Below are 57,671 nucleotides of genomic sequence, written 5' to 3'. Positions count from 1 at the left end.
CAAAGGATCGTTAGTCAATAAAATCATTTTAATTCCAATTGCTTTACTGCTTTCTGCGTTTTTACCTTGGTTGATCGTGCCACTTTTGATGATAGGTGGGGCATATTTGTGTTTTGAAGGTGTAGAGAAAATTCTACATAAATTTATTGCTCATGAAGAGCACGAAGAAAAAACAACCTTTAATGAAGCCGCTAAAATTAAAGGGGCAATTCGTACGGATTTTGTTCTTTCTGCTGAAATTATTATTATTGCATTGGGCGAATTAACCGAAGCGAGCTTGCTGACTCGCATCATTTCTCTTTCGATAGTGGGTATCGGAATTACTATTTTTGTTTATGGCTTGGTCGCATTGATTGTTAGAGCGGATGATTTCGGCTTATACCTTATCAAAAAAGGGGGCGTAGCGAAGTCAATCGGGAATGCAATTTTAGCGATTATGCCAAAATTTATGCGTTCACTTAGTTTTATCGGTACGCTTGCGATGTTCTTAGTCGGTGGCGGTATTTTTGTGCATAATGTGGATTTTATTCATCATTTGCTCGCTGATTATCAATTAGCAGATGGCTTATTAGGTAATGTGGCAACGTTAGTTGTTGGTGTGATTGTTGGGGCGATTGCTTGTATGATTGTATTACCGGCGATGAAATTATTCGGTAAACACTAAAAACGAGATAAAAAATAACCGCACTTTGATTGTTTCAAGGTGCGGTTTTTTTATGGATGGAACAGACTATTTACGAGAAGTGTAATCGCCGACACAGACCCATTTATAACTGGTTAAGGCTTCTAATCCCATTGGGCCGCGAGCATGAAGTTTTTGAGTACTTACCGCCACTTCAGCACCTAAACCAAATTGCCCGCCATCGGTAAATCGGGTACTTGCATTAACATACACAGCTGCCGCATCTACTTGATTAATAAACTGTGTCGCTAATCGTTGGTTTTCCGTTAAGATACTTTCTGAATGTTGTGTGCCATATTCACGAATGTGAGCAATTGCCTCATCCATATCTTCAACCACCACGACATTGAGATCGAGTGAGCCCCATTCTTGGCGTAGTGCTTGTTCGGTCACTTCTTGCACATCGACATTTGCAGCTTGAAGAATCGAAAGTGCGGTCGATTTTGCATGGAATTTTACTTTTTTCTCGGCTAAATATTTCGCGAGTTTTGGTAGGAAGGTTTCTGCAATCGAGCGTTGAACTAAAAGCGTTTCCAACGTATTACATGTGCTTGGACGTTGGCATTTTGCATTAGCAATCACCGCAAGGGCTTTTTCTTGGTCTGCACTTTCTTCCACAAAAAGATGACAAACACCCACACCACCGACAATCACTGGAATGGTAGAATGTTGTTTACAAAGCTCATGTAAACCGGCGCCCCCACGAGGAATAATCATATCCACGTAGCGATCCAATTTAAGCAGTTGCATCACAAGTTCACGATTCGGATCGGTAATAGCTTGGACTGCATGGCGTGGTAATCCCGCTTGTTCAAGGGCATTTTGTACCACTTCCACTAAAATTTGGTTGGAATGTTGTGTTTCTTTTCCACCACGTAAAATCACGGCATTACCGGTTTTTAAGCAAAGACTCGCCACATCAATGGTGACATTGGGACGTGCTTCGTAAATGGTACCAATTACGCCAAGCGGTGTACGAACGCGTTCGATTTTTAATCCGCTATCTAAGGTGCCCCCATCAATAATTTTTCCCACTGGATCAGTGAGAGAAATCACATGGCGGACATCATTCGCAATACCTTTTAGGCGCTCTTCGGTTAATAAAAGGCGATCAATTAAGGCTTCAGATAAGCCGTTTTGTTTCGCAATTTCAATATCTTTTTGGTTCGCGGCTAGAATACGCTCCGCTTGTTGTTCTAATTGATCTGCAATAATGCTGAGCGCATGATTTTTTTCAGTGGTGTTTAACTGCGCTAAAATAAAGGCTGCATCTTTGGCCTGTTTGCCCATTTGTTCTAACATATCGAATCCCTTGTTATTGCAACAAAAATATGGTGTAGCTTATCGTAAAAATGCGTAAGGTGAAATGATTAAAATTAAGGATTTTGTGAATTATGAGTAATGATTTATCATCTAGTCAGTTTATATCCCGTGAGTAGGGTGCGATTTGAGAATTTATAAACCCTACTTAAGTCTTAATATTTCTTAAACAATAAAATAAAGGTTTGTATGACATTATTTGAAGAGTGTGTAGAAGCTCTTTCAGACGATTTTAGCCTCTTATCAGAAGAAAAAGAGAAAGAGGTTCTAAATATTTTTTATAAATATCCATTTGAGTATGGAAATATAAATAAATTAAAGGAAGGTATTGTTACTTTAAAATTTGATAAATTGATTAAATTGGTTGAAGAAAAAGTAAAATCTTCAGAAGTTTATGTTTTAGCCGATATAAATGGAGTACCTATCTTTAAAACTAATTTATTCTTAGCTTTAGAAAAAATAGATGATATATCTGCATTATCAACAAAAGTGTTTTTGCTTGGGGATGGTTATTTGGCTCAAATAGTGCCCCAAACACCTCCATTAGATATTGTAGCCTTGAATTCTTAGTAGTTTGTGAGTCGTTTGGGATTTTAGCCGTGTACAATCAAAGTGTTAGAACATAAAATGTGTTTGGTTTTTAAGAAATTTTTAAATGCTTTTATCTTATGGCCCATCATACTATTTCTTTAATTAAAGAAATCTAAATTTACATCTTATCCATTATTTCTATTTCGTTTTCTTCGGTAATTTATCATTTGTTTCCTCTTCTTGCTCTTGGAAATCGAAAACGGGTAATCCCCAACCAAATCGAACTGCAAGTAAGCGCAATGCAAAACCACTGAATAACGTGAGTAAAATTGAAAGCGTGTGTTCTACTTGAAGGTGTTGTAATGCCATATACATAGCGGCAGAGAAGAATGACACGCTGGCGTAAAGTTCTTTTTGGAATACAAGGGGAATGCGGTTACAGAGTAAATCACGTAATACACCACCAAATGCCCCTGTCACCGTTGCCGCAATGGATGTCACGGTAAAGCCATAACCCATATCAATGGCAATCTGCGCACCGATAATGGAATACACGATTAATCCTAAAGCATCTAACACCAAGAAAATCGTGCGGAAGTAGCGCATGAAATGTTTGATGAAGGGCGCGATAAAAACCGTTAATACAGCTGCACCAGCCACCATAATGAAATATTCAGGATGTTTAACCCAGCCAAGCGGGTAGTGCCCAAGTAAAACATCGCGTACCGAACCGCCGCCAATCGCCGTCACGCAGGCAATAATAATTACCCCAAAAATATCCATTTTTTCTCGTCCAGCGGCTAATGCGCCGGTAATTCCTTCGGCAGTTATTCCAATAATATAAAGTACGCTTAATAGCATTTTTTGTGGTTCCTAAAGTGCGGTTATCATTTTGCTTATTTTAAAAGGGAATGAGTCAAAATGCACGAAAGCCATTAAAAAAAGCTGTAAATTTTGGCATAATGACGCCTTCTTTTTCTAATCGAGAATCTTATGTCAGAAGAACAATCCAAACCCTTAGCCGCATTTCTTGCTCTCTTGCCAATTGGGTTGCTATTAATTATTGAATTTTTTGCAGAGTCTTTGCAATCTGCTGAAAAATTGATTCCTCATTTAGCCTTTGGTGTGCTGATTGCTCAGTTACTTTGTTTGGTTGCGTTTATTAAAGGCGAAATTTGCCCAGGGCAGCGCGGACGTTTAATCAAAGCAAATGTCTGTTTTGCACTTTATTGGTTAGTTTGGCTTGGGATGAGCTTAGCCTCACCACATCATTACGTGATGACTGATATTGTCAGCTTATGCGGATTATCTGCTGTATATGCAGTATGGAAACAACCTAAGGATGAAGTCGCTCGCCGTGGTTTTCTCTTAATGGCATCGTTGGTGAGTGGATTGGGTGTGATTGCCTATTTGATGATTTTCTTTGGCAATCCAACACCAAATTTCGTGCAATATAATCCATTGGCGCAAGCGGTGATGGGGGTATTATTGGCGAATTTATGCTTGTCTGTTTCTCGTAATCGTCTGCAAGGTTTCATTGCGTTACTGCCATTGTTGATGATTTTACTGCTTGCACTGAATGCGTTGGCAGTACTGATCTTTATTATTTATCAAGGTGTAAGTGCGGTCAGTTTTGATGGTGTTTTCGCATACGGTATTTATTTTGTTCTTCATTTAGTAATAGCAGGGATATTGCTTTTTCACAGTGTTAATAAATGGAAACTAAGTTATAACAGCTTACTCATTTTGTTCTTTATGGCGGCGAGTTTGCCAGTCTGGGCGATGTTTATTTAATGGACAAAATAAAATCTTACGCCGCCCCGATGTTAGTTGTGGGCTGCGTGCTATTCGGTTTAGGAAGCCTAATTGTTAAGTTTGTGCCAGTGGGTGGTTATGCAATTGCGTTCTGGCGCTTACTCATTGCCTCTTTTATTTTCTGGTTCTTAATGAAATTAAAACGACAGCGTTTCCCGAAAAGCCGTAAAGCGATGATGTATGCCACATTAGCCGGCATCTTTTTAGCTTTTGATTTATCTTTTTGGCATGAAAGTGTATATGCCGTAGGGCCGGGTATTTCAACATTGCTGAATAGCTTGCAGATTTTCTTTTTGGCCGCAATTGGCTATTTTTTCTTTGGTGAACGCCAAACGAAATTACAAATGTTAAGCCTTTTTTTAGCGGTTGCGGGTGTAGTCTTAATCTCAGGGGAAGAGTTACAACATAATTTTGACGGCATGTACGGCATTATCATTGGGCTCATTTCGGCAGGCATGCTTGCCGCTTCAATGATTATGATTAAAAAAGTGCACGAAGAAGAACCCACCGCTTTATTTTCGTTAATGTTTATTTTGAGTTTAAGTGGTGCGATTGTCTTAATTGTTCCTTCGTTGATTTTTAATTCCGATAACCTCTATCCTACCACTTTCACCGATTGGGGATTGGTGTTCATTTATGGTGCAGTGATGCAATGTGTCGCTTGGGGCATGATTGCTTATACCATTCCTTATTTGTCGTTAGGTTTAACCGGTTTGTTGCTTCTTTCCGAACCGGTGGTGGCGCTTGTGATTGATTATTTTGGCTTGGATAAGCCCATCAATCATTGGCAATGGACGGGAGCAGTGCTGACATTAGTAGCGATTTATCTGGGCTCTCAAAAGAATAAAACCACTTAAAACAAAAAAGTGCGGTAAATTTCACCGCACTTTGTCTTCACATTAAACCAATTACTCAGCTGCTTTCTTTTTCAAGTATTGATAGAGCTCGTCTTTAATCCGTAATTTTTCTTTTTTCAAGTTCTCAATTTCCGTATGAGTAGCGAGTTCTATGTTATCAATCTTATTTTTGATCTCTTGGTCTAACACATTGTGTTTTTCAAACAAGCGATCAAAATAAGCATCTTTGTTTTTGAGATTAGTAATTAAATCGCGAAATTCAGGAAACATAGGTTACTCCTCTTGGTTAACGTTCATTTTTATTATAGAACTTTTTTTTGCTGTTTCTAGTGCCTCATTCTCAGAATTTGACAGAGATCACAAAATTAAATCATGGCAAAGTGCGGCCATAAAATTGGATGTTTTTGAAGAGGTTAATAAAAGAAAAATCAGGCTTTTAACTGGTTTATTTGCTCAAAGCACGCTAGAATAAAGGTATCTGTTTCATAATGAAAAATAGGGAATTCCAATGATCGATCCAAATTTACTCCGTAATAATCTGGCTGAAGTAGCAGAAAAATTAAAAGTAAAACGTAACTTTATTCTTGATACGGAAAAACTTACCGCATTAGAAGAACAACGCAAAGATTTACAAGTAAAAACTGAAACATTACAAGCAGAGCGTAACGCGCGTTCCAAAGCCATTGGTGCGGCAAAAGCACGTGGTGAAGACATTGCACCATTATTGGCTGAAGTGGATAACATGGGCGAACAGCTAAACGAAGCGAAAACTCAACTTGATGCTGTGTTAGCAGAAATCAATCAAATCGCGTTAAGCATTCCAAACCTTCCAGCAGATGAAGTGCCATTAGGTAAAGATGACACTGAAAATAAAGAAATTTTACGTTGGGGTACGCCGCGTACATTTGATTTTGAGATCAAAGATCACGTGTCATTAGGTGAAGATACCAATGGCTTAGATTTTGCAGCAGGGGCTAAATTAGCGGGTGCGCGTTTTGCGGTAATGAAAGGTCAAATTGCTAAAATGCACCGTGCATTAGCGCAATTTATGTTAGATCTTCATACTGAACAACATGGCTATTTAGAAGCTTATGTACCTTATTTAGTTAACCATGCGACCCTTTATGGTACAGGCCAATTACCAAAATTTGGCGAAGATTTATTCCATACTTTAGCGTTAGAAGGCGAACAACCTTACGCATTAATTCCAACAGCGGAAGTGCCAGTGACTAACCTTGTACGTGATGTGATTGTTGATGAAGCAGATTTGCCAATCAAAATGACCGCACATACACCATGTTTCCGTTCTGAAGCAGGATCTTATGGTCGTGATACCCGTGGTTTAATTCGTATGCACCAATTCGATAAAGTGGAAATGGTACAAATCGTTGATCCTGATAAATCTATGGAAGCGCTTGAAGAATTAACAGGCCATGCAGAAAAAGTATTACAGCTTTTAAATCTGCCATATCGTAAAGTATTACTTTGTACTGGTGATATGGGCTTTGGTTCTTGCAAAACTTACGACTTAGAAGTGTGGGTGCCTGCACAAGATACTTACCGTGAGATTTCTTCTTGCTCTAACATGTGGGATTTCCAAGCGCGTCGTATGCAAGCACGTTGCAAAGCAAAAGGTGATAAGAAAACTCGCTTAGTGCATACATTGAATGGCTCTGGTTTGGCAGTGGGTCGTACATTAGTGGCGGTGCTTGAGAACTATCAAAATGCAGACGGCTCAATTACAGTGCCGGAAGTATTACGTCCTTACATGGGCGGATTAGAAGTGATCTGCAAATAATCAAAAAAATATTAATTCAATTTAGGGCTAATGTTTATTAGCCCTTTCTTTCATTTAGAGAAATGAGATTTTTATTCTAGTCTTTGAGATAAATCCACATCAATATTCATGCTTTTATAGGTAATCTTATAAGGTATCAATTTTTAGGAGAATAATAATGACTGATAAACGACCATTTCCGTTACCAACAGGGTATTTTGCGATTCCATTAGGTTTAAGCGCTTTATCTTTAGCCTGGTTACATATGGGTGATACGCTCTCTTTTTCTCGAAATGTGAGTGATATTATTGGATTAATCTCTGTTTCAGTATGGGCACTTTTCGTCTTGCTTTATATTTATAAAATGATTTATTTCTCTCAAGAAGTACGAGATGAATATTGTTGTCCGATACGTTTTTCTTTTCTCGCCTTAATACCGATTACAACGATGTTAAGCGGGGATGTTCTGTATCGTTGGTTTCCTCTTATTGGCGAGGGATTAATTTGGATCGGGACAATTGGGCAACTGTTGTTTGCTTCAGTGCGTATTAGTGCATTATGGAAAGATGGCACATTTGAGGAAAAATCGACACTGCCACCTTTTTATTTGCCCTCTGTGGCGACTAACTTTACAAGTGCCTCATCATTAGCCTTGTTAGGCTATCAAGATTTAGGTTATTTGTTCTTAGGTGCAGGGATGATTGCTTGGATTATTTATGAACCAGTGTTATTCCAACGTTTACGCGTGTTGCAGATTGAACCACAATTTCGTCCAACAATGGGGATTATTCTCGCTCCAGCATTTGTGGGCTCGTCGGCTTACTTATCGCTTAATGGGGGAGAGATCGATCTTTTCGTTAAACTCTTATGGGGGGACGGTTTTTTACAAATATTCTTTTTAATTCGTTTGTTCCCTTGGATTAGTGAAAAAGGGCTTAATATTGGCTTCTGGGCTTTTTCATTCGGATTAGCTTCTTTAGCGAATGGGGCGGTTTCTTTTGTTCATCATAACGTACTGAGCGGATTGGCAAACGGTGCATTTATCTTTGCTAACTTGATGATGAGTGGTTTGGTGCTGATGACATTAGGAAAAATTTTCAAAGGACAATTTTGGTTAAAATAGCTTAAATAAAAAGTGCGGTTAAAAATGACCGCACTTTTTTTATGAATTTTTTAAATAACAACCTATCATTTACAAAAACTAGACATGTCGTCTTGCTGTTGATGTAAATGCAATTTTATCTGGTCGATAGCTAATACTCCCATATTGAAACGGTCGACCATCCGCCAAATAAGTGGTGCTTGTCACATTCACAACCATGTCATACTCACCAAGATCGATCGCATTTTTTTCTTCTTCGTTAGCATAGCGAAAGATAATTTTTCGTTGTGAGTGACTAATTTTTAATTTTAATTCGTTTTCTAAATAGTGATAAATAGAGTGTTCAGCGATTTCTCGGCTAATAAAAGGCACGATGCGGCGATCAAAATAAGAAACCTCGTATTCAACGGCTTCACCATCAATTTCACGGAGACGAGCAATACGGTAGAAATCGATCTGATCATCGACATTAAAAATATGCATCAGCTCTTCTTCACCTTGCACAATATACAAGCTGGTTAATGTGGTTTTTACTTGGTGCGTTGAGGTACTATTTAATTCGCTGACGGTTTTAATTTCAGAAAGCATTTGTGGTTTAGATAAGTCATGCTCTAAAACAATCGAATTTCGGCCTTGTTGCTTTTGAATGTAGCCATCAATTTCAAGTAAAGAAAGGGCTTTTCGAATAGTATCTTTAGAAAAACCATAGCTTTGCATGAGTTCATTTTCACTCGGGAGCTCTTGCAATGGTGCTAAATTACCATTGTTAATTTGGGTCTTTATCTCGTTATAGACCTGTTTATACTTGCTCATTTTTAATCCTTTTATCGACCGTTCGTTCCATAGGTTTCGCCATAGCATATCATAAAATCATAAATGTTATACGTATAAAATGTGATATTAGTCATATTTTTATGAAAATGTTTTAAACTTTTACGTATAAGTTGTTGCATAAAAATACGCTTAGGTTAGAATGTGCCAAAATATAACTTCCTAGAGGAAATATTATGCTTACTCGTTCAAGTGGTGTTCTTATGCACATTACCTCACTACCAAATGCATTCGGGATTGGTAGCTTTGGGCAATCGGCTTATGATTTTGTCGATTTTTTAGTTGAAACTAAACAAACTTATTGGCAAATTCTTCCACTTACCACCACCAGTTATGGTGATTCTCCTTATCAATCTTTCTCTGCAATTGCAGGCAATACTCACCTTATTGATTTTGACTTATTAACTCAAATGGGTTTGTTGAAAGAAGCGGATTATGCATCGGTTAATTTTGGTGATGATTCAACTAGCGTGGATTATGAGCGTATCTTCTATGCGCGCCGTCCGATTTTAGAAACAGCCGTGAAAAATTTTTTAGCGAATCAATCATTCCAAGCTGATTTCAAGAGTTTTGAGAAAAACAACCAATTATGGTTGGATGATTTTGCTGAGTTTATGGCAATTAAAGAGCATTTCGGCAATCAAGCATTGCAAAAATGGGCTGATAAAAAAGCGGTAGCGCGTGATCCAAAAACATTAGAAAAATATCGCACCATGTTAGCGGATCAAATTCAGTACTTTAAAGTGACGCAATATTTCTTCTTCAAACAATGGGGCGAATTAAAAGATTACGCGAATCAAAAGGGCATTAAGATTATCGGTGATATGCCGATTTATGTGGCGGCAGATAGCGTAGAAGTTTGGACAAAACCAGAACTCTTCCAATTAGATAAAGAACGCAATCCGCTTTTTGTCGCGGGGGTTCCTGCCGATCAATTCAGTGCAACGGGGCAGCTTTGGGGCAACCCGCTTTACGATTGGGAAGAACATAAAAAACAAGGCTATACTTGGTGGATTCACCGCATTGAAGAAAGCTTCAAGATTTATGATGTACTCCGCATCGACCATTTCAAAGGTTTCTCCGATTATTGGCAAGTAGATGGAAAAGCTGATATTGCTAAATACGGTAGTTGGCAGCCTGGTCCGGGTTATAACTTATTCAAAGTGGTTAAAGAACAACTAGGCGATTTGCCGATTATTGCTGAAGACTTAGGTAATATTGATGAAAAAGCCAGAAAGCTACTTACAGATTGTAATTATCCAGGCATGAAGATTTTGCAATTTGGCTTTGAAGATGTCAGTGGAAAAAGCTTAGATAGCCCGCATTATTGCATACCACATTCTATTGCTTATACAGGCACGCATGATAATGATGTGACCAATGGTTGGTATAACGGTCTTACCACCCAACAGCAGCAATATATCAATGATTATACGCACCGTCATAATGATGAGTCGATTTGCCAAGCAATGATTCGTCAGCTCTTTGCAACGGTCAACAATACTGCGATTGCAACGATGCAAGATATTTTAGATTCACCTGCGAGTTCAAGAATGAATGTTCCGTCAACAATTGGTGGAAACTGGCAATGGAGAATGCAGAAATCTGATTTAACACAAGATAAAAAAGACTTTTTAGCCAAAATGACCACGTTATATCAACGTGCTAATCAGGAAATCCCTATGATTAAATTTAGTACATTTGTAAAAAACAAAACCAATAAATCGCTTGAACAATTAAGCGATAAAGAAACTTATATTCAATTATTAAATTACGTGAAAACACTCTCTGCAGATAAACCTAAAAACACAGGTAAACGTAAGGTTTATTATATTTCTGCAGAATTCTTAATTGGTAAATTACTTTCTAATAACCTGATTAACCTTGGTGTGTATCAAGACATCAAAACGGAATTAGAAAGTGCGGGTAAATCATTAAGCCATATTGAAGATATTGAGCCAGAACCGTCTTTAGGAAATGGTGGGTTAGGTCGTTTGGCTTCTTGTTTTATTGATTCAATGTCTACGCTTGGCTTAAATGCTGAGGGGGTAGGTTTAAACTATCATTATGGGTTGTTCAAACAAGTCTTTAAAAAGAATGAACAACATGCTGAGCCTAATGACTGGATTGAAGATAGCTCTTGGTTAATTCCAACGGATATTAGCTATGAGGTGCCATTTAAGAAATTTACGTTAACTTCTAAATTAGATCGTATTGATATTCTAGGTTATAAGAAAGACACAAAAAACTATCTCAATTTATTTGATATTAAATCAGTGAATCCTAAACTGATTAAAAAAGGTATCGAGTTTGATAAAACTGCAATTGAAGAAAATCTAACATTATTCCTTTATCCAGATGATTCAGATAAAAATGGGGAATTACTGCGTATTTATCAACAATACTTCATGGTATCAAATGCAGCACAATTATTAATTGATGAAGCGATTGAACGTGGCAGTAATTTACATGATTTAGCCGATTATGCGTATGTTCAGATCAACGATACTCACCCTTCAATGGTGATTCCTGAATTAATTCGCTTATTAACGGAAAAACATCAGATTAAATTTGCAGAAGCCGTTGAAATTGTACGTAAGATGGTGGGCTACACAAACCATACAATTTTGGCTGAAGCATTAGAAAAATGGCCACTCGCTTATTTAGATGAAGTGGTGCCGCATTTAGTGGTGATCATTAAAAAATTAGATAAATTAGTGCGTGCCGAGTATAAAGATCCTGCCGTACAAATTATTGATAAACAAAAACGTGTGCATATGGCGCACATGGACATCCACTTTTCAAATTCTGTGAATGGTGTGGCGGCATTACATACGGAGATTTTGAAAAATTCAGAGCTTAAAGCGTTCTATGCGTTATATCCTGAAAAATTTAATAATAAGACAAACGGCATTACCTTCCGCCGTTGGTTAGAGTTTTCTAACCAACCATTAGCTGCTTATATTAAAGAATTGATTGGCGATGAGTATTTGCATGATGCAACGAAATTAGAAAAATTGTTAGCCTTTAAAGATGATAAAAAGGTTCATCAACAATTAGCGAAAATTAAGTTTGAAAACAAATTAGCATTAAAAGCGTACCTTAAAGAAAATAAAGGTATTGATTTAGATGAAAATTCAATCATTGATACGCAAATTAAGCGTTTCCATGAATATAAACGCCAACAAATGAATGCGCTTTATGTGATTCATAAATACTTAGAAATTAAAGCGGGTAAATTACCAAAACGTAAAATTACGGTGATTTTTGGTGGAAAAGCCGCACCAGCTTACGTGATTGCACAGGATATTATTCATTTAATTCTTTGCTTATCTGAGTTAATCAATAATGATCCTAAAGTGAATAAGTATTTAAACGTGCATTTGGTGGAAAACTATAATGTGAGCGTAGCGGAAAAACTGATTCCTGCAACCGATATTTCAGAGCAAATTTCACTTGCCTCTAAAGAAGCTTCCGGTACAGGGAATATGAAATTTATGCTTAATGGGGCGTTAACACTAGGCACAATGGATGGCGCTAATGTTGAAATTGCAGAATTAGCAGGTGCTGAAAATATCTATACATTCGGTAAAGACTCAGAAAGCATTATTAAACTTTATGAAACAGCAGGTTATGTTTCAAAAGAGTATTATGAAAACGACAAAGAGATTAAAAGAGCGGTTGATTTTATTCTTAATCCTGCGGTGGTGAAATTAGGTAATAAAACACGTTTAGAACGTCTTTATAACGAGTTATTAAATAAAGACTGGTTTATGACGTTAATTGACTTTAATGCTTATGTCGACGCGAAAGAACAAATCTTAGCAGATTATGAAGATCAAGATAGTTGGAATGAGAAAGTAGTTCACAATATCGCAAAAGCGGGCTTTTTCTCATCAGATCGTACTATTGCTCAATATAATGCAGACATCTGGCATTGTGAGGGCTAAGGGGGAAGCAATGAAACTACTTACCCTGAATGTACACGCTTGGTTAGAAGCTAACCAAGCGGAAAAAATAGAGATTCTTGCTGATACTATTGTAGAAAAGGGCTATGACATCATTGCCTTACAAGAGGTTAATCAATTGATGTCGGCTTCTGCGATTTCGCCAACATTAAAGCAAGATAACTATGGTGTCATTCTGTTGAATAAAATCAATCAACGCGTTGCACAAAAATATTCGCTTTTTTGGAGCAATTCGCATATTGGTTACGATAAATATGATGAAGGCATTGCGTTTTTAACCCGTTTGCCTGTTTATGATGTTGATGCGTTTTATTGTAGCCAACATCAACGTCTTGACTCAATTCTTTCGCGTAAAATCATTGGCTTGACGGTAGAATATCAAGGACAGTTAATTGAATGTTATTCTTGCCATATCAATTTGCCAAATTGTGATGGGGAAAACCAACTCGATAATGTTCGTTATATTGTAGAACGGAGTCAAAGTGCGAATCTTAAAATCTTGATGGGCGATTTCAATACTGATGCAATAAGCGACCAGCAAGCTTACCAACAAATTAAATCCTTAGGCTTATTCGATACATTTGAAATGGCAGAACAGAAGGATAGTGGCATCACTGTAGAGAAAGCGATTGACGGCTGGAAAGGCCATAGTCAAGAAAAGCGATTAGATTATATTTTTTTAAATCAGGCAAAAAAGGTTTTATCCAGTCAGGTTATTTTTAATGGGAAAAATAAACCGATTGTTTCCGACCATTTTGGCGTAGAAGTAGATCTCATCTTGTAGGAGGATTGATATGAAAAAACTACTCAGTTTTGAGTTTTGGCAAAAATTCGGTAAATGCCTAATGGTTGTGATTGCCGTTATGCCAGCAGCGGGTTTAATGGTGAGTATTGGTAACTCACTGCCTTTGATTAGTGACGCAGAATGGCTAGCGCGTGTCGGAAACATTATCGCTCAAATTGGTTGGGGGATTATCGGTAATCTTCATTTATTATTTGCTTTAGCAATTGGTGGTAGCTGGGCAAATGAGCGAGCAGGTGGGGCATTTGCAGCGGGCCTTGCTTTCATTTTAATTAACTTAATCACTGGTCACTTTTTCGGTGTGAAGATTGAAATGCTAGCCGATCCAAATGCTCACGTAAGTACCGTATTTGCAGGAGAAATCCCAGTTGCACATTACTTTGTGAATATTCTAGGACAGCCTGCGTTGAATATGGGGGTATTCGTCGGTATTATTGCGGGTTTTGTGGGGGCAACAACCTTCAATAGTTACTACAATTTCCGTAAATTACCTGAAGTACTCACTTTCTTTAATGGTAAACGTTTTGTTCCTTTCGTTGTCATTTATCGTTCTGTATTAGTCGCTATCGTTTTATCGCTATTCTGGCCTTTAGTTCAAACTGGAATTAACCATTTCGGTCAATGGATTGCGAACTCACAAAACTCAGCGCCAATTTTAGCACCATTTATTTATGGTACCTTAGAACGTCTGTTGCTTCCATTTGGTTTACATCATATGTTGACTATCCCAATGAACTACACTTCATTAGGCGGTACTTATGAGTTCTTAACCGGTGCACAACAAGGTAAACAAGTATTTGGCCAAGACCCACTGTGGCTTGCCTGGGTGACTGACTTAATTAACCTTAAAGATGCGGGTAACTTAACCCAATATAACGAACTTCTTTCAACCGTGACACCTGCTCGATTTAAAGTAGGACAAATGATTGGTTCAACTGGTATCTTAATGGGCTTGACTCTCGCAATGTATATCAATGTGGATGAAGACAAGAAAAAACTCTATAAAGGTATTTTCCTTTCATCAGCACTTGCGGTGTTCTTAACAGGGGTAACAGAGCCAATCGAATACATGTTTATGTTTGTCGCATTACCACTTTATATTGTTTATGCTTTAGTACAAGGTTGTGCTTTCGCCATGGCAGATATTGTGGACTTACGTGTGCATTCATTCGGTAACATTGAGTTCTTAACGCGTACACCAATGGCAATTAAAGCAGGCATTGGTATGGATGTGCTCAACTTTATTTGGGTATCTATCCTCTTTGCCGTTGCCATGTTCTTTATCGCAAACTTTATGATTAAGAAATTTAACCTTGCCACAGCAGGCCGTAATGGTAACTATGATGCAAAAGGTTCAGATGAAGCTTCTAGCGATGAACCAAAAGTGGCGAATGCTAGCGCACAAGTTATTCAAATCATCAACTTACTTGGCGGACGTAATAATATCGCGGATGTTGATGCTTGTATGACACGTTTACGTATCACTGTACATAATCCAGATTTAGTGGGTGATGAAGCAAGCTGGAAACAAGCGGGTGCAATGGGCTTTATTGTGAAAGGATCTGGTATCCAAGCGATTTATGGGCCAAAAGCAGATGTCTTAAAATCGGATATTCAAGACGTGCTTTCATCTGGCGTTGATATTCCTAAAATGTAATTCAACCTAAATGCTAATTTTATCCCCGCTCTTCAAGGCGGGGATATCATATACCTCTCCTAGATATTGAATATCTTCAATATATCTCCAAAATTCCTTTATTTGATACCATCTATAAAATATTGTCACAACTTCGGCGCTAGAAAAAATACCGCTCATTGTGTAACGAGCGGTATTTCTAGTGTTAGAAGGGAGGTGGTCATTAAATGATTAACTGACCGATAATACTGCGAGTTTCTTCTCGAACCTCGGTAAGTTTCACTTTCACTAAATCACCGATTTTGTAACGGCGTTCCCCTTGAATATACAGTGCCAATTCATCAGCATTCACTTGCATTTCATCTTTATTTGGATGCAATGTGGAGGCCGGTACGAACATAGATGCGCCATTTTCCAATAATTGGACACGTAAACCACCACGCATCACATCTTGCACTTCTGCATCAAATTCAGCATTTTCTGCGACTTTATCAGCAAGATAGCGACAATATAACCAGTCTGCAATATCACGTTCAACCAAGCGATTTTGACGACGGGCTTCTTGTAAGCGAGCAAGGACTTCATCTTGTGGTTTTTCACAAGCTTGCTGTGTGAGCACGGCTTTAATTAAACGATGGTTCACCATATCGGAATATTTACGGATAGGCGATGTCCAAGTTGCATAACCTTCTAATCCAAGCCCAAAATGTGGAGCAAGTTCTGATTTAAATTCCGCAAAGGTTAAATAACGACGTAAACGGAATTCTAAATAGTCACCTTCAATCGGTTCAATATCATGACGCATTTGGCAATAACCCTTTAAGGTTGCCAAATTTTCTACCGAATAGCGTTCAGCAAGCTCGGCTTGATTTTCTTCATTAGCTAAATTTGCCATTAAGAAATTATGTGCGTTTTCTAAGAATTTCTTATCAAACCCAGAGTGTGTATTAAAAATACCGGTTTGCGCTTGTTCAGCTAAGAATTGAGCCGCACAGATATTAGCAATAATCATGGATTCTTCCACGATTTGATTTGCAATACGACGATATTCCGCTTTAATTTCTTTCACTTTGCCATTTTCAGCGAGAATAAAGGAGTAATCCGGTTTCTCTTTAAATAAAAGAGAATGCGTTTTACGCCATTGAATACGTGCTTTAGTAAATTGATGTAACCAATCAATTTGCTGTGCAATTTTTGGTGTTTCCGGTTGCCATGCATCCGGTACTTGTTCTAAATAATCTGAGATCTTGTTATAGACTAATTTCGCTTTAGATTGCACATAAGCAGACACAAAATTCGGTTTAGCCGTGATGTTACCTGCAAGATCCGTTTCAATGTAACACACTAATGCAGGGCGAGTTTCATTTGCCATTAATGAACATAATTCATCAGATAATTCACGAGGCAACATAGGAATGTTAAAGCCTGGCAAATAATTGGTGAAACAACGCTGTTTCGCATCTTTTTCAATTTGTGAATCTAATGCAATGTAAGCTGTTGGATCCGCAATAGCAACGACTAATCGCCAGCCAGTTTGTGTACCATTTTGCTCGACAGGTTCGATGTAAAGAGCATCGTCCATATCCTGTGTGCTTTCAGAGTCAATCGTGACAAAATGAAGTGCGGTCAGATCTTCACGTGTTTGTTGATCTAACATTTCATAACTTTCTGCACCTTGTACCGGATGACGAGATTGCTCATGACGTGCCAATGTCACCCACCAAGGGGCTAATTCATCATCAGCACGGCAGATAAATTGATTGATGGTAGCATAGAAAAAGCGATCATCACGTAATGGGTGCGTTTTTAAATTTGCTACGACCCAGTCGCCTTCTTGTAATTCTTCTTTTACTGATTTAGCTTGTTGCGCACCAATGGGCTGGTTGATGCTTGGATGATCAACCAAAACTTGCAATTTCTTGTCTTTATTGAATCGCACTTTGGCAATAAAGCGCGTGAGCATTGGCTCAATTAATTCTTCAGGTTCAGCTTGCTCTTTATCGCCTTGTTTTTCAATGGTAGCTTTGATTTTGTCACCGTGCATGACCTTTTTCATTGCAGGTGGGGCAATAAAGTAGCTTTTTTTATCGCACTCTAAAAAACCATAAGCTTTATCAGTACTTTTTACCACGCCTTCAACGTGTTCTTTGCTATCGTGGATTTGTTGCTTAAGTTGTGCGAGTAATGGATTATCTTGGAACATAGTTATATTTAAAAAAAGAGAAAAGGCAGACTGAAAAGCCTGCCTAAAAATAGATTGTACGAAAAATTATTCTTCGCCTAATTCGCCCATTGCGGTGATGCTGAAACCAGCATCTACGTGAACGATTTCACCGGTAATACCCGATGCTAAATCAGAGCATAAGAATGCTGCTGAGTTACCCACATCTTCGATAGTAACAGTGCGGCGTAATGCTGCGGTTTTCTCAAATGCAGAAAGCATTTTCTTGAGGTTTTTAATGCCTGATGCTGCTAAGGTACGGATAGGACCCGCAGAAATCGCATTCACACGAATACCTTCTTTACCTAAATCCGCAGCCATCACGCGAGTTGCCGCTTCAAGAGATGCTTTCGCTAAACACATGACGTTGTAGTTAGGAATCGCGCGCTCTGCACCTAAGTAAGAAAGGGTTAATAATGCTGCATTTGGATTTAAGTAAGGACGTGCTGCTTGTGCCATAGCAACGAAGCTGAATGCACTGATATCGTGAGCGATACGGTAGCCTTCACGAGTTGCTGCGTTTACGTAATCACCATCTAATTGGTCGCCTGGTGCGAATGCGATAGCGTGTACGAAACCATCAAATTTTTCCCAACGTTTGCTTAATTCAGCAAAGCAGTTTTGGATGCTTTCATCGGTCGCTACGTCTAAAGGAAGTACGATGTCAGAACCAAATTCTTTTGCAAATTCTTCTACGCGTGGTTGTAATTTATCGTTTAAATAAGTGAAAGCAAGTTCAGCACCTTGTTCTTTCATTGCTTTTGCGATCCCGTAAGCGATAGAACGGTTGCTTGCAAGACCTGTTACTAAAATACGTTTACCAGTTAAGAAACCCATATTTTCTCCTATGTTTGAGTTAAAAAAATCGACGAGATTATACTTGTTTTGTGTGCTTTCGGCAATCAATCACACTTTGTACCAGTTAGGCTGGATTATCAATATCTTTAAATTCTACATCCAAGCCATATTCAGCCGCTAGCCATTCACCTAATGCCTTAATGCCGTAGCGTTCTGTTGCATGGTGACCAGCCGCAAAGAAATGAATACCTTGCTCACGAGCTGAGTGAATTGTTTGCTCCGAAACCTCACCGGTAATAAAGGCATCACAACCTTGTGCTGCCGCTAAATCAATATAGCCTTGTCCGCCACCGGTACAAATACCAATTTTACGGATTAAGTGCGGTCCATTTTCGATGCAAATTAACGGTTTGCGTTGAAGCACTTGTTCAATACGTTGTGCAAACTCTTCAGCGGTAACAGGATCTTTTAACGTTCCCCAAACAGGAATGCTGGTTGCGCTATTTTCTAAAGGTTGGAGATCGCTAATCCCTAATAACTGAGCAAGTTTTGCGTTGTTGCCTAATTCCGGGTGAACATCCAAAGGTAAGTGGTAGCCGTATAAATTAATATCATTTACAAGTAAGGTTTTGATGCGTTTGCCTTTCATGCCGCGAATACATGGATTTTCACTTTTCCAAAAATAGCCATGGTGGACAAGTACCGCATCAGCTTGTTGTGCAACGGCATAATCAATTAGTGCTTGGCTTGCGGTGACACCCGTGATGATCTTTTTGATCTCCGCTTTGCCTTCTACTTGCAAACCGTTAGGTGCATAATCGTTAATTCTGTCTGTGCTAAGTTTTTCGTTGAGTAAACGTTCAAGTTCTAGATTGTTCATGATTTCTAAGAAAAAAGAAAAAGGTGAGATATGGTAAGAGATTTCAAAAAAAATGGCTAGTGCAAAAGGAGTGGGGGGAATGCACTAGCCAGTAGAGTGTTTGTAATAAAACAAGTTTACTATCTAAAACGAGATTCATTATATATTTAATTATATAAAGATCAAGAAAAAAATAAGGAAAAATTTCCCTATTTTTCGATGTGTCGTTTTTGTGTTCGAAAATAGATGAAAAATCAACCGCACTTATGAATACAAACTTGGTTCATCCTCAGTTGGACGGGTTTTAAATCGGCGGTGTAGCCACATGTATTGTTCCACATCTTTTAAGATTTCTTTTTCCACGACTTTATTCATTCTTGCAGCGATTGCTGTTTCATCTGAAAGATCGGAAAAATCTACTGGTGGAGAAATACTGACCGTATAGCCTGAGCCGTCTTTATTACGCAATGGAGCAAAAGGGACGACTTTACAATTTGGTGCAGATTTAAGCAGATAATAACTACCCGTTGTGGTAGCCGCTTCTTTTACAGCAAAAAAAGGCACAAATACGGCATTTTTTCGTCCGTAATCATGATCAGGCGCATACCAAATAGTTTCACCTTTGCGTAAGGCTTTGAGCATACCACGCAGATCTTTTCGGTTCAGCATATCTTTGTTTGAACGTAAACGACCTTTAATTTGCAACCAATCCAGTACAGGATTGTCATTGGGACGATAAACGCCTACGCCAGGATGATGTAATCCCACAATACGCGCGCCTAATTCAAGCGTAAGAAAATGGACACCAACAAAGATAATGCCGTCTTGGGCATTTTCTTTTAAATAATTTAATCCTTCAATTTTTGACCATTTTTTAATGCGCGCATCAGACCAAAACCATGCCATGCCGGTTTCAATAATTGCCATTCCAACAGCACGTAAGTTTTCTTGCAAAATGGCTTCACGTTCTTGAACGGGCATTTCAGGGAAGCAGAGCTCAAGATTTCGACGGGCAATCGCCGCACGACGTTTTCCCACTTTTAATTTTGAGAAAAGCCAGCCTAAGCCATTGCCGATATGACGTAGAATTGGATAGGGAAGTAACAAAAGGCTTCGCCAAATCGCCACACCAAGCCAAAATCCCCAGTATTTAGGGGCTAGAAAGTACGGTTGAAATTGAGGGAGTTTTTCGTTTTTCATAATTCTTTTCTGGTTAGTTCGGCGTGTAGTTTATCGCAAATTTGAGTTGTGGTAAAATTGCGCCAAATTTTTATTATTCCAACAGAGAGATTTCAAAATGGCTCAATATTCTGCCAATTTTAATCAAGCAAAAGTATTAGTGTTAGGCGATGTCATGCTTGACCGTTACTGGTTTGGTGCAACTAATCGTATTTCACCGGAAGCACCGGTTCCTGTGGTTAGAGTACAAGATAATGAAGAGCGTGCAGGTGGTGCAGCAAACGTGGCGATGAATATTGCTTCTCTTAATGTCCCTGTGCAAATTTTAGGTTTAATTGGTCAAGATGAAACAGGCACAGCCTTAACCAATTTATTACAACATCAAAAAATTGATTGTAATTTTGTGGCATTGGATACTCACCCAACTATTACGAAATTACGCATTTTGTCTCGTCACCAACAATTACTTCGTTTGGATTTTGAAGAAGATTTCCAAAATGTGGAATGTCATGAGTTGCTTGCGAAATTAGAAGCCGAAGTGAAAAACTTTGGTGCGTTAGTGCTTTCTGATTATGGTAAAGGCACGTTAAAAGATGTGCAAAAAATGATTCAAATTGCACGCAAAGCAAACGTACCAGTCTTGATCGATCCAAAAGGCACAGATTTTGAGCGTTATCGTGGTGCGACTTTACTGACGCCAAATATGTCAGAGTTTGAAGCGGTGGTAGGTAAGTGTGATTCTGAAGAAGAAATCATTGAGAAAGGCTTAAAATTAATTTCAGACATCGAATTGACCGCACTTTTAGTGACCCGTTCTGAAAAAGGTATGACATTACTTCGTCCAAATCAAGAGCCGTTCCATTTGCCAACCGTTGCCAAAGAAGTATTCGATGTAACAGGTGCGGGTGATACAGTAATCAGTGTCTTAGCTACTGCACTTGCAGATGGTCGTTCTTTTGAAGAATCTTGCTATTTAGCCAATGTGGCGGCAGGTATTGTGGTCGGTAAATTGGGTACATCAACGGTTTCTACTGTGGAGTTAGAGAATGCGATCCATGGTCGTTCTGAAACCGGCTTCGGTATTATGTCAGAAAGCCAATTAAAAATGGCGGTCGATCATGCTAAAGCTCGCGGTGAGAAAATCGTGATGACAAACGGTTGTTTCGATATTCTTCATCCAGGACATGTGTCTTACTTAGAAAATGCTCGCAAACTTGGCGATCGTTTAATTGTTGCGGTGAATACGGATGATTCAGTCAAACGCTTAAAAGGTGAAAGTCGTCCAATTAACAATCTGAATGCACGTATGGCTGTATTGGCAGGCTTAGCGTCAGTGGATTGGGTGGTTTCTTTTGATGAAGATACGCCGCAACGTTTAATCGGTGAGATTTTACCGGATTTATTAGTAAAGGGTGGCGATTACAAACCTGAAGAGATTGCAGGCAGCAAAGAAGTGTGGGCGAATGGTGGCGATGTTCGAGTATTGAATTTCGAAAATGGCTGTTCAACTACAAATGTGATTGAAAAAATCAAAGCGCTGAAAGATTAATAACTTTATAAAAAACGGGCAACCTTTTTTACAAGTTGCCCGTTTTTTATTTTAGAATTTATATCGGATATTGCCGAAATAAACACGTCCTTCTTCTGGGTAACCAGCTTGGTAAGCGTAGTTTTTATCAAAGAGGTTTGATACCCCAGCTTCTACACTTAATCCTGAAACCGGTTCATAGATCAATTTCGCATTGCTGTTTCCAAAACCAGAGAGCTTCACGGTTTCACCGCCATCTAAATAATAACGGCCATGTTCCGCTTCTTGGCTCACATAAAGTGAAAGGTTTGGTAATATTTTCCAATCAACAAATGCAAAGAATTTATGTTTTGGCACATTCTTCACAATGGTATCTTGGGTTTTATTTTTTGCATGAGTATAGGTGTAATTTGCCCCTAACGTTAAATTATCTGTTGCAAAAAGATTCACGGCTAATTCAGCACCTTTAAAGGCTTCTTTGCCTACATTTTGATATTGATTGAGTTTTTTGCTAATCGCGACTTCTTCAATGGCATCTTTTACTTCAGAATAGAAAAGTGCGCTATCCACTCTTAACCAATCGCTAAAGGTATGCATATAACTAGCTTCGTAATGGTAAGCGGTTTCTGGGCTTAAGAATGGATTCGGCTCAGTACGACCAAATCGGCGAGAATAACGTTCTTTCATGGTGGCAAAACGTGTTTTCTTCGCAAAACTTAGCGTAAATTCATCATGTTCAGAGAAATGATGGGCAAGTTTGATTTGATAATTAAAGGCGTGTTTGTTACCGATATCAAACGGGCAAATCGCATTTTTTTGGTGAGTTGAAACACATTGTTTTTCAAATTTCTCTGCACGGCTGGCATCGCGTTTATCGTAGCTGATACCAGTAATCAGTGAGGTTTGCTCATTAAAACGATGAGTATTTTCTAAACCAAAGCTGTAGGTACGATCTTTATCGACTGCGGTAGGTTCATCATCATTATGTTCGCGATGCACGTCATATTTAATGAGGGTAGAGAATTTTAAGCGGTCTTTGGAGGTTAAATCGCCACCTAAATCAAAGCCTGCACCGTAGGAATAATCACGGTAATAGCTATTAAAGCTTGATTTTTTCTTTTGAGTGCTGAATGTGGCATCATCAAAAGCACGTAGGTCATTTTTAAAGGTATCGTAAAATGCTTTCGTGTTTAGCGTGAGATTGTGGGCGCCAAATTCAGTATGGGAAAGGAAATAGATACTGTCTTTATCCCACATCGGCCAGCGCCAATAGCGTTCAAAACTATCAGATCCAGAATAGAAAGGTGATTCTTTGGTGCCTTTTTGTGTGGAGAACGCCAGTGCGTATTCGTCATGCTCATTTGGTGTATAAGCAACTTTCAAACTTAATTTTTTATCACGTTGTTTAGAATTTTCGGCTCGACCGCCATCATCGCCTTTTGGATTGATTTGTTGATAATGATGAGAAAGTTGTAAGCCTTGTTTTTCAACAAAAGAACCACTTATTTGAGCATAGAATAGTTCTTGTTTAGTGCCTAAATTAAAATCTGTTTTATTGGTTGCGGTGCCACCACTTTTACCGTGTGAAAAGCCATAGCCAATAGAACCTTCGAAAGGTTGAGTTGGTTTTTTAGAAATTAAATTCACGGCACCACCCATCGTATTTGCGCCATAAAGCACAGAGCTTGCGCCCTTAGAAATATCAATACGAGATAAATCAAAGGTGGTAAAACGCCCCAAGTCCATTTCACCATCATAAGGAACATAAACCGGAATACCATCCATAAATACCGGTACGCGGCGAGCATTAAAACCACGCACGAGTAAGTTGTATTCGTTGCGTGCGCCGCCATGTTCGACAAACACACCCGGTGTGCTTTTTGCTACATCAGACACTCGATCTTGGTTATTTTTTTGTAATTCAGCCTGGTCAATACGCGCGGTGCTGAGATCACTTGATTTTTCACCGATGACTTCAATTTGACCAAGGGTAAATACATTTTCGGCATAAGCAGGCAAGCAAGCCAAACTAATGGCGATGCAAAGCAGTTTCTTTTCCATTGGAACATCCTTTTAGGTTAGGGTTGAAGCGTAACTTCAATGCAATGGTGATCGCGGCGAAAATTTTTTCATCATTATGAGGGAAATTTTCTCGCAAAGTGCGGTTAGCATCGCTGAAGTTTATTTTTCCGTTAGCTAATTCGGTGAATAAAACCGAAGGGTTGAGCTGAAGTTGCTCCGCAATTTGCAGAATTGAAAAGTGCTCAAACGTCATGATCAAACGATCTAAATTGCAATAGGTGGGATAGCGATTATGTGTCACCAAATCGGTAAATTGTTGCACAATTTTGACCGCTTTATTTTTTCGATTAAAGAAGTGTAAAACCACGCCCAAAATAAGCAGTAACGCCGAACCTAAATGCCACTGAAATATGCCCTGAATGGGCCACTGAAAGTAGATCCCTAAGCCACTGAACAATATGCCAGCCAATCCCGCAATGAGCATGCAAAGCAAGCAAAACTTATAAATTACATCCCATTTCATTTTTTCACCTTTAGCTATGAATAATAAATGTTATATAATAAAAAACATAACGATGACATTCTACCAAAATTTATTTACTATGTTAAAAAATATATAGCGTTAAAATAAAGTCATCTCATTTTAAATCGCTAAAAGAGGGAAGAATATGAAAAAATGGATAGGTATTGCACTTGCGCTTTGTGTATCAACCAGTGCATTTGCAACAGAAGAAATCGCTTATTTGGCGGGGGAATTACCTCCATCAGCTAAAATTGAAAAAGTATTAAGTGCGGGTAATCCGGCTGATGTGTTGCTCCTTTCAAGCGCGCCCAATAAATTACTGGGATTGGCGGGATTTAATATGGAAAAACGTGGAAAATTGTTTCCTTCAGCACAACAATCTTTACCAACCTTAGGGAAAATTGCCGGAAAAGGCAGCACGCTCTCGCCAGAGAAAATTGTGGCATTGCAACCGAATTTAATTATTGATGTAGGCAATGTTACCCCAAACTATATCGATCAAGCAAAACGGACTTTTGACCAAACAGGTGTACCTTATTTGCTGCTAGACGGCAAACTCAGTGAAACACCGACCACTTTGCGTTACTTGGGAAAAATACTAGGCGTAGAAAATCTCACTGAACCTCAAGCGAAGTATGCAGAAGAAACCCTCAAACAAGCGGTCGAAAATGCCTCTAAATTGACCAAAACCTTCTATTTAGCTCGTAGTGCAGATGGCTTACAAACAGGACAAAAAGGCTCTATTCATACAGAAGCCATTGAAATGGTTGGTTTAAAAAATGTGGTGGAAGGCGATCATAAAGGGCTCACGCAGGTTTCGATGGAGCAGCTTTTATTATGGAATCCTGATGTGATTTTCACCCAATATCCTGAGTTTTTGCAAACCTTAAAAGATAATCCGCAATGGCAACAGTTAAGTGCGGTTAAAAATGGACGGGTTTTTTTAATCCCGAATAATCCATTTGGTTGGTTAGATTCGCCACCTAGTGTGAACCGTTTGCTTGGCGTACGTTGGGTCTCGCATTTAGTTAGCGGTAAACCTATGACTGAATTTACAAAAGAAGTACAAACGTTTTATCACGTGTTCTATCAGATTGAATTAACCCAAGATCAAGCAACTCAATTGCTGCATGATGTGAAATAGTTATGCCGTATTTTGTTCAACGTAATCCCAAACTCTTTTTCACTTCGTTAGTGATTTTATTAGTCGGCACCATTTTGCTTTCATTGAATGTGGGGCGATTTCCGATTTCTCCCCTTCAACTTGGACAAGCGATTCGTTGTCTATTTGAAACGGAATGTCAAACGCCTTCTTCCGTTGAAACGGTGCTTTGGCATATTCGTACCCCGCGTATTTTGGTCGCCTGTTTAGTCGGTGCCGCATTAGCCGCCGCAGGCGCGACTTATCAAGGGATGTTTAAAAATCCGTTGGTTTCTCCTGATATCTTAGGTGTTTCAAGCGGTGCTGGGCTAGGGGCATCACTGGCAATTTTCTACAATTTACCGATGTTTTACGTGCAGCTTTTTGCCTTTAGTGGCGGTATCTTGGCGGTGCTGTGTGTTTCGATGGTCGCATCACGAAGCCGTAATCAAGATCCGATTTTGGTCTTAGTGCTTTCAGGGATTGCTATCGGTTCATTACTTGGTGCAGGTATTTCACTGTTAAAAATTTTAGCCGATCCTTTCACCCAATTACCTTCGATTACTTTTTGGCTATTAGGCAGTTTCACGGCCGTAGGAGTGAAAGAATTAACTCAACTTGCCCCTATTTTGATACTCGGCATTCTGCCACTTTTCTTATTGCGTTGGCGCTTAAATCTGCTCGCCTTAGAAGAAGATGAGGCTAAAAGCCTCGGTATTCCTATCCAACGCACGCGCTATATTTTGATTATTTTCACTACGCTTTGCACCGCAAGTGCGGTCTCCATTACGGGGATTATTGGCTGGGTCGGTTTGCTTGTACCCCATATCGCGCGATTATTAGTGGGGGCCAATTTTATTTTATTGCTGCCGACATCGTTGTTGCTTGGCGCGAGTTTTTTACTTCTCACCGACACACTCGCCCGCACGGTTGCAAGCATTGAACTTCCCATCGGGATTTTAACTTCTGCTTGTGGTGCCCCATTTTTCCTCTATTTATTGTTGAGAGGGCGAAAATGAATTTAATTGAAACGCAACAACTGAAGATTGGCTATGGCAGTAAGCCTCTGCTAGACAGGATCAATTTTGCATTAAAACCTCAGCAAATTTGCTGTTTACTTGGTGCCAATGGGGCGGGGAAAAGTACTTTCTTAAAAACCTTACTAGGTTTGCAACCTGCACTTAATGGGCAAATTCTCTTTCAAAATCGACCGCTTGCTACATATTCTGCCGCTGAATTAGCATGCGAAATTGCCTATGTGCCGCAAGCACACGCGCAACTTTTTCCTTTTCTGGTGCAAGATATGGTGTTGATGGGGCGTTCTGCATATCTAAAATGGTATCAAACCCCAAAAGCCGAAGATAAAGATCTTGCTCTTGCGGCTTTAGCGGAATTACAAATAACCCACCTTGCTAAACGTTATTACCATGAACTCAGTGGGGGCGAAAAACAACTCGTGCTCATCGCCCGAGCCATTGCACAACAGGCGAAATTGTTGATTATGGACGAACCAACAGCCAGTCTTGATTTCGGTAACCAAATTAGAGTGTTGGAAAAAATTAAACAGTTACAACATCAAAATATCGCCTTACTGATTACGACTCACAATCCTCAACAAGCGGTCTATTTAGCTGAAAATATTGCGATGCTCGATCAAGAATTTGGTTTCCAGCAAGGTGAAAAAAGTGAACTGATGACCTTTGAAAACCTCGCCAAAATTTACCGCACTTCAGTTCAGGAATTGCAAAAACATCTCAACATTTAAGGATAAACTATGATTTATTTCTCAGACAAAGAACTCGATGATTTTTTATTGGAAGATATTTATCGCGGCGACTTAACCACGCACGCATTAGGGCTAGAAAAAGTCCCTGCAAAAATTGAATTCAAACGTAAAAATGCCGGAGTAGTGGCAGGGATTTCGGTGGCAGAACGGTTACTGAAAAAATTAGACATTACGCCTCAGGTTTATGTGAATGAAGGGGAATCCGTTGAAGCAGGTGCTGTGTTGCTAAGTGCGGTCGATTCTGCGGACAAATTACAGCAGGCATGGAAAGTAGTGCAGCTTGTATTGGAATGGTCTTGTGGCGTGGCACAATACACGGCGGAGATGATTGCTAATGCCAAAGCCATTAACCCGCATGCGGTGGTGGCTTGTACCCGTAAAAGTATCCCGAATACCCGTAAACTGGCGACCAATGCGGTGCTGGCTGCTGGCGGACATATTCATCGTCAAGGCGTGAGTGAAACCTTACTGGTTTTCACAAATCATCGTAATTTATTGGCTGAACCGAATAACTGGGTGCATATTGTGGAAGCCTTAAAGCGTGAAGCACCAGAAAATAAGATCACTCTCGAAGCAGACAATTTTGCTCAATTCGAACAAATGATTACAGCCTCTCCTGATATTATTCAGCTAGATAAATGGTCGGTTGAAGACGTGAAAGCCGCCTTAGATCTCATTAACACGCAAGGCAAAACGATTACGCTTTCCGTCGCAGGTGGGGTGAATAAAAATAATGTGGCAGATTATGCCAAGTTAGGTATTCATTTGTTTATTACTTCTGCGCCTTATTATGCGGCACCAGAAGATATTAAGGTGGTAATTACTAAGGCATAGAATTTAAAGTGTTTCTTTACAATAATTCCTTGCTTTTATTGGCTTCAATCGTTAAAATTCAGGCTCCTTGTCATCGCTGAGTTAGAGATCGGCGAATGATGTATTAATAACACTACCTTTTAGGAGTAAAAAATGTCTCTAAGTACTGAAAAAAAAGCAGCAATCGTTGCTGAATTTGGTCGCGATGCGAAAGATACTGGTTCTTCTGAAGTTCAAATCGCATTATTAACTGCACAAATCAACCACTTACAAGCTCACTTCGCTGAGCACAAAAAAGACCACCATGGTCGTCGTGGTTTATTACGTATGGTTTCTCGTCGTCGTAAACTTTTAGACTACTTAAAACGTACTGATCTTGCTTTATACCAAAGCACTATCGCTCGTTTAGGTTTACGTCGCTAATTTTTATTACGATAGTAAAAATAAAAGCCTTCGGATTGCCGAGGGCTTTTTTATTTTTTGTATATTAGAAAAATAAAAAAACGGTCAAAAATTTGACCGCTCTTTGTTAATTATTAGTTTGCAATGCCTTTATGACGAAGTAATGCGTCTAATTGAGGTTCACGTCCACGGAAGCGTTTGAATAAGACCATTGGTTCTTCAGAGCCACCGCGAGTGAGAATTTCATCCAAGAAAGATTTACCGGTAACTGGATTGAAAATTCCTTCTTCTTCAAAGCGAGAGAAGGCATCTGCAGATAACACTTCAGCCCATAAGTAGCTGTAATAACCGGCTGCGTAACCGCCCGCAAAAATATGGCTAAAGCTATGTGGTGTTCTTGCCCATTCAACGCCTTTAATTACGGCAACTTTATCTTTCACTGCTTTTAAGGTATCAAGTACTTGATTAGCTTTGCCTGGTTCAAAAGTATGATGAAGGGTAAAATCAAACAAGCCAAATTCAAGCTGACGTAACACAAACATCGCTGCTTGGTAGTTTTTCGCTTTGAGAAGTTGATTTAATTTTTCTTCTGGTAACGGTTCGTGCGTTTCAAAGTGACCAGAGATAAAATCAAGGGCTTCTTTTTCCCAACACCAGTTTTCCATAAATTGGCTTGGAAGTTCTACGGCATCCCAAGGCACCCCATTGATACCCGCAACATCTGGTACGTCAACTTTGGTGAGCATATGGTGAATTCCGTGACCAAACTCATGGAAGAGAGTCGTGACTTCATCATGGGTGAATAGTGCAGGTTTATCACCAATAGGTGCATTGAAGTTACAGGTTAAATAGGCAACAGGTTTTTGAATTGAACCGTCGGCATTGCGTTTTCTGCCGATACAATCATCCATCCATGCGCCGCCACGTTTATTTTCGCGCGCATAAAGATCGAGATAGAAACTGCCGCGTACTTCTCCCGTTTCATCAATTAAATCAAAGAAACGCACATCTTTATGCCAAGTATCTACGCCAAAACGTTCAACTGCACGAATATTAAAAATACGTTTAATTAATTCAAATAAGCCCGAAATAACGCGATCTTCAGGGAAATAAGGACGAAGTTCTTCATCATTGATCGCATATAAATGTTGTTTTTGTTTTTCAGAGTAGAAACTGATATCCCAAGGGGCAAGTTCCGTTATACCAAATTCTTTTTCACAATAAGCTTTGAGTTCCGCTAATTCTTTCTCGCCTTGTGCTTTTGAACGATCCGCAAGATTATTTAAGAAATCTAACACTTGTTGTGGATTTTCTGCCATTTTGGTCGCAAGTGAGCGTTCAGTATAGGTATTGAAACCTAATAGTTTGGCTAGTTCTACGCGTAACGTCATGATTTCTTCAATGATCGCTGTGTTATCCCATTTGCCTGCGTTTGGACCTTGATCAGAAGCGCGAGTCGCATAAGCACGATACATTTCTTCGCGTAATGCTGCATTTTCACAATAGGTCATGATAGGCAAATAACTTGGGATTTCCAACGTAAAGCGATAGCCTTTTAAGCCTTTGCTTTCAGCAGATTGTCTTGCTGCAAGTAATGCAGATTCAGGAAGACCCGCTAATTGGCTTTCATCTTCAATAACCTTTTCCCAACCCATGGTGGCATCGAGTACATTATTGCTAAATTGTGCACTTAATTCTGATAAACGTGCCACAATCTCACCATAACGCTTTTGTTTTTCTTCGGACAAACCAATACCTGAAAGCTCAAAATCACGCAGTGCATTTTCAATGGCTTTCTTTTGTGCTACTGAATAAGTGGCAAATTCAGGACTATTTTTTAAGGCTAAATAAGCGTTGTATAAGCCTTTGTGTTGGCCTACCCAGGTACTGTATTCAGAGAGTAGTGGTAAGCAGGCTTGATACGCATCACGTAATTCAGGGCTATTTTTCACGGAATTTAAATGAGAGATTGGTGACCAAGCGCGGCTTAGGCGTTCGCCTGCTTCAGAAAGCGGTTCAATAAAGTTTTCCCAAGTAAAGTGCGGTTGTTTTAAAACTTGTTCAATGGCTTGACGATTTTCTTCGATGAGTTCTTGGATTGCCGGTTGAATATGTTCTGGTTTGATTTGAGAAAACGGCGGTAAGCCTTCAATATGAAGTAATGGATTAGACATAAATATTCCTTTTGCTAACAGTTTCTTTAGTAAGTTGCGACAAATTCTATAATATCAAGGTTGAAAAATCTAAAAAATCAGTAATAATTGCGTATTACTTTTATTTAGGAATAATAATGAACGGCGTGTTATTGTTTTCTGGCTTAATCACTTTTTCGATTATAGTCGGTTTTGTTGCACTTAAATTTTTTCCAAAAAATCCTTTAATTAAAGCCATTTATATTATACTAGGCTGTATTTCTTTGGTTTTAGGCGTGATTGGTGTTTTTCTACCATTTCTGCCGACCACACCTTTTTTATTACTCACGCTTTATTCGTTTGCGCAAGGTTCTTCTCGTTTAGAACGTTGGTTCTTGGAGACGAAACTTTATCAAAAATACCTAAAATCCTTTAATGAGCGACGTTCATTAACGAAAAAAACAAAAATCTCTATTTTAACCTTTTCAACCACGATGCTTTTAATTGGTTTTTATTTTACTCCAAGTGTTGTGGGACGAACGATCATTGCGATTTTAATTGCGGTAAAATATTGGTTCTTTTTCTTTTGGATTAAAACAGAAGACGTTGAAAATGGATAATGCTTTCCTTACTTGGCTTAAAAGTGCGGTCATTTTAGGTGTCGTTTTGGGATTAAGCGGTTGTGACAAATTAAATAGCCCGAAATCTACAAATACGGTATCAGAAGAGCAACCAACACAAAGCCAGTCTATTGAACAAGAAAATACTTCAAAACCGAGTAGAACTTTACTGACTCGGGCGTTTACTCATTCTCCTTCTTTTGAGCCTTGGTTTGTGCGTTATCCTGAACAAGAAAACTTATTGCGCGATTTATATGAAGGCTTAACCGCTTATGATCAGGAAGGACGAATCGTGCCAGGTATCGCAGAAAGTTGGCAAACAAAAGACAACAAAACTTGGCTCTTTACCTTACGTGAAGGGCTTCGTTGGTCAAACGGTGAACCTTTAGTCGCTCAAGATGTGATGCTTTCTTGGCAAGCACTGTCTCAATCCAATAGTCCATTAAGATCTTATTTGGCTTATCTTAATCTAAAAAATGCGAAAGGCGTTTTAGAAAAAAATAAACCTTTTAAGAGTTTAGGCATTTATGCGGAAAATGACCGCACTTTACGCATTGAGCTTGATAAACCAACACCGTATTTGCCGGAAATGTTGGCGCATATTAGCCTCGTGCCACAATATAGCGATCCTGATTCCCCTGTGACTAATGGGGCTTATATGATCGAAAGTGAAAGTGTGAGAAGCATACACTTAGCGAAAAATCCCTATTATTGGCAGAAAAATAATGTTGCTTTTGAACGCGTAGCTTATCTACCTTTTGTTGCGCCTAAATTGGATGAATTTGATGTGGTGGTTGATGTGCCTGAAGTTCATTCAGATCTTCAGCATTTTCCGAAGCTTTGTGAGTATTTTTATGAATTTAATTTAAACGATCCTAAACTTGCTAAGGCAGATGTGCGTAAGGCGATCGCTTCGTTGGTTTCGGTTACAAATATTGTGAATAATGAGATTCCAGCGGCAATTCCAAGTTCTTATTTTTTACCGAAAGCTATGCTAAATGGACAAGATTCAAGATGGGAGCCCGTTGTTGCCGAGCAGTTATTGGCTCAAAATAAAATTGATGAAAGACATCCGCTACATTTAAATGTGCTCTATGATGATGCACCCTTGCATGTGAATATCGCGCAACGTGTAGTAGGGCAATTAACGCAGTCCGATATGTTGCGCGTGGATGCCCAACCCGTCAATTGGCAAACATTACAAATGAAACGCCAAAAGGGTGATTTCCAAGTCATTCGTTCTGGCTGGTGTGCAGACTTTAATCATCCGATGGCATTTTTGGGTTTGTTCTATTCTAAAAGCCCCGATAATAAAAATGGCTATGCTAATGCAGAATACGATCAACTTTTTGAGCAAGCACTGAAAAGCTTAAATGAAAAAGAGCGGTCAGAAATTTACTTAAAATTAAGTGAGAAGATCCAACAGGAAAACCTTGCGTTACCGCTTTTCCAATACACTACACCGGTTTATATTTCTCCAACTATTATGGGAGCGAAGAAAAATCCAGTAGGGGTTATTTATAGCAAAGATCTATGGCGAAAAGTGGAAAGCTAAAGCTGATTAAGAAAGTTGTTTATCATGCGATGAACAACTTTTTTATTAAATTTAATTAAAAGTATAAAGTAACACTATTTACTTTTTGTTTTTATCCGCTACAATACACAACAAATCAACTTAGAGGGAAATCCTGATGTTAAAAATGAATGATTTAGTTAAGCTTAGTCAGACACCAAAATCCACGGTGCTGTACTATGTGAAAGAAGGTTTGTTGCCAGAGCCGGTGAAAGATAAACCGAATTTTCATCTCTATGATGAACATTGTGTGAAGTTACTCAGCTTTATTAAATATCTACAAAGCAATTTCAATGCAACGATTTCACAAATTAAAGCACTTTTTGCACATCCTCATTTTGATTGGAATAATCCTTATGAAAGTCTTATTGGATTATTAGACATCATCATGGGTGCTGAAAATGAAGTATTTTCAGTGGAGCAACTCTCTGCAGAATTTCATCTTTCTACTCAGCAAATCGAAGAGATGGTAGCGGAAGGATTATTGAATCCTCGTGAAGGCATTTTTACAGCAAAAGAACGTGATATTTTGGCGATCTTAGCGCGTTGTGATGCAGCCGAAATGGATGTAGTGAAAGCTTATTTAGCTGCAGCAAAAATGTTAGCGGAAAAAGAGGTGAATGTGACTTTAGCGGCATTATCCAATAGCGAACAAAAAGATGAAAAATTAAAACACTTATTTGATTTATTGTTGGTGTTAAAACCTTATCTCTTGAATATGAAAACCTTTAATCTTTATCAAGCGGAGAGTGCAAAATGAAACTCTTAAAATATGCTGGCTTTTTGCCTTATTTAGCCATTGCCTTTATTAATGCCAGTGTAGATTTGGCACATAAAATTACCATTCAAAATGTATTACTGAAGAGCTTTTCAGGGGAGAGTTTGGTGGTTTTAACGGCATTAATTAATGCGATGATTTTATTACCGTTTATTTTCTTGTTTTCCCCTTCGGCATTTATCAACGATAAATTTTCTCGCACCAATGTGATCCGTTACAGCAGTTTAGCGGCTGTGGTGATCAGTGCGGGAATTTTATTGAGTTATATGACGGGCATGTTTGCGCTTTCCTTTGTACTCACATTGATTTTGGCGGCGCAAAGTGCGGTCTATTCTCCGGCCAAATATAGCATTATTAAATCGATTGTGGGTACTGAAAATATCGGTATGGCAAACGGTGTGATTCAAGCGCTCACCATTGTGGCCATTCTATTTAGTTCTTTTGCCTTTTCTTTCTTCTTTGAAGCGCATTATGTGGCATCAGATGACCCGAATGAAGTATTACAAAGTGTTTGGGTGATAGGTGTAGCATTAGTATTATTGAGTGCACTAGAAGCCTATTTTGCGTTTAAAATCCCATTCTTTAAGCAAGAAGCTGAGAATACAGATGGTCAGTTTGATATGAGAAAATACCTTTCTTTAGGGTATTTAAAAGATAACGTTCGCACATTAAAAGCAGATCAAAATATTTGGTTGAGTGTCATTGGATTAAGTCTCTTTTGGGGTGTGTCACAAATTATTGTGGCAGCGTTCCCTGCACATTATAAAGCGATGTTCAATGAAGATAATGCTGTTGTCATTCAAGCAATTTTAGCGGTAAGTGGCGTAGGACTAGTGCTTGGTTCATATCTTGCTGGACGTGCTTCTCGTTTGCATATTGAGTTAGGTATTGTGCCGCTTGGTGCATTGGGTATTTGTGCATCATTATTCTTCTTAACCCTAGCCCAAAGTGGGGTGGTATTAGCACTTTGTTCTTTTGTCTTTGGTTTCTCTGGCGGTTTATTAATCGTGCCATTAAATGCGACCATTCAGTATTTTGCACCGGAGAAAATCAGCGGCAAAATCATGGCAGGTAACAACTTTGTACAAAACGTGTTTATGGTGGTTTTTTTGCTATTAAGTATTGTTTTTGTACAACTTAATGTTTCGACTCAAGGTTTATTCTTAGTGACGTCTGCTGCATGTTTTGCTGCGAGTCTATATACCATGTCGAAAGTACCCCATTTATTTACGCGTTTATTCCTACTCTTTGCGTTAAAAGCGAATTACCGTTTTCATGTGGATGGGTTAAAAAATCTTCCACAAAGTGGTGGTGTGTTGTTATTAGGTAACCATATTAGCTGGATTGACTGGTTAGTGTTACAAGCGGCTAGCCCTCGTGCGATTAAATTTGTCATGTATCGTCCGATTTACAATAAATGGTATCTCACTTGGTTCTTCCGTATTTTTAAAGTGATCCCGATTGGTGGAGGCTCAAGCCGTGAATCTATTGAAACCATTCGTGAATATTTAGCTCGTGGTGAAGTGGTGGCGTTATTCCCAGAAGGCCATATCAGCTATAACGGTCAAATTAATGAGTTCCAAAAAGGCTTTGAGCACGTATTAAAAGATTTAGAGAATGTGACGACTGTTCCGTTCTATTTACGTGGATTATGGGGTAGCAGCTTCTCTCGTGCCGATTCTTTCTATAAGAATTTAACTAAACGCCAAGGCAAACGTGAAATTTTAGTAGCATTTGGTAAACCCATTCATGGCTTTATTGATGCGACAGCGATGAAGCAAAAAGTACTCGAACTTTCTTTCTCCGTATGGGAAAAAGTCATGAGTAAACGTAAACCACTTATGCACCATTGGTTGAATTCGGCAAAATCGAATTTATTCAAAGAAGCCGCGGTGGATGCGCAAGGCACTAAACTGAATAACCTGAAATTTATTGCTGCAGTATTGATGTTTGTGAAAACCTTGAAAGCTGCTTTAGGGAATGAAAAAAATGTTGGCGTGTTATTACCAAGTTCATCAATCGGGGCAATTATCAATATGACCTTAATGGTGATGGGCAAAGTACCGGTAAATTTAAACTACACGCTAAGCCCTGAGGTGATGGAAAAAGCGTTGAAGAAAGCCAATATTTCGCAAGTCATTACCTCTGAAAAATTCTTGGATAAGTTGAACGCAAAAGGTTTTGACTTTAGCCAAGTGGTGGCTGATAAAGCCCTCTTTATGGAAAATTTAGGGAAATCGATCACTAAAGCGAATAAAGTGCGGTCATTTTTAACGGCGTTTTTAGCGCCACAATGGTGGATTAAATTACGCTACTTTGCAGACGTAAGCTTAGAAGATAATGCCACCATCCTATTCAGTAGTGGTAGTGAAGGTGATCCGAAAGGCATTGAATTAAGCCATAAAAATTTACTGACTAACATTAAACAGATCGGTGAATTATTAAATTTCCATAAAGATGATGTGATTTTGAATTCCTTACCAATTTTCCACTCATTTGGATTAACCGTGACAACCTTATTGCCATTGTGTGAAGGCATTAAAATGGTGAGTGTGGCGGATCCAACAGATGGGGCGACAGTAGGAAAAATGTGTGCTCGACATCGGGTGAGTATTTTATTTGGGACTTCAACTTTCTTTAGATTGTATGTACGCAATAAGAAATTCCATCCGTTAATGTTACAAAACGTGCGTATGGTTATTGCGGGTGCCGAAAAATTGAAAGCAGATGTAAAAGAAGCCTTCAAACTTAAATTTGGCTTGGAAATTTACGAAGGTTATGGCGCAACTGAAACAGCACCGGTAGCCAGTGTCAATATGCCTAATTTACTTGATCCGGAAACCTTACAAGAGTTTACCTTTAATCAAGCCGGTACAGTTGGTATGCCATTACCAGGCACTATTATTAAAATTGTGGATCCGGAAAGCTTGCAGGAATTACCAGTCGGAGAAGACGGCTTGATTTTGATTGGTGGTGGACAAGTGATGAAAGGTTATTTGAATGCACCAGAAAAAACAGCAGAAGTGATTGTTGAAATTGATGGTGTGCGTTATTACAAAACCGGTGATAAAGGCCATATCGATCATAACGGCTTTATTACCATTGTGGATCGTTATTCTCGATTTGCTAAAGTCGGCGGCGAAATGATCAGCCTCGGCAGCGTGGAAGAGAAACTTTCACAAGTATTTGATGAAGAAACTCAATTTGTTGCCGTTGCCTTGAGCGATGATAAAAAAGGCGAGAGCATTGTGCTTTTAATTAAGTCTGCGCTTTCTTTAGATGAGATCAATGAACGCATTAAAGGATTAAATGTTCCGCCAATTATGCTACCAAGCCAAGTCTTCTTAGTGGATGAAATTCCAATGCTCGGAAGTGGTAAAGTGGATTTTAAAGGCGCGAAGAATCTGGCGATGAGTTTGGTTAAGTAAAGAACATCGTAATAAATAAAAGAGCGGTCAATTTGACCGCTCTTTTTTGTTATTAAATGAACCTCATTTAGGTATTTTCAGCATTTTTAACCTTACATCAACGTACCGACATATTTTAACATGACCCCAGCGGCAATAGCTGAGCCAATTACACCAGCAACGTTTGGTCCCATCGCGTGCATAAGTAGGAAGTTTTGGTTATCCGCTTCCAATCCGATTTTGTTAGAAACACGAGCAGCCATAGGAACAGCAGATACACCAGCAGAACCAATAAGCGGGTTAATTTTGTTTTTGCTGAATTTGTTCATCAATTTGGCCATTAATACACCGCTACCTGTACCGATTCCGAAAGCAATCACGCCAAGAATCAAAATGCCCAACGTTTGCGGTTGTAGGAATTTATCTGCAATCAGTTTAGAACCCACAGATAAGCCAAGTACGATGGTTACGATATTAATCAAGGCGTTTTGTGTGGTGTCGCTTAAACGTTCAACTACGCCACTTACGCGCATGAGATTACCGAAACAGAACATCCCAAGTAATGGGGCTGCATCCGGTAAGAGTAAACCAACGAGCAACAGCAAAATCACCGGAAACAAGACTTTTTCTCGATTACTCACATGGCGCATTTGCGTCATGCGGATTTTGCGTTCTTCTTCTGTAGTTAACGCTTTCATAATCGGCGGTTGAATCAACGGCACTAGTGCCATGTAGGAATAGGCTGCCACGGCAATAGCACCAAGCAATTCAGGCGCAAGTTTGCTAGTGAGATAAATCGCTGTTGGGCCATCAGCACCACCGATAATACCGATAGATGCGGCTTGAGGTAGTGTGAATTCGATAATACCGAAATAATTTAGCGCTAGTGCACCGAGTACGGTAGCGAAAATACCGAATTGAGCAGCCGCACCAAGTAGCAATGTTTTTGGATTGGCTAATAACGGACCAAAGTCTGTCATTGCCCCTACGCCCATAAAAATGACTAATGGTGCAATGCCGTAGTTGATCGCAACTTTATAGAATAATGCCAAAATACCGGCGCTATAACCCATATCTACAGATAACGCTTCTAATTGATTTATCATCGATATCGGCGCAGAATTTAGTGCTGTTTTAATTGCAGCAAGATCGGGTGAAACACCCAATTGTGAAGCGATTACGGCAATTTGTTCTGGTGAGCCGAGATGAAGCAAATTCTCCAATGCTGTCATAGCAAGACCTGCCTCAGGGATATTGGACAATAGTCCGCCGAAACCAATTGGTAGTAACAACAAAGGTTCAAATTTGCGTGAGATGGCAAGCCACAGCAACAGTAGGCTCACAGCGATCATCACTGCTTGCCCCCATTGCAGATGGAATATACCCATCCCTTTAATTAACGCAATAATACTCTCCATAGACCATTCCTTATGCTAAGGTCATCACGGTGTCACCTACGGCGACAGCATCACCGGCTTTGACACAAATGCCACGTACGGTACCAGCCTGTGCGGCTTTCACTTCGGTTTCCATTTTCATGGCTTCGAGAATGAATAATACATCGCCAGCTGCTACGGTTTGACCTTCTGTTGCAACAACTTTCCAAATATTACCTGCCATCGGAGCCGTTACCGGTGTGCCGCCCGTTGCTGGCGCTGGAGTCGTTTGTGGCACAGCTTGAGGAGCAGTAGTCGCGACATGAGAGATATCACCGCCCTCACTTACTTTCACCACAAAGGCTTTACCTTCCAATTCCACAGTATAAATAGCGGAGCCAGAAGCAGCTGGTGCAGCTTTAGAAACAGGTTTATTTTCCACCACACTTTCATTACCAGTTGGAGCGGGTTCAAAGGCTGCAGGGTTGTTGCGGTTCTCTAAGAATTTCCACGCAATTTGCGGGAAGAGCGCCACGATTAAAGCATCATCTACAGCGTTGTCTGCCAATTTCACCCCTTTCGATTTAGCTTGTTCTGAAACTTCCGCTTCAATTTTTGCCATTTCAGGTGCAATGTGATCGGCTGGACGGTCAGTTACTGGTGCCGCACCTTCTAATACTCGAGCTTGCAATGCGCTATCTACCGGTGCAGGTGTTTTACCGTATTCACCTTTTAAAATACCGGCAGTTTCTTTGGCGATAGTTTTGTAGCGTTCGCCAGTGAGAACGTTAATAACCGACTGTGTACCAACAATTTGAGAGGTTGGTGTAACGAGTGGAATGTAGCCCAAGTCTTTGCGCACGCGTGGGATTTCTTCTAATACTAAATCTAATTTATCGGATGCATTTTGTTGTTTTAGCTGGTTTTCCAAGTTGGTGAGCATACCGCCTGGCACTTGTGCCACTAAAATACGGCTATCTACACCGCGTAATTGGCCTTCAAATTTGGCATATTTTTTACGCACATTACGGAAATAGGCAGCAATTTTTTCCAAGCGAGGAATATCCAAACCGGTGTCATATTCAGTGCCTTGTAAGGTGGCGACTAGGGATTCAGTTGCAGGGTGACCATAAGTTCCAGACATAGAAGAAATTGCCGTATCAATACCATCTACACCAGCTTCAACCGCTTTTAATAGCGCCATTTCTGCCATACCAGTAGTCGAATGGCAGTGTAAATGCAATTCTACGTCGAAACGTTTTTTGATTTCACGTACTAAGTCTGCCGCCGCCATTGGATTTAAAATACCTGACATGTCTTTGATGACCAAACTGTCGATACCGATTTCAAGTAATTGTTCTGTGGTATCGAGCCAGGTTTGCATGGTATGAACTGGGCTGGTGGTATAACTTAAAGTCCCTTGAGCATGACCACCAAATTTACGTACTGCTTGCAACGCTGCTTTCATATTACGCGGGTCATTGAGCGCATCGAATACGCGGAAAACATCCATACCATTTGCTACACAACGTTCTACGAAACGTTCTACTACATCATCAGCATAGTGGCGATAGCCTAATAGGTTTTGGCCACGTAATAGCATTTGTAATGGAGTTTTTGGACAAGCTTTTTTCAATTCACGCAAACGAACCCAAGGATCTTCACCTAAAAAGCGAATACAGCTATCAAATGTTGCACCGCCCCAAGCTTCCAACGACCAATAGCCAATATCATCTAATTCATGGGCAATTGGTAGCATATCATCAAGACGCAAACGCGTTGCGAAAAGTGATTGGTGGGCATCTCGAAGCACCAGTTCTGTCATTTTTATTTTTTTAGTCATGGTAAAATCCTTATTTATTTGAACTGTTGGGTACGGCGATGGTGTGCGATAGCCGCTGCAATCACAGGACGTAACCGCTCAAAATCGTCAGTAGGTGCCGCAGAAAGTGCGGTTGAATTTTGGGAAGTTTTGGGTTCGGGTTGAGGTTCAGGAAAGAATCGGTTGATAAGTTTAGACATCAATCCAATTGCCCAAATTAAAATGAGCAAAAAGACCAATACAAAACCCATCCCTGAAAACATCAGGTTAATTCCTTCGCCTATAAGTGCAGAGGGAGTCATCATTTTTCTTCCTTATTTGTTTGAAAAAATGGACAATTTTATTCTAATCTATCTGTTTAAATAAAACTGTGATGAAGATCATAATTTGAAATATAGGCACACAATAAAAGGGGAAATGTGCGGTTGATTTTGACGATATTTTGGCGTGAGTTAAATATTATTAATGAGGTATTTTTACTGAAACATACGTTATACAAAGCGTGTAAAAATTAAAAGGACTAAGTCCTATAGTGATAGAACTTAGTCCTTGAATTAAATGAATCTCGATTTGTTGATAGAAAGGAAAATTATTCTACTTTTACAATCCAGCCTTCAGGTGCTTCCACATCACCGAATTGGATGCCGGTTAGCTCGTTGTAAAGTTTACGTGTAACAGGGCCTACTTCAGTTTCTGAATAGAACACGTGGAATTTACCTTTGTGTTGAATACCACCTACTGGCGTAATCACTGCGGCAGTACCACAAGCACCCGCTTCGGCGAATTGCTCAAGTTGATCAATATACACGTCACCTTCAATGGCTTCCATACCTAAACGTTCTTTTGCAATGTGAAGCAATGAGTATTTAGTGATACTCGGTAAAATAGAGTCAGAAGCTGGCGTGATAAATTTGTTATCTTTGGTGATACCAAAGAAGTTTGCTGCACCTACTTCTTCAATTTTTGTGTGAGTTTTAGGATCTAGGTAAATCGCGTCTGCAAATTTACGTTCTGGTGTACCTTGTTCTGCGGCTAGTTCATGAGGAAGCAAACTTGCTGCATAGTTACCACCCACTTTTACACCACCGGTTCCCATCGGAGCAGCACGGTCGTAATCAGTCGTAATGAAGTTAGATGGTGCTAAACCACCTTTGAAATATGCGCCTACTGGGCAGCAGAATACAGAGAAAATAAATTCAGGTGCGGTTTTTACACCGATATTCGCGCCAGTACCAAAGAGGAATGGACGTAAATATAATGTTGCGCCAGAGCCGTAAGGACCTAACCATTCTTGGTTTGCTTTCACTACTTCTTTACAAGCGCGGATAAATAATTCTGTTGGCACTTGTGGCATTAATAAACGATCAGAGGTGTGTTGCATACGTTTTGCATTTTGATCAGGACGGAATAAGTTGATTGAACCATCTTTACAACGATAGGCTTTTAAGCCTTCAAAGCATTGTTGACCGTAGTGAATTGCAGTTGAACCTTCGTGGATATGTAGTATATTATCAGTGGTAAGTTTCCCTTCATCCCATTTACCATCTTTCCAATGTGCGATGAAACGGTAATCTGTTTTGATATAACTAAATCCAAGATTGTTCCAGTCTAAGTCTTTCATTTTGCTTCCTTAATTTGTATAAATAATTTTATGAATGGAAATGCAGTTAATCTACACCATTACGATAACTATGAAAACCTTTAAACACAAAAATATTGTGATTTCTCAAAATTTTTATTGGATTTTTAAATTTGTGAAGTTGGTCAGGAAATAAAATTTTGCTTATGCTAAAATGCCAGGAATAAAAAAACGCCGCTCGAAACGAGCAGCGCTTAACCAGAATGGTTTAATATATACAGGAAGTAAATGAGTAACTTAATTGTTACTCCAGTTCGGAGAACCGAACTATATGCAAACACAACATCATACTTAAGTCTGAAACTCATTAACTTGTAAGGAATTACCAATCATTAAGTATGGGTGTATTGTAGGTAGAAGGTGATGGAAGGACAAATGATGTTTTTTTATTTGATGCATAAAAAAAACTAATCCGAATTAAATCTTCGTTATTATAAACTAAAATTTAGCTGTTGGGAAGAATTATGTATAAACGTTTGCCTCCCTTGAATTCATTGAAGTCTTTCGAGTCTGCTGCACGACATTTAAGCTTCACAAAAGCGGCAGATGAACTTTTTGTGACACAAGCCGCAGTGAGCCATCAAATAAAATTATTAGAAGATTTTTTAGGTGTTGAGCTTTTTATTCGTAAAAATCGTTCACTCGAATTGACAGAATTTGGGAAAGCCTATTTTGTTGATATCAATAAAATCTTACGAAAATTAAATGAAGCGACTGAACGTTTATTAACACTTAAAGCTGAACCACATTTGGCAATTAGTGTGCCACAAACCTTTGGTATTCAATGGCTTGTGCCACATTTGAGTGATTTTAATAAACAATATCCTGAAATTGAAGTACGCTTGAAGGGCGTCGATCAAGATGAAGGTTTATTGAATAAAGAAATTGATATTGCCATTTATTATGGAAAAGGCGATTGGGAAAACTTACAAGTCGATCGTTTAGGCGAAGAAAACCTCGTGATTTTAGCGGCGCCTTCATTGCTTGAGAAAATTCCCGTTCGCCGTCCAGATGATTTGAAAAAGCACACGCTGATTCACACACATACTCGAGATAACTGGCAAGCGATGGCGGATTATCTCAAATTAGATGATTTGAATATTCAGCAAGGCCCGTTATTTAGCCACACCTTTATGGCATTGCAAGCAGCCGTTCATGGGCAGGGTATTGCGCTAGCAAATCGTATTTTGGCTCAGCAAGAAATTGAAAACGGTCATTTGCAAATTGTGTTACCAACCGAATTGCGGGATCCAAAATCATTCTATGTGGTCAATCATTTAGATCGTTTAGATGATGAACAAATTCAAGCCTTTAGAACATGGATTAAAGATTCAATTAAATTAGGAAAACATGAATAAATTAGCCTTATATTGTCGAATTGGCTTTGAAAAAGAAGTCGCTGCAGAAATTGCCGACCGAGCTTCTGAGCGTGGTGTATTTGGTTTTGCTCGCGTAGTAGAAAACAGCGGCTATGTTATTTTTGAATGTTATCAACCGGGTGATGCGGATCGTTTAGCGCGAGAAATCCCTTTTAATCGTTTGATTTTTGCGCGTCAAATGATTGTTGTTTCAGATTTCTTAGAAAATCTCGATCCTCAAGATCGTATCTCGCCAATTCAGGCTCAATATAAATGCATTGCAGAAGACATTAATCTTAAGCAAGCGGTAGAGCTATTTGTCGAAACAGCAGATACCAATGAAGCCAAAGAGCTTTCGACATTTTGCCGAAAATTTACTGTGCCGTTACGCCAAGCGTTGAAAAAACAAGGTTGGTTACAAGGTAAGGCGAACGCAAAGCGCGGTCAGATTCTACATTGTTTTTTCACTCAGCCGAATTGCTGCTATGTAGGGTATTCTTATCTTGGCAATAACTCTACCCATTTTATGGGGATACCACGTTTGAAATTCCCAGCGGATGCGCCAAGCCGTTCAACTTTAAAATTGGAAGAAGCGATTTTAACCTTTATTCCTCGAAATGAAGAAAGTAAACGTTTGAATGAAAATATGGTTGGCATCGATCTCGGTGCTTGCCCAGGCGGCTGGACTTATCAATTAGTGAAACGTGGTTTATTTGTGTATGCAGTTGATCACGGCAAAATGGCGGCGAGCTTACATGATACTGGCAGAATTGAGCACTGTCCGGAAGATGGATTTAAATTCCAACCACCAAAACGCAAGCATATTGATTGGCTTGTGTGTGATATGGTGGAGCAACCAAGTCGAATTGCGAATTTAATAGGAAAATGGTTGATTAACGGCTGGTGCCGAGAAACCATTTTCAACTTGAAATTGCCAATGAAAAAACGCTATCAAGAAGTGATGTTGTGCTTAGAAAATCTTGCGGTGATGTTGGCAGAAAAAGAACTGGAATTTGATATTCAGGCGAAGCATTTGTATCACGATCGTGAAGAGATTACGGTACATATTGCTTTAAAATAAAAAAGCAAAGTGCGGTCAAAAAACATGGAATTTTTTGACCGCACTTTTTATTTAAACCATTATTTATTCGCTAAAATCACTGCGCGAGTTGGGGCTTGATAGCCTTCGATGGTTTTACTGTGATCGTTTGGATCTAAGAAATCAATCAAACTTTCATTTTCTAACCAATCCGTTTTACGCTGTTCTTCTAATGTTGTGGTGGCAACATCCACACAACGCACATTTGTAAAGCCGACTTTTTCCAACCAATTAATGAGTGCGGCAACAGAAGGAATAAAATACACGTTCTTCATTTTTGCATAGCGATCTGATGGCACTAAGACTGTATTGGCATCACCATCAACCACTAAGGTTTCTAACACCAATTCGCCACCTTTTACTAATTGGTTTTTTAGCTGTGTGAGATGATCGAGCGGTGATTTACGATGATAAAGCACACCCATTGAGAATACGGTATCAAATGCCGCAAGTGGTTGCATTTCTTCAATACCTAATGGGATTAAGTTAGCTCGACGATCGTTATTTAGTAATTTTCGAACCGCTTCAAATTGGCAAAGGAAAAGCTCGGTAGGATCAATACCAACGACCATTTTTGCGCCTTCACCAACCATTCGCCACATATGGTAGCCGCTACCGCAGCCCACATCTAAAATGGTACGATCTTTTAATGGTGCAAGATGAGGCAAAACACGATCCCATTTGAAATCAGAACGCCATTCGCAATCCACGTGAATATCAAATAAATGATAAGGTCCTTTTCGCCACGGCATCAATTGCTTCAAATGATGGATAATGCGTTGTTTTTCGCCCTCTGAAAGTGGGGAAGTGCGGTCAGATTTCACTGCATTTTTTAAATCGATGGTATCTGCCTGCAAATCAGGAAGAAAGTCCACGATTTTTGACCATTTAGCATAATCACCATGGGTTTGTTTTTCCCATTCTTTTAGCTGCAAAGGTAATGTTTCTAGCCAAGCCGATAAATTGGTGGTGGCAATTTGTTGATAAAAAGGACGAAAATCAATCATTATTTTGCTTCCTTATAGGCTCTTTCTGCTTTTTCAAAGGTTTCTTTAACTTCATTTTCAGGTTCTGCAGAAAGGAGAGAAACTACAATAATTGCAAGGCTAGCAAGCGTAAAACCAGGGATCATTTCATAGACGTTAAACCATTCACTGGTTTCAGGAATCACCGATTTCCAAGCAAAGACAACCACTGCACCGACAACCATTCCCGCCATCGCCGCTGATGAAGTCATGCGTTTCCAGAATAAGGAGAAAAGCACAACAGGACCAAATGCAGAACCAAAGCCAGCCCAGGCAAATTCAACGAGTTTTAATACTTTGCTGTTTTCATCTTGTGCAATCCAAATCGCAATGCCCGCGATAACTAAAACCATTGCACGACCTAGCCAAACTAATTCTTTTTCAGAGGCTTTTGGACGAATAAACCCTTTATAAAAATCTTCAGTAATAGAGCTTGAAGAAATTAATAATTGAGCGGAAAGTGTACTCATTACTGCCGCCAAGATCGCAGAGAGTAGAATACCGGCAATCCATGGATTAAAGAGCAATTTAGCCAGTTCAATAAAGACTTGTTCTGGTTCATTATTTACCACACCAGCCACATTAGGGTTAGCAAAGAAATAAGGAATACCGAAGAAGCCAATACCAATCGCACCCGTGAGGCAAATCACCATCCATGTCATACTGATGCGGCGTGCTTTAATAAGAGATTTCACCGAGTAAGCAGCCATAAAACGAGCAAGGATATGCGGTTGACCAAAATAACCTAAGCCCCAAGCCGCTAAACTTAATAAACCTAATGGTGTAGTAGAACTAAATAAATCAGTAAAGTCTTTACTTGCGGCAATTTCCGCTTGATGTAGCACTTCCGTAAATTGTGATGTATCACCCAAACTTAAAAAGATGAATAACGGCGTTAAAATTAAGGCAAAAATCATCAATGTAGCTTGAATCGTATCCGTCCAACTTACCGCTAGAAATCCACCGATAAAGGTATAGACGATAGTCGCTAATGCGCCGTACCAAATGGCGGTGGAATAGTCGACTGAGAATAGGTTTTGGAATAATTTCGCCCCAGCAACCACACCGGAACCACAATAAATGGTGAAGAATACTAGGATGATTGTTGCAGACACAATTTTTAAGAGATTATGTGATGTGCCAAAGCGACGGTGGAAATATTCCGGTAATGTGAGAGCATTGTTGTTAAATTCGGTATAGATCCGTAAACGACCAGCCACGAGCAACCAGTTAAAATAAGCCCCTAGGATTAAACCAATGGCGATCCAACCTTCAACCAGGCCAGATACATACACCGCACCAGGCAAGCCCATTAATAACCAGCCGGACATATCAGATGCGCCTGCAGACATGGCTGTAACAAAACTTCCGAGTTTACGGCCGCCTAAAATATAATCGGATAAGTTGTTTGTATAATAATAGGCAAGGACACCGATTAAAATCATGCCGAAAATATAAATACTAAAAGTAATAAGTGTTGGGTCTAAACCAAACATTAAATACCCCAAAAAAAGTCATGAAAATTTGAGAAAGGTCATATTTTACCTTATTTGGGTCTATTATTCTATTTTCCTTTTCGATAGACTTATACCATTAAAACTAAGGTCGAAAAAATGGATTCTGTTGAATTATTAATGAATGTTACGCCAAATGAAACCCGCGTTGCGCTGGTGGAAACGGGTGTTTTAAAAGAGGTTCATATTGAACGTCAAGCCAAACGTGGCATCGTGGGGAATATTTATAAAGGGCGAGTAACCCGTGTTTTACCGGGGATGCAGTCCGCGTTTGTGGATATCGGTTTAGAAAAAGCCGCATTTTTGCATGCTTCCGATATTGTCTCACATACCGAGTGTGTTGATGTGAGCGAACAAAAGCAATTCCGAGCCAAAAGCATTTCTGAACTCGTACGCGAGGGGCAGGATATCGTGGTACAAGTGGTAAAAGATCCTTTGGGCACCAAAGGCGCAAGATTAACCACGGATATTACATTGCCTTCTCGTTATCTCGTCTTTATGCCAGAAAATAGCCATGTTGGTGTCTCACAACGTATTGAAAGCGAAGAAGAGCGAGCAAGATTAAAAGCGCTTGTTGAGCCTTTTTGTGATGAGTTAGGTGGCTTTATTATTCGTACTGCTACCGAAGGCGCAACGGAAGAAGAATTGCGCCAAGATGCGGAATTTTTAAAACGTTTATGGCGTAAAGTGCTTGAGCGTAAAGGCAAATACCCAACCCGTTCTAAAATTTATGGTGAACCCGCATTGCCGCAACGTATTTTGCGTGATTTTATCGGTGCTAATTTAGAGAAAATTCATATCGATTCCAAACTTTGTTTTAACGAGGTTAAAGAATTTACCGATGAATTTATGCCGGAATTAAGTGAAAAATTAATGCTTTATACGGGCAGTCAGCCGATTTTTGATATTTATGGTGTAGAACGTGGTATTCAAAATGCACTTGAAAAACGCGTGAATTTAAAATCAGGCGGCTATCTCATTATTGAACAAACCGAAGCTATGACAACTATTGATATCAATACGGGGGCTTTCGTTGGTCATCGAAATTTAGATGAAACGATTTTTAACACCAATATTGAAGCCACTAAAGCCATTGCGCAGCAGCTACAACTGCGTAATTTAGGCGGTATTATCATTATTGATTTTATTGATATGCAAACCGATGAGCATCGCAATCGCGTGATTGAATCCTTGGAGGAGGCGCTATCAAAAGATCGCGTAAAAACCAATGTAAATGGCTTTACTCAACTTGGCTTAGTGGAAATGACGCGTAAACGTACTCGAGAAAGTTTAGAACACGTTTTGTGTGATGAATGCCCAACTTGCCAAGGTCGAGGACGAGTGAAAACCGTCGAAACGGTATGCTATGAAATTATGCGTGAGATCATTCGCGTTAACCACTTATTCTCAAGTGAACAATTTGTGGTTTATGCGTCTCCAGCTGTAGCGGATTACTTAATCAAAGAAGAATCGCACGGTTTATTGCCAGAGATCGAAATGTTCATCAGCAAACAAGTTCAAGTCAAAACAGAGCAGTACTACAACCAAGAACAATTTGATGTGGTAGTGATGTAAAAGACAAAAGTGCGGTCAAACTCGACCGCACTTTTTATACTTAAACTTAGATAGAATATGACTGGCTCAAAGGTAATAGAATAATGAAATATGTTTTTGGATATTTTACTAGTATTCTTGTTTTTTCTTTGATTTATTTTGTGGCTATTTTTTATGTGCAATTTGATGCAGTAGTTAAGAACATAAATTATGTTCTTCTAGCAAAAGAGGCAATAGTAGCAAGTTTGAAACTTCATATCCTCATTCTTCCTATTATATTTTTAACGACTAAAAGAAAAATAAAATAGCACGGTGGAGCACTTTATATTGGAGTATGAAAGTACTCTATACAAATTATTTTTAATCTTTTCACATACTTCATGTTATTAGCTCATTAAAAATAAAAAAGTGCGGTCAAATTTGACCGCACTTTTTACTTTAACTACTTCAATCTTTCTAACTGTTGAATAATGGTTTCATCAGGTTGTGATTGGATTTTTCGCATCCGCATAAAGAGTAAAGCAGCGGCAATAGTTAAGGCAATGATAAACGCAACCCAGAAACCTTTTGCACCGATGCTTGGTACGATCCAATCAGTACGGGAAAGAACATAACCAACTGGAATACCCACGCCCCAATAGGCAAGTAATGTGATGTAGAGAATAATTTTAGTGTCTTTATAGCCACGTAAAATACCGCTCACGACGACTTGCACCGAATCTGAAAATTGATAAATCGCTGCCATCGCTAATAAGCTTCCTGAAAGGGCAATAACGGTAGCATTATCGCCTACAATTAATGCGGCAATCTCTGCACTAAATACCCAAATCACCAACGCCAATACACTTGCCGCAATCAAACCAAGAATAATAGCCGCGTGAGCCATAATTTTGGCTTTTTGCGGTGCATGATTACCTAGTTCTTGCGCCACTAAAATGGTGGCAGCCATGGCAATAGACATGGGGAACATAAAGGCTACGGCACTGGTGTTTAAGGCAATTTGGTGGCTGGCGACCACATCCGCACCTAATGGGGAAAGTAATAAACTACTTAACGCAAATAGTGAGACTTCACTGCACAGCGCAATCGCGATCGGCAAGCCAAGTGCGGTCAATTTTTTCAGAGTTTTGATGTCTGGTTTTTCAATAATCTTTTCAAAGACTTTCAAACTACGTTCATTATAGTTTTTGGCAGAGTAGGTAATCATTAAGATTGCCATTGCCCAGTTGACAATAGCTGTTGCCACACCACAACCGACACCGCCCAATGCAGGCGCACCAAATTTGCCGTAAATAAACATATAATTCAGCGGAATGTTCAGCATTAACCCCATGAAGGTTATTACCATGGCGGGTTTTGTTTTGGCAATGCCATCATTCAAACAGCGGAAATTAATCAGCAATAAATAGGCAGGCAAGCCCCACGCCATCGCACGCAAATAGTTCATCGTCACATCAGCCATGTGGGCATCCATATTCATAAACTGTAATATGAAATCATTATGATAGATGATCAGTGCAAGGGGAATCATCACTAAAAATGAAATCCAAAGACCTTGTCTTACTTGGTGAGCAATGCGATGGCGCTGCCCTGAACCATTTAAATAGGAAATTGTTGGTGGTAAGGCGAGTAATAAACCCTGTCCGAAAAGTACCAAAGGTAGCCAAATGGAGGCACCAATACCGACACCGCCTACATCAGCCGAGCTCACACGCCCCGCCATGATCACATCCACGGTGCCCATGCCAGTTTGAGCTAACTGGGCAAGCCCGATAGGTGTCGCAATTCGGATAAGTTTTTGAATATCAATACGGTATTGAGAAAAAAGACGAGAATTCATAAATTTTGCTATAATATTGGAAAAGTTTTTAATGAAGGAATAATAATGTTTACAGGTATTGTACAGGGCATCGCCCAAATTCATGCAATTAAAGACGGCGATAATTTTAGAACACAGATCGTAAAATTACCAGCTGAAATGCGAAAAGGCTTAGAAATCGGTGCATCCGTGGCGAATAATGGCGTGTGCTTAACAGTGACTGAAATTCACGACGATCTTGTCAGCTTTGACTTAATGCAGGAAACCTTGCGCATCACCAATCTCGGTAGCTTAAAAGCAGGGGATTTTGTGAATATTGAACGTGCAATGCAAATGGGTGCAGAGATTGGCGGACATATTTTATCGGGCCACGTTTATTGTACCGCAAGCGTTTCACAGATTATCGAAAGTGAAAACAATCGTCAGGTTTGGTTTAAATTACCTACTAAAGACGTGATGAAATATATACTCACCAAAGGATTTATCGCGATTGACGGCATCAGTCTTACTATTGGTGAAGTGAAAGACGATGAATTCTGCGTGAATTTAATCCCTGAAACCTTACATAGAACTCTGATTGGCAAACGCCAAATTGGCGATCTAGTGAATATCGAAATTGATCCACAAACACAAGCGATTGTGGATACAGTGGAACGATATTTAGCAGCTAAAGCTTAGTTGGAATGAAAAAAGTGCGGTAGAAAACGATGTTGTTTTTTACCGCACTTTTTGTAATAAGAGAAATTAAAACATATTTATAATGTAAACATTTTTTATAAAATTTTGGCAATTTAGAAGTTTTCGTGCATAATAAAAAGGCGGTGAGAACTCACCGCCAATTTTTCTTATTTTTTAAGTAATACAATAATGAGCTCCCATGTTGCCCTAGTTAATATGCTAGAGATAACACTCATTATAAATTTCTTAAAAGTTAATTTCATTTTATGACTCCTTATTATAGCTGTCATAAGTGAATTTCTCATTAAGCGAATGGTGGCCGCCATTCGCTTTCTACTTTCTGAAAAAATATTTCAGAAATCAAGGTAAAGATAAACATCTTTAAAATTGAATTCAATCACATTATTTTTTTACTTAAGTTATTGACAATAAATAAGTCATTTTAAATAAATTATTTTTTCTTGAATTGGTGTTTTTTTAACCTATATCTTTTTTGTAAAGATGTAGATTTACCAATATATGGAATACATAGCTGAGTTTTCAAAAATGTTGTATATATCCTTTTCTCTTTTACTGAGTTGAAATTTTTGCAAATAGGTATTTCTTAAACAAAAAAACGCTTAATAAAATTATTAAGCGTTTTTTTATTGACGAAAATTTATAAAATTTTGACCGTACTTTATAGGAAATTATTTAGCTTGTTTCTTCGCTTTTTTCCATTTCCAAAATAGGAATAGGGCTAGAATACCGATTAGGATATAAATCACGAGTTGGCCTTTTTTAATTTGCTCGTGTAACCAATCTAAGTTTTTCGCACCAAATTCACCAAGGTAAACCCAAATCGGTACAGAAATAATCGCAGCGCAGAAATCAATGAATACAAAGCGAGTGTAGCTGACGCGACGGGTAATGCCAGAAACCATATAAATTGGTGCGCGTAAACCAGGTAAGAAACGAGCAACAAATAATACGCGGTTGCCGTATTGGTCAAACTTTTCACGTACCATTTTGAGGCGTTCTAATGTGACGATTTTACGCATTGGACGAAAACGTAAGATGCGTGTACCGTAAATACGACCAAGCCAGTACATGGTTGAATCGCCGGCAAGTACGCCAATCATACTCACGACTAACATTAAGTGGGAATTGACGCTTTCAGGATAAAGACCAGCGATTACACCGCCGGAAACAAGCGTGATATCTTCTGGAATAGGTACACCAAAGCCACAAATAATCAGAACAAATAGCACCGCCCAATAACCGTAATCGGTAAAAAAGCTGATAAGAAATTCCATTTGAAACCCACTTACAATCAGTTAGTTAAAATTAATTAAAAATTGGGATTTATTTTAATCGCTTTGCCTTGAAAAGCCTAGAAAAAATTTGCTATGTAAATTTGCATTGTGGGGCTGAATATTTTATAATCCGTCGCTCTCAAAGTTTGTCTTTGAGCAAATTTAGGAAAATTGCTGGGTCGCCTGCAATTTTTTATTTTAAACTTTTAATCAAGAGAACATTAAAATGGCATTTAAATTTAACGCTGAAGTTCGTCAAGCGCAAGGTAAGGGTGCGAGCCGCCGCCTGCGTCACAACGGTCAAATCCCTGCAATCATTTATGGTGGCAGCGAAGCACCTGTTTCAATCATCTTAAATCACGATGAATTAAACAACGCACAAGCTCACGATTCTTTCTATAGCGATGTAATCACTTTAGTGGTTGAAGGTAAAGAAGTTGCAGTGAAAGTTCAAGCAATGCAACGTCACCCATTCAAACCAAAATTGGTTCACATTGACTTCAAAAGAGCATAATCCAGTATTTACGCTATCTAAAGTCAATTTTAATTCCGAAATATTTTGCTATTTTTAGATTTTAAAGTTTAATAAAATCAATGAGTTTCAAAAACGTTTCGGAACGTGATTTGTGACAAAAAAAGGCCCTTCATTTGAAGAGCCTTTTTTATTTGGTTGGATTGAGTGGTTTTTCTTTTCTGATGTAATGTTGAGTGGTTCGTGCAGAAGTATGTCCTAGCTGTTTTCTTGCACGTTCATCATCAATCATTAATGAAAGGTCTGTTGCCGCTTTAGCACGAAGATCTCTCAATTGCACTTGGTTGATCTCTTCTGCTAGTTCTTTATATTTTCTTGATGCCGCATTACGGGTATCTTTGAAATAATCAGTAAGCGATCTCCGCTCGAGTTTTCGCCCCCATTTATTCGTAAACAGGAACTGATTTTCTTCAGTGATCCGCTTGTCGATAATCTCTTTTAGTTTACCTATAACTTTAATAGCAACACGTTTACCTGTTTTTTGCTGTGTAATATGCAGTAAATCGTTGTAGATGTGCGAACTATGGATTTTTACCACGTCTATTGGACGTTGTCCGGTTAAATACATCACATCCATAATATCCTTCATATCCCCCGTGGCGCAGTCGTAGATTTTATCTAGGATATAATCTTCAATGTACACATCTCGGTAATTTACTTTGAATTTTTTAACCCCTGTTGATGGGCTGATCTTTTCAGTGTAACCCCATTCTCTCGCCATGCTCCAAATGTGGCCAAATAATCCAACTTCGATATTTGCGGTTGGTTTAACGTCTTTTCTCCAATCTAAATATTCACGGATGTGTATAGGCTCTATTTCATCAAGGGTAAATGGTGGATCTTGGAAGTATTGGCGCAATTTCTTTATTGCCTGAATGTTTGAGTTTCGAGTATTCTTCGCTTTTTTAAGCGGCACAACTTCTTTTTCATATCGTTCAAGCACTTCAATAAACAGAATATTGTCTTTCTTCGTTAGATACTGCATATTCAGCTTTGCAGCTTCCAGAATAGCAATGTGTTTATCTTTTCCTAACGCAACTTCTTTTTTATCGGCCATCGTGTAGTAGTAATACACCACGATTGATCCATCTGCTCTTTTTCGATTCCGGCATACTAAGCCTTGTGGCAATCCTTGATTAATTCGTTTTCTTGGACGTGCCATAATATCCCCCTTACTAACTTAATACTGCAGACCGCCTTCTTTCTTTTGTTTGTGTAATCTGCTGCACTTTCTCACCTTTCAAAATCTTGTCACCATCAGATCGTAACACAAGCGGGAATTTTCTATTTCCTTTTGGGTGAAGAAAAGGAATTCCGAATTCATTTAAGCTTTTCATCTGATATTTAGGACAAACATATCCAGTTATTAAAGCTAATAATTCTGGACTGCAGTATTCATCAAAAAATTCTCTTCCCATATTTACTCCAATAAAAAAACCGCCCATAAGAGCGGTTATTAATTATTCATCTTTCGGCGGTTCTGGAAGTGGTTGCCAACAGATAACCGATTCTAATGCAGGAAAAAATTTCCAGTTATTCTCATTATCTCTCAAACCTATAGTAATGATATTGCTGTTATACCACTTCCCATAAACTAAGACTCTTGCATAAACAGGCGGTAGTTTGTCGCTGCACTTAATCCATGCATTTTTGAGTTTATCTAACTCGTTTTCCGCACTAGATAATGCGTCATATAAAATAGCAATGCCATTCATTGCATCTTGATAGGCTAAAGATGGTGCAGTCATGTTTATTCCTTATTCAAATCTTCTTCCTTAACGAAAACTCCGTCAATCATTTTTCCTTTGCGGTCTTTTATCTGCTCGTAAGCGTGTTGAACGCAACCCCAGAAATCAAGGTTAGCCATTTTACTGATAAGGAAGAGATAATTAGATAGAGAGTTTACATCCCAATCATCAGGATAAGTTGATACATTTGCGAAATTACCTATTTTTGCAGCGGTTCGTAATAATGACTCATCCATGGAGCTTGCTCTAAAATGTCCAGTTGGTTCAAGTAAGTGTGATTGGTAGGCGTTGACTTCCGTCGATTCGTTGCGACATTGAGCATTTATGATTGTCAGCACCACAAAACAATCACCAATGCTGTCTTTAATTATATCCAAATTACCTTTCGCAACACCGCCACAAAGCTCTCCAAACTCCTCAAGCATCTTGAGTGTTTGCTTATTAATGCTTGAGCCTTTAATTAAATTTCTCTCTTCAGCCCACTGTTCTATTTTTTCGATCAATTCTTTTTCTTTCATATCACACCACCCAGCAGAAAGCTTTCCACGCAGCGCCAAAGAATAAACCAGCACACGCACCAATTAAAACAATGCCAACTAACAAAGTTATGAATAGTGACAGCCATATAATAAAATCTTTCATATTTACTCCATCATACCTTTCATAAAATGAATCCATTTTTTAGCATCTTCTTCTGTTAGATAGCATTGGCCGCCTTCAGAGAGAGATGTATCAAAATCGTCTTTTATACTAATTCTATGAAAAACTTCACTTCCAACGATATAGACATATTTTTCACCATCTTTCGGCTTAAACGGTTTAGGCAAATCTTCAATGCTAATCTTTGGCTCTTCCCACATTCCGATGATGTCGTCAGGGCTATCATCAATGCTCAAATCATAAACTCCGTCTAAAGTCCAACTTTCACTAGCATCATTAATATACCCTTCTTTTGTGAATGTCATACCTCTTAGCTTATAAACTACATCGCCTTCACCAGAATATTTATATTCATCAGGTATGCGATGAAAAATAATAGCTTTTCTTCCGTCTCGCAATAGTACTGGTTCACCTGCCAATGCTTTTTCTAAATCAAATTCTTTCATTTTCTTTCTCCTCAATTTTCATGAATAACATCCAATGCGTATTGTTAGCTTTTCCCGATTTATGCCCGAGAATTGGAGTTTTATTTAAGATTGAAATAATCTCACTAACAGGCACTTGAGTTTCATTCCACTTAAAAATAAGAGTTCCATAATCGTCCAGCACCCTCATACATTCCTGAAAGCCTTTTAATAACTGATTTTGCCAATCTTTATCTAATCGTCCATATTTCTTTACTATCCATGAATTATCACCACCTTGAATTAAATGGGGAGGATCAAATATAACGCACTTGAAAGATTTATCAGGGTACGGCATATGAGTGAAGTCATGGATTACATCAGGCGATACTTCTAAATGTCTAATTTTGTCACGATCCTTAAAGCTTAGTTTTTGTTTTCTTATATCTGCAAAAAGTACATTCGGATTATTCTTATCAAAGTAAAACATTCTACCGCCACAGCAAGCATCTAGAATTGGTTTCATCTAATCTCATTAAAACAAAAGGCGCTCACTTGGAACGCCTATTGGATTTGTTAAATATTTATTCACCACGGTTTGCAAATATCAGGCACTTCAATAACCATTATTTGCTCTGCTTTTATTCTTTTGTACTTAATCCAATATTGGACGATTTCCAATGCCTCCCCCTCGCTGACTGTTTCTCTAGTCTCTCTTATCATTCCCCATTCATGTCCGAATTGACATTCAATGACAACGTATCTTTTGCCATTTGATACTTGTAAGTCATTCCTAAACATCTTTTACCCCACGCTGGATAAGCCATATTTTAATTCTGAAGTAAAACTCACATTCTTTCATTCTATCTTCATCGAGTTTCTGTAGTTTTCTTCCTATTAAAATAAAGTAAAAAGATATTAGAACGGTCATAATTAACCGATATAATGTGTCATCTATCATTTTTACTCCCCAAAAGTGCGGTCGTTTTTTACTTAGCGGTCATGACATCAACAACTGGTAATTCATTAACCGAACCGCCAGATTGGATTGAGTGAATAATTCGTTCCGGTGTTTCTTTTACAAAAATAGTTCCATCTTCAAATTGAATAGCTGTGTCATTTTCATCTTTAGTGATGGTTTGAATTTGCTCTACGTTGATGAAAATATCTGATTCATCCGTATTAGTTAGTTTGATAAATTTAGCCATGTGGTTCTCCTACATTTGTGCAGCTCGATTTAATCGGGCCATTGTTTGTTGGTGGATATAAATTTGAGTTTCAAATTCACGAAGTGCGGTCAATTTTGGAATTAATTTTTCGTCATTGATTAATGCGTGGTAGCCATCAATCAGACTTTGAATGCGTTTTTTACCAATTCCTTTGCAGTGTTGATATTTCTCTAATCCAACTAGTCGCATATCGGCAAAATCATTACAGCCATTTTTACGAAGGATCGTCCAAGTTGCTTTATCTGAGTAAGCTGTTGGATCTATTTCACGTAATGCGGCCATTCCTTCTTCACGCAACGCTTTAATCTCAAATGGGGTTTTAAGTGTTGTTTCCACTTTCTTCCAGGTTAAAAGTTTCTTGATGTAATCATCTGTAAACTCTCTTTTCTCTGGTGATGCAATAAGGAAAGGGGAGAGAACATGCTCTTCGTTTACATCGTTTAAAATGGCATTGATATTGTCATTGACGTAATCAGTCATTTCAGGTGCAGTGAATGCAAATTGATTAGCAAGAGATTGATATTCAAATTTTATATAACCTCTTCCAAGTTGATCACGGCAAATAACGCCAAAAACAAAAGACCAGGGACGGGATTTGTTATACATCAGTTCAAAATCTTGTTCAGTAGCCGTTGTTCTGTCTTGTGGAATATTATTTTTTATCCATTCTGTGCCGTCGTTTCCTAATCCAATAACGGAAAGCACAAGAGAGTTGCGACATATTCTGTCGCTCTGCCGTTTGATATTGGCATTTTTATCGTGCTTTTTACGCGGTTTTTTACTTGTCGCCATAGTTTAAAATCTCAGTTAAGTGTT

52 protein-coding genes (2 of these 52 only partly in view) are annotated in these 57,671 nt (G+C 39.0%); 24 read left to right on the top strand and 28 right to left on the bottom strand.

Going from position 1 to position 57,671, the window contains the following annotated elements; genetic code table 11:
- Positions 1-664, top strand: the 3' portion of a protein-coding gene (locus HMPREF3279_RS03365; RefSeq protein ID WP_070868068.1) for a DUF808 domain-containing protein. 185 nt of this gene lie to the left of the window's left edge; only the last 664 of its 849 coding nucleotides appear in the window; its start codon lies off the left edge, out of view; it ends in the stop codon at positions 662-664.
- A gap of 66 nt (positions 665-730) precedes the next feature.
- On the opposite strand, the gene proA is transcribed toward HMPREF3279_RS03365, so the two are convergent.
- On the bottom strand, positions 731-1,984 hold the full coding sequence (gene proA, locus HMPREF3279_RS03360) for a glutamate-5-semialdehyde dehydrogenase (RefSeq protein WP_070868067.1): 1,254 nt from the start codon (positions 1,982-1,984) through the stop codon (positions 731-733).
- Between the two features lie 207 nt (positions 1,985-2,191).
- Here proA and HMPREF3279_RS03355 point away from each other — a divergent pair, with 207 nt between their 5' ends.
- A complete protein-coding gene (locus tag HMPREF3279_RS03355; protein WP_049370285.1) occupies positions 2,192-2,572 on the top strand; it encodes a CDI toxin immunity protein in 381 nt (126 codons plus the stop codon).
- 159 nt (positions 2,573-2,731) lie between these two features.
- On the opposite strand, the gene HMPREF3279_RS03350 is transcribed toward HMPREF3279_RS03355, so the two are convergent.
- On the bottom strand, positions 2,732-3,394 hold the full coding sequence (locus HMPREF3279_RS03350) for a trimeric intracellular cation channel family protein (RefSeq protein WP_049370286.1): 663 nt from the start codon (positions 3,392-3,394) through the stop codon (positions 2,732-2,734).
- Positions 3,395-3,526: 132 nt separating this feature from the next.
- On the opposite strand from HMPREF3279_RS03350, the gene HMPREF3279_RS03345 reads away from it, so the two are divergent.
- Both HMPREF3279_RS03345 and HMPREF3279_RS03340 read left to right on the top strand, forming a co-directional pair.
- On the top strand, positions 3,527-4,327 hold the full coding sequence (locus HMPREF3279_RS03345; protein ID WP_070868066.1) for a hypothetical protein: 801 nt from the start codon (positions 3,527-3,529) through the stop codon (positions 4,325-4,327).
- Positions 4,327-5,205: a DMT family transporter gene (locus tag HMPREF3279_RS03340; protein ID WP_070868065.1), complete on the top strand. Its 879-nt coding sequence runs from the start codon at positions 4,327-4,329 to the stop codon at positions 5,203-5,205. Before HMPREF3279_RS03345 ends, HMPREF3279_RS03340 begins: the two co-directional genes overlap by 1 nt.
- 51 nt (positions 5,206-5,256) lie before the next feature.
- Here the strand turns inward: HMPREF3279_RS03340 and HMPREF3279_RS03335 are convergent, their stop codons facing one another.
- Entirely contained in the window at positions 5,257-5,475 is a 219-nt protein-coding gene (locus tag HMPREF3279_RS03335; RefSeq protein WP_005695756.1) for an HP1242/YdcH family protein, read from the bottom strand.
- Between the two features lie 238 nt (positions 5,476-5,713).
- Here HMPREF3279_RS03335 and serS point away from each other — a divergent pair, with 238 nt between their 5' ends.
- Complete coding sequence (serS, locus tag HMPREF3279_RS03330; protein ID WP_049370289.1) at positions 5,714-7,003, top strand: serine--tRNA ligase; 1,290 nt, start codon at positions 5,714-5,716, stop codon at positions 7,001-7,003.
- Between the two features lie 157 nt (positions 7,004-7,160).
- Complete coding sequence (gene tehA / locus HMPREF3279_RS03325) at positions 7,161-8,105, top strand: dicarboxylate transporter/tellurite-resistance protein TehA (RefSeq protein WP_070868064.1); 945 nt, start codon at positions 7,161-7,163, stop codon at positions 8,103-8,105.
- 78 nt (positions 8,106-8,183) lie between these two features.
- Here the strand turns inward: tehA and HMPREF3279_RS03320 are convergent, their stop codons facing one another.
- Positions 8,184-8,897 carry a UTRA domain-containing protein gene (locus tag HMPREF3279_RS03320; RefSeq protein ID WP_049370291.1) on the bottom strand — a complete coding sequence of 238 codons (714 nt, stop codon included), beginning with the start codon at positions 8,895-8,897 and terminating at the stop codon, positions 8,184-8,186.
- Between the two features lie 194 nt (positions 8,898-9,091).
- Here HMPREF3279_RS03320 and malQ point away from each other — a divergent pair, with 194 nt between their 5' ends.
- From malQ to HMPREF3279_RS03305, 3 genes are read left to right on the top strand one after another with little or no spacing between them, the layout of a single operon-like run.
- The gene (gene malQ, locus HMPREF3279_RS10010; RefSeq protein ID WP_083327154.1) at positions 9,092-12,865 is read left to right on the top strand and encodes a 4-alpha-glucanotransferase; all 3,774 of its coding nucleotides are present in this window, start codon (positions 9,092-9,094) and stop codon (positions 12,863-12,865) included.
- Between the two features lie 10 nt (positions 12,866-12,875).
- Entirely contained in the window at positions 12,876-13,667 is a 792-nt protein-coding gene (locus HMPREF3279_RS03310; RefSeq protein WP_070868063.1) for an endonuclease/exonuclease/phosphatase family protein, read from the top strand.
- Between the two features lie 10 nt (positions 13,668-13,677).
- Entirely contained in the window at positions 13,678-15,342 is a 1,665-nt protein-coding gene (locus HMPREF3279_RS03305; RefSeq protein WP_070868062.1) for a PTS transporter subunit IIBC, read from the top strand.
- 202 nt (positions 15,343-15,544) lie between these two features.
- On the opposite strand, the gene rnb is transcribed toward HMPREF3279_RS03305, so the two are convergent.
- The 4 genes from rnb to HMPREF3279_RS03285 form a co-directional block, all read right to left on the bottom strand.
- A complete protein-coding gene (gene rnb / locus HMPREF3279_RS03300; RefSeq protein ID WP_049367407.1) occupies positions 15,545-17,524 on the bottom strand; it encodes an exoribonuclease II in 1,980 nt (659 codons plus the stop codon).
- 66 nt (positions 17,525-17,590) lie between these two features.
- Positions 17,591-18,379, bottom strand: a complete 789-nt coding sequence (locus HMPREF3279_RS03295) for an SDR family oxidoreductase (RefSeq protein ID WP_049365990.1) — start codon at positions 18,377-18,379, stop codon at positions 17,591-17,593.
- Between the two features lie 85 nt (positions 18,380-18,464).
- A complete protein-coding gene (locus HMPREF3279_RS03290; protein WP_070868061.1) occupies positions 18,465-19,220 on the bottom strand; it encodes a Nif3-like dinuclear metal center hexameric protein in 756 nt (251 codons plus the stop codon).
- Positions 19,221-19,463: 243 nt separating this feature from the next.
- The gene (locus HMPREF3279_RS03285) at positions 19,464-20,399 is read right to left on the bottom strand and encodes a Kdo(2)-lipid IV(A) acyltransferase (protein ID WP_049384091.1); all 936 of its coding nucleotides are present in this window, start codon (positions 20,397-20,399) and stop codon (positions 19,464-19,466) included.
- A gap of 97 nt (positions 20,400-20,496) precedes the next feature.
- Between HMPREF3279_RS03285 and hldE the strand changes: the two genes are divergently transcribed.
- Positions 20,497-21,927 carry a bifunctional D-glycero-beta-D-manno-heptose-7-phosphate kinase/D-glycero-beta-D-manno-heptose 1-phosphate adenylyltransferase HldE gene (hldE, locus tag HMPREF3279_RS03280; protein WP_049384092.1) on the top strand — a complete coding sequence of 477 codons (1,431 nt, stop codon included), beginning with the start codon at positions 20,497-20,499 and terminating at the stop codon, positions 21,925-21,927.
- A 51-nt stretch (positions 21,928-21,978) separates the two neighbouring features.
- Here the strand turns inward: hldE and HMPREF3279_RS03275 are convergent, their stop codons facing one another.
- Both HMPREF3279_RS03275 and HMPREF3279_RS03270 read right to left on the bottom strand, forming a co-directional pair.
- Entirely contained in the window at positions 21,979-23,967 is a 1,989-nt protein-coding gene (locus tag HMPREF3279_RS03275; protein ID WP_070868060.1) for a TonB-dependent receptor plug domain-containing protein, read from the bottom strand.
- Positions 23,936-24,451 (bottom strand): hypothetical protein, encoded by a 516-nt coding sequence (locus HMPREF3279_RS03270; protein WP_070868059.1) that lies wholly within the window; start codon positions 24,449-24,451, stop codon positions 23,936-23,938. The genes HMPREF3279_RS03275 and HMPREF3279_RS03270 overlap by 32 nt, the downstream gene beginning before the upstream one ends.
- Before the next feature lie 145 nt (positions 24,452-24,596).
- Here HMPREF3279_RS03270 and HMPREF3279_RS03265 point away from each other — a divergent pair, with 145 nt between their 5' ends.
- The 5 genes from HMPREF3279_RS03265 (at position 24,597) to rpsO (ending at position 28,614) form a co-directional block, all read left to right on the top strand.
- A complete protein-coding gene (locus tag HMPREF3279_RS03265; protein WP_070868058.1) occupies positions 24,597-25,595 on the top strand; it encodes an iron ABC transporter substrate-binding protein in 999 nt (332 codons plus the stop codon).
- Positions 25,596-25,597: 2 nt separating this feature from the next.
- A complete protein-coding gene (locus HMPREF3279_RS03260) occupies positions 25,598-26,611 on the top strand; it encodes a FecCD family ABC transporter permease (RefSeq protein WP_070868057.1) in 1,014 nt (337 codons plus the stop codon).
- Positions 26,608-27,357: an ABC transporter ATP-binding protein gene (locus tag HMPREF3279_RS03255; RefSeq protein WP_070868056.1), complete on the top strand. Its 750-nt coding sequence runs from the start codon at positions 26,608-26,610 to the stop codon at positions 27,355-27,357. The genes HMPREF3279_RS03260 and HMPREF3279_RS03255 overlap by 4 nt, the downstream gene beginning before the upstream one ends.
- Before the next feature lie 9 nt (positions 27,358-27,366).
- Positions 27,367-28,212, top strand: a complete 846-nt coding sequence (gene modD, locus HMPREF3279_RS03250) for a ModD protein (RefSeq protein ID WP_049384098.1) — start codon at positions 27,367-27,369, stop codon at positions 28,210-28,212.
- 132 nt (positions 28,213-28,344) lie between these two features.
- A complete protein-coding gene (rpsO, locus tag HMPREF3279_RS03245; RefSeq protein ID WP_005628925.1) occupies positions 28,345-28,614 on the top strand; it encodes a 30S ribosomal protein S15 in 270 nt (89 codons plus the stop codon).
- A gap of 113 nt (positions 28,615-28,727) precedes the next feature.
- On the opposite strand, the gene prlC is transcribed toward rpsO, so the two are convergent.
- A complete protein-coding gene (prlC, locus tag HMPREF3279_RS03240) occupies positions 28,728-30,767 on the bottom strand; it encodes an oligopeptidase A (protein WP_049384099.1) in 2,040 nt (679 codons plus the stop codon).
- Between the two features lie 206 nt (positions 30,768-30,973).
- Between prlC and HMPREF3279_RS03235 the strand changes: the two genes are divergently transcribed.
- The 4 genes from HMPREF3279_RS03235 (at position 30,974) to HMPREF3279_RS03220 (ending at position 37,124) form a co-directional block, all read left to right on the top strand.
- Positions 30,974-31,345, top strand: a complete 372-nt coding sequence (locus tag HMPREF3279_RS03235) for a YbaN family protein (protein WP_041918331.1) — start codon at positions 30,974-30,976, stop codon at positions 31,343-31,345.
- Complete coding sequence (locus HMPREF3279_RS03230; protein ID WP_070868055.1) at positions 31,338-32,900, top strand: peptide ABC transporter substrate-binding protein; 1,563 nt, start codon at positions 31,338-31,340, stop codon at positions 32,898-32,900. The genes HMPREF3279_RS03235 and HMPREF3279_RS03230 overlap by 8 nt, the downstream gene beginning before the upstream one ends.
- 136 nt (positions 32,901-33,036) lie before the next feature.
- Entirely contained in the window at positions 33,037-33,678 is a 642-nt protein-coding gene (locus HMPREF3279_RS03225; RefSeq protein WP_049384101.1) for a MerR family transcriptional regulator, read from the top strand.
- On the top strand, positions 33,675-37,124 hold the full coding sequence (locus tag HMPREF3279_RS03220) for an acyl-[ACP]--phospholipid O-acyltransferase (RefSeq protein WP_049384102.1): 3,450 nt from the start codon (positions 33,675-33,677) through the stop codon (positions 37,122-37,124). The genes HMPREF3279_RS03225 and HMPREF3279_RS03220 overlap by 4 nt, the downstream gene beginning before the upstream one ends.
- Positions 37,125-37,216: 92 nt before the next feature.
- On the opposite strand, the gene HMPREF3279_RS03215 is transcribed toward HMPREF3279_RS03220, so the two are convergent.
- The 4 genes from HMPREF3279_RS03215 to HMPREF3279_RS03200 form a co-directional block, all read right to left on the bottom strand.
- Positions 37,217-38,521: a sodium ion-translocating decarboxylase subunit beta gene (locus tag HMPREF3279_RS03215; protein ID WP_049384103.1), complete on the bottom strand. Its 1,305-nt coding sequence runs from the start codon at positions 38,519-38,521 to the stop codon at positions 37,217-37,219.
- A 10-nt stretch (positions 38,522-38,531) separates the two neighbouring features.
- Positions 38,532-40,322 carry a sodium-extruding oxaloacetate decarboxylase subunit alpha gene (gene oadA / locus HMPREF3279_RS03210; protein WP_049384104.1) on the bottom strand — a complete coding sequence of 597 codons (1,791 nt, stop codon included), beginning with the start codon at positions 40,320-40,322 and terminating at the stop codon, positions 38,532-38,534.
- 14 nt (positions 40,323-40,336) lie between these two features.
- The gene (locus tag HMPREF3279_RS03205) at positions 40,337-40,603 is read right to left on the bottom strand and encodes an oxaloacetate decarboxylase subunit gamma (protein ID WP_049366163.1); all 267 of its coding nucleotides are present in this window, start codon (positions 40,601-40,603) and stop codon (positions 40,337-40,339) included.
- Between the two features lie 287 nt (positions 40,604-40,890).
- Complete coding sequence (locus HMPREF3279_RS03200) at positions 40,891-41,922, bottom strand: branched-chain amino acid aminotransferase (protein WP_049384105.1); 1,032 nt, start codon at positions 41,920-41,922, stop codon at positions 40,891-40,893.
- Between the two features lie 482 nt (positions 41,923-42,404).
- Here HMPREF3279_RS03200 and HMPREF3279_RS03195 point away from each other — a divergent pair, with 482 nt between their 5' ends.
- Both HMPREF3279_RS03195 and rlmM read left to right on the top strand, forming a co-directional pair.
- Positions 42,405-43,298 carry a transcriptional regulator GcvA gene (locus HMPREF3279_RS03195; RefSeq protein WP_070868054.1) on the top strand — a complete coding sequence of 298 codons (894 nt, stop codon included), beginning with the start codon at positions 42,405-42,407 and terminating at the stop codon, positions 43,296-43,298.
- Entirely contained in the window at positions 43,291-44,379 is a 1,089-nt protein-coding gene (rlmM, locus tag HMPREF3279_RS03190; protein ID WP_070868053.1) for a 23S rRNA (cytidine(2498)-2'-O)-methyltransferase RlmM, read from the top strand. Before HMPREF3279_RS03195 ends, rlmM begins: the two co-directional genes overlap by 8 nt.
- A 59-nt stretch (positions 44,380-44,438) precedes the next feature.
- Here the strand turns inward: rlmM and cmoB are convergent, their stop codons facing one another.
- Both cmoB and putP read right to left on the bottom strand, forming a co-directional pair.
- Positions 44,439-45,404 carry a tRNA 5-methoxyuridine(34)/uridine 5-oxyacetic acid(34) synthase CmoB gene (cmoB, locus tag HMPREF3279_RS03185; protein ID WP_014065579.1) on the bottom strand — a complete coding sequence of 322 codons (966 nt, stop codon included), beginning with the start codon at positions 45,402-45,404 and terminating at the stop codon, positions 44,439-44,441.
- Positions 45,404-46,918 carry a sodium/proline symporter PutP gene (gene putP, locus HMPREF3279_RS03180; protein WP_070868052.1) on the bottom strand — a complete coding sequence of 505 codons (1,515 nt, stop codon included), beginning with the start codon at positions 46,916-46,918 and terminating at the stop codon, positions 45,404-45,406. Before putP ends, cmoB begins: the two co-directional genes overlap by 1 nt.
- 117 nt (positions 46,919-47,035) lie before the next feature.
- On the opposite strand from putP, the gene rng reads away from it, so the two are divergent.
- Positions 47,036-48,511, top strand: a complete 1,476-nt coding sequence (rng, locus tag HMPREF3279_RS03175) for a ribonuclease G (RefSeq protein ID WP_070868051.1) — start codon at positions 47,036-47,038, stop codon at positions 48,509-48,511.
- Positions 48,512-48,932: 421 nt separating this feature from the next.
- Here the strand turns inward: rng and HMPREF3279_RS03165 are convergent, their stop codons facing one another.
- Positions 48,933-50,330, bottom strand: a complete 1,398-nt coding sequence (locus tag HMPREF3279_RS03165; RefSeq protein ID WP_070868049.1) for an MATE family efflux transporter — start codon at positions 50,328-50,330, stop codon at positions 48,933-48,935.
- Positions 50,331-50,375: 45 nt separating this feature from the next.
- On the opposite strand from HMPREF3279_RS03165, the gene HMPREF3279_RS03160 reads away from it, so the two are divergent.
- Complete coding sequence (locus HMPREF3279_RS03160) at positions 50,376-50,987, top strand: riboflavin synthase (RefSeq protein ID WP_070868048.1); 612 nt, start codon at positions 50,376-50,378, stop codon at positions 50,985-50,987.
- Between the two features lie 689 nt (positions 50,988-51,676).
- Here the strand turns inward: HMPREF3279_RS03160 and HMPREF3279_RS03155 are convergent.
- Positions 51,677-52,282, bottom strand: a complete 606-nt coding sequence (locus tag HMPREF3279_RS03155; RefSeq protein WP_070868047.1) for a DedA family protein — start codon at positions 52,280-52,282, stop codon at positions 51,677-51,679.
- 226 nt (positions 52,283-52,508) lie between these two features.
- On the opposite strand from HMPREF3279_RS03155, the gene rplY reads away from it, so the two are divergent.
- Positions 52,509-52,796, top strand: a complete 288-nt coding sequence (gene rplY, locus HMPREF3279_RS03150) for a 50S ribosomal protein L25 (protein ID WP_005698823.1) — start codon at positions 52,509-52,511, stop codon at positions 52,794-52,796.
- A 148-nt stretch (positions 52,797-52,944) separates the two neighbouring features.
- On the opposite strand, the gene HMPREF3279_RS03145 is transcribed toward rplY, so the two are convergent.
- From HMPREF3279_RS03145 to HMPREF3279_RS03100, 9 genes are all read right to left on the bottom strand, one after another.
- The gene (locus HMPREF3279_RS03145) at positions 52,945-53,976 is read right to left on the bottom strand and encodes a tyrosine-type recombinase/integrase (RefSeq protein ID WP_065243977.1); all 1,032 of its coding nucleotides are present in this window, start codon (positions 53,974-53,976) and stop codon (positions 52,945-52,947) included.
- A gap of 13 nt (positions 53,977-53,989) precedes the next feature.
- Positions 53,990-54,232: a hypothetical protein gene (locus HMPREF3279_RS03140; protein ID WP_070868046.1), complete on the bottom strand. Its 243-nt coding sequence runs from the start codon at positions 54,230-54,232 to the stop codon at positions 53,990-53,992.
- A 42-nt stretch (positions 54,233-54,274) separates the two neighbouring features.
- Positions 54,275-54,562 carry a DUF551 domain-containing protein gene (locus tag HMPREF3279_RS03135; RefSeq protein ID WP_070868045.1) on the bottom strand — a complete coding sequence of 96 codons (288 nt, stop codon included), beginning with the start codon at positions 54,560-54,562 and terminating at the stop codon, positions 54,275-54,277.
- 2 nt (positions 54,563-54,564) lie between these two features.
- Positions 54,565-55,080: a MazG-like family protein gene (locus HMPREF3279_RS03130; protein ID WP_070868044.1), complete on the bottom strand. Its 516-nt coding sequence runs from the start codon at positions 55,078-55,080 to the stop codon at positions 54,565-54,567.
- A 126-nt stretch (positions 55,081-55,206) separates the two neighbouring features.
- A complete protein-coding gene (locus HMPREF3279_RS03125) occupies positions 55,207-55,668 on the bottom strand; it encodes a hypothetical protein (protein WP_070868043.1) in 462 nt (153 codons plus the stop codon).
- On the bottom strand, positions 55,655-56,152 hold the full coding sequence (locus HMPREF3279_RS03120) for a TRM11 family methyltransferase (RefSeq protein WP_070868042.1): 498 nt from the start codon (positions 56,150-56,152) through the stop codon (positions 55,655-55,657). The genes HMPREF3279_RS03125 and HMPREF3279_RS03120 overlap by 14 nt, the downstream gene beginning before the upstream one ends.
- A 463-nt stretch (positions 56,153-56,615) precedes the next feature.
- A complete protein-coding gene (locus tag HMPREF3279_RS03110) occupies positions 56,616-56,834 on the bottom strand; it encodes a flagellar FlbD family protein (protein ID WP_049371107.1) in 219 nt (72 codons plus the stop codon).
- A gap of 9 nt (positions 56,835-56,843) precedes the next feature.
- Complete coding sequence (locus HMPREF3279_RS03105; RefSeq protein ID WP_070868040.1) at positions 56,844-57,647, bottom strand: hypothetical protein; 804 nt, start codon at positions 57,645-57,647, stop codon at positions 56,844-56,846.
- Positions 57,634-57,671, bottom strand: the end of a protein-coding gene (locus tag HMPREF3279_RS03100; protein ID WP_070868039.1) for a hypothetical protein. It continues 517 nt past the right edge of the window; only the last 38 of its 555 coding nucleotides appear in the window; its start codon lies beyond the right edge, outside the window; it ends in the stop codon at positions 57,634-57,636. The genes HMPREF3279_RS03105 and HMPREF3279_RS03100 overlap by 14 nt, the downstream gene beginning before the upstream one ends.

The sequence above is a fragment of the Haemophilus sp. HMSC71H05 genome (genome assembly GCF_001838635.1).
Taxonomy (GTDB): Bacteria; Pseudomonadota; Gammaproteobacteria; order Enterobacterales; family Pasteurellaceae; genus Haemophilus_D; species Haemophilus_D parainfluenzae_R.
This window is presented reverse-complemented; position numbering and strand designations above follow the sequence as displayed.

What these genes read in the sequence shown, in the direction of transcription:
- proA (WP_070868067.1), bottom strand. Translation starts at nt 1,984, where the DNA reads ATGTTAGAACAAATGGGCAAACAGGCCAAAGATGCAGCCTTTATTTTA.
- HMPREF3279_RS03355 (WP_049370285.1), top strand. Translation starts at nt 2,192, where the DNA reads ATGACATTATTTGAAGAGTGTGTAGAAGCTCTTTCAGACGATTTTAGC.
- HMPREF3279_RS03350 (WP_049370286.1), bottom strand. Translation starts at nt 3,394, where the DNA reads ATGCTATTAAGCGTACTTTATATTATTGGAATAACTGCCGAAGGAATT.
- HMPREF3279_RS03345 (WP_070868066.1), top strand. Translation starts at nt 3,527, where the DNA reads ATGTCAGAAGAACAATCCAAACCCTTAGCCGCATTTCTTGCTCTCTTG.
- HMPREF3279_RS03340 (WP_070868065.1), top strand. Translation starts at nt 4,327, where the DNA reads ATGGACAAAATAAAATCTTACGCCGCCCCGATGTTAGTTGTGGGCTGC.
- HMPREF3279_RS03335 (WP_005695756.1), bottom strand. Translation starts at nt 5,475, where the DNA reads ATGTTTCCTGAATTTCGCGATTTAATTACTAATCTCAAAAACAAAGAT.
- serS (WP_049370289.1), top strand. Translation starts at nt 5,714, where the DNA reads ATGATCGATCCAAATTTACTCCGTAATAATCTGGCTGAAGTAGCAGAA.
- tehA (WP_070868064.1), top strand. Translation starts at nt 7,161, where the DNA reads ATGACTGATAAACGACCATTTCCGTTACCAACAGGGTATTTTGCGATT.
- HMPREF3279_RS03320 (WP_049370291.1), bottom strand. Translation starts at nt 8,897, where the DNA reads ATGAGCAAGTATAAACAGGTCTATAACGAGATAAAGACCCAAATTAAC.
- malQ (WP_083327154.1), top strand. Translation starts at nt 9,092, where the DNA reads ATGCTTACTCGTTCAAGTGGTGTTCTTATGCACATTACCTCACTACCA.
- HMPREF3279_RS03310 (WP_070868063.1), top strand. Translation starts at nt 12,876, where the DNA reads ATGAAACTACTTACCCTGAATGTACACGCTTGGTTAGAAGCTAACCAA.
- HMPREF3279_RS03305 (WP_070868062.1), top strand. Translation starts at nt 13,678, where the DNA reads ATGAAAAAACTACTCAGTTTTGAGTTTTGGCAAAAATTCGGTAAATGC.
- rnb (WP_049367407.1), bottom strand. Translation starts at nt 17,524, where the DNA reads ATGTTCCAAGATAATCCATTACTCGCACAACTTAAGCAACAAATCCAC.
- HMPREF3279_RS03295 (WP_049365990.1), bottom strand. Translation starts at nt 18,379, where the DNA reads ATGGGTTTCTTAACTGGTAAACGTATTTTAGTAACAGGTCTTGCAAGC.
- HMPREF3279_RS03290 (WP_070868061.1), bottom strand. Translation starts at nt 19,220, where the DNA reads ATGAACAATCTAGAACTTGAACGTTTACTCAACGAAAAACTTAGCACA.
- HMPREF3279_RS03285 (WP_049384091.1), bottom strand. Translation starts at nt 20,399, where the DNA reads ATGAAAAACGAAAAACTCCCTCAATTTCAACCGTACTTTCTAGCCCCT.
- hldE (WP_049384092.1), top strand. Translation starts at nt 20,497, where the DNA reads ATGGCTCAATATTCTGCCAATTTTAATCAAGCAAAAGTATTAGTGTTA.
- HMPREF3279_RS03275 (WP_070868060.1), bottom strand. Translation starts at nt 23,967, where the DNA reads ATGGAAAAGAAACTGCTTTGCATCGCCATTAGTTTGGCTTGCTTGCCT.
- HMPREF3279_RS03270 (WP_070868059.1), bottom strand. Translation starts at nt 24,451, where the DNA reads ATGAAATGGGATGTAATTTATAAGTTTTGCTTGCTTTGCATGCTCATT.
- HMPREF3279_RS03265 (WP_070868058.1), top strand. Translation starts at nt 24,597, where the DNA reads ATGAAAAAATGGATAGGTATTGCACTTGCGCTTTGTGTATCAACCAGT.
- HMPREF3279_RS03260 (WP_070868057.1), top strand. Translation starts at nt 25,598, where the DNA reads ATGCCGTATTTTGTTCAACGTAATCCCAAACTCTTTTTCACTTCGTTA.
- HMPREF3279_RS03255 (WP_070868056.1), top strand. Translation starts at nt 26,608, where the DNA reads ATGAATTTAATTGAAACGCAACAACTGAAGATTGGCTATGGCAGTAAG.
- modD (WP_049384098.1), top strand. Translation starts at nt 27,367, where the DNA reads ATGATTTATTTCTCAGACAAAGAACTCGATGATTTTTTATTGGAAGAT.
- rpsO (WP_005628925.1), top strand. Translation starts at nt 28,345, where the DNA reads ATGTCTCTAAGTACTGAAAAAAAAGCAGCAATCGTTGCTGAATTTGGT.
- prlC (WP_049384099.1), bottom strand. Translation starts at nt 30,767, where the DNA reads ATGTCTAATCCATTACTTCATATTGAAGGCTTACCGCCGTTTTCTCAA.
- HMPREF3279_RS03230 (WP_070868055.1), top strand. Translation starts at nt 31,338, where the DNA reads ATGGATAATGCTTTCCTTACTTGGCTTAAAAGTGCGGTCATTTTAGGT.
- HMPREF3279_RS03225 (WP_049384101.1), top strand. Translation starts at nt 33,037, where the DNA reads ATGTTAAAAATGAATGATTTAGTTAAGCTTAGTCAGACACCAAAATCC.
- HMPREF3279_RS03220 (WP_049384102.1), top strand. Translation starts at nt 33,675, where the DNA reads ATGAAACTCTTAAAATATGCTGGCTTTTTGCCTTATTTAGCCATTGCC.
- HMPREF3279_RS03215 (WP_049384103.1), bottom strand. Translation starts at nt 38,521, where the DNA reads ATGGAGAGTATTATTGCGTTAATTAAAGGGATGGGTATATTCCATCTG.
- oadA (WP_049384104.1), bottom strand. Translation starts at nt 40,322, where the DNA reads ATGACTAAAAAAATAAAAATGACAGAACTGGTGCTTCGAGATGCCCAC.
- HMPREF3279_RS03205 (WP_049366163.1), bottom strand. Translation starts at nt 40,603, where the DNA reads ATGACTCCCTCTGCACTTATAGGCGAAGGAATTAACCTGATGTTTTCA.
- HMPREF3279_RS03200 (WP_049384105.1), bottom strand. Translation starts at nt 41,922, where the DNA reads ATGAAAGACTTAGACTGGAACAATCTTGGATTTAGTTATATCAAAACA.
- HMPREF3279_RS03195 (WP_070868054.1), top strand. Translation starts at nt 42,405, where the DNA reads ATGTATAAACGTTTGCCTCCCTTGAATTCATTGAAGTCTTTCGAGTCT.
- rlmM (WP_070868053.1), top strand. Translation starts at nt 43,291, where the DNA reads ATGAATAAATTAGCCTTATATTGTCGAATTGGCTTTGAAAAAGAAGTC.
- cmoB (WP_014065579.1), bottom strand. Translation starts at nt 45,404, where the DNA reads ATGATTGATTTTCGTCCTTTTTATCAACAAATTGCCACCACCAATTTA.
- putP (WP_070868052.1), bottom strand. Translation starts at nt 46,918, where the DNA reads ATGTTTGGTTTAGACCCAACACTTATTACTTTTAGTATTTATATTTTC.
- rng (WP_070868051.1), top strand. Translation starts at nt 47,036, where the DNA reads ATGGATTCTGTTGAATTATTAATGAATGTTACGCCAAATGAAACCCGC.
- HMPREF3279_RS03165 (WP_070868049.1), bottom strand. Translation starts at nt 50,330, where the DNA reads ATGAATTCTCGTCTTTTTTCTCAATACCGTATTGATATTCAAAAACTT.
- HMPREF3279_RS03160 (WP_070868048.1), top strand. Translation starts at nt 50,376, where the DNA reads ATGTTTACAGGTATTGTACAGGGCATCGCCCAAATTCATGCAATTAAA.
- HMPREF3279_RS03155 (WP_070868047.1), bottom strand. Translation starts at nt 52,282, where the DNA reads ATGGAATTTCTTATCAGCTTTTTTACCGATTACGGTTATTGGGCGGTG.
- rplY (WP_005698823.1), top strand. Translation starts at nt 52,509, where the DNA reads ATGGCATTTAAATTTAACGCTGAAGTTCGTCAAGCGCAAGGTAAGGGT.
- HMPREF3279_RS03145 (WP_065243977.1), bottom strand. Translation starts at nt 53,976, where the DNA reads ATGGCACGTCCAAGAAAACGAATTAATCAAGGATTGCCACAAGGCTTA.
- HMPREF3279_RS03140 (WP_070868046.1), bottom strand. Translation starts at nt 54,232, where the DNA reads ATGGGAAGAGAATTTTTTGATGAATACTGCAGTCCAGAATTATTAGCT.
- HMPREF3279_RS03135 (WP_070868045.1), bottom strand. Translation starts at nt 54,562, where the DNA reads ATGACTGCACCATCTTTAGCCTATCAAGATGCAATGAATGGCATTGCT.
- HMPREF3279_RS03130 (WP_070868044.1), bottom strand. Translation starts at nt 55,080, where the DNA reads ATGAAAGAAAAAGAATTGATCGAAAAAATAGAACAGTGGGCTGAAGAG.
- HMPREF3279_RS03125 (WP_070868043.1), bottom strand. Translation starts at nt 55,668, where the DNA reads ATGAAAGAATTTGATTTAGAAAAAGCATTGGCAGGTGAACCAGTACTA.
- HMPREF3279_RS03120 (WP_070868042.1), bottom strand. Translation starts at nt 56,152, where the DNA reads ATGAAACCAATTCTAGATGCTTGCTGTGGCGGTAGAATGTTTTACTTT.
- HMPREF3279_RS03110 (WP_049371107.1), bottom strand. Translation starts at nt 56,834, where the DNA reads ATGGCTAAATTTATCAAACTAACTAATACGGATGAATCAGATATTTTC.
- HMPREF3279_RS03105 (WP_070868040.1), bottom strand. Translation starts at nt 57,647, where the DNA reads ATGGCGACAAGTAAAAAACCGCGTAAAAAGCACGATAAAAATGCCAAT.